Here is a 40,447-nt window from a genome sequence, read left to right as displayed (position 1 = left end):
TTTAAACTTCTCTCTATTGGCTGGTTGGCTAGTATGATAGGTCATTCTGCTTTCCGCCTTCCCTTTCGACTGGGTGGCATTATACTCGGTTTTTACTGGGGATCAAGGGGGTAGCTTCTAAATAATTCAAACTATTTTAAAGTCTATTGGATTTTCAGGATATTAGGGCTGCTGATGGTTATAAAAATTCTCAATAGCTGACTGATTATAGTGGACGGTTAGCCATTCTAATTATTAACTATATTAAAGGCGAAGCGTTAAGGACAAAGGTTTTTCGTCCATTGGCCTGTGTTGTCACCACGTGCGCACTTATACTGTACGCCGTACTGTACCCAGTTCCAATCCAATCCCAATGGCTTCTTTTCTGACTTAAAGCTTATTCGGTAGCGCTCAGCACTGACACTATCATCCATGAGGTCAGAACGAGTAATGATGACAACAGCAGTGTTAGGTTGAGCATTGGATGGGTATATAAAAGTCTGTGCTAAATCATAGTCAGCATTTACTTCTGCAGGGCCGCCATTGATCAGGTCTAGCTTTTGTAGACCACATGCGATAAGTCCTGTTTCCATTGGGCAAGAGGCCAAAGCGATATCAACTATGCGGCCATTAAGCTTTATCGGTTTAAAGTTATTTGGGTTGGCCGCTTCTGCACGTGTAATAAAAGATGATGGTAGCTGTGCAATCGGATCGCTCGCAGCTTGCACACTGCTTGCGTAGCTGAATAATAAAGCAAATAGCAATACGAGTAAGACTTTACTGTATAGTCTTGAGAGGTAAACAAACGAACCATAGGCCTTAGCTTGAATCATCATAATGACAATGACCTCAACATTGTTAGAACGAAAAAAGCACTTACCTTTCGGTAAGTCTCTTGATTAGAGTCAGCTCAATTTACAAATGTTGCTAGGGCGTGTCTTCATTTTAAAAATGGTCATAAAAATGAGATAAATTGCTGTCAGACAAGGAAAATAACGCAGATAATATCGGGATATTAACCAGTTATTTGACGAAGTATGACAAAGTTTAGCCATTTTTAGCCCATTTAGATATCATCATTTGAATTGAAGACACGCCCTAGGCTACTGGGATACTTTCTTTTCAAATACATCGGTGCAGCCTTTATATAATCTCCACGTCAAAAAACCTTCTTGTAACACGTTAAGAGATTTATACCTTTTTTTGAACGGGCTATATAAAGACTCTACACAGTTTCAACCACCAGCTTTGGCTTTAATCGTGGTAAAAATACCAGACAACGCATAAATAATACCAATAGCTAAAATACCGACAGGAATATCATAAAGTACAATACTCATGACCAACACCCCAATAATAAGTACCACAAAAGGGACTTTCTTTTTATCAAACTCTTTAAAGCTATAGTATTTTACATTACTCACCATAAGTAGGCCGCAGATCACTACCCAAGCAGCAAATAACATCATGACAGTCGTGTCATACTGTCCAACCCATTCATTATGATCGACAGCAACCATCACAGCTGAGGTTACCAATATTGCTGCTAGTGGACTGGCCAAGCCAACAAAGAACTTTTTATCCACTTCACCAATTTGTACGTTAAACCTTGCCAGACGAAATGCGCCGCAAGCGGTAAAGACAAAAGCACATCCCAAACCGATACGGCCTAATGGCTCTAAGGCAAAGCTATATACCAGTATCGCAGGAGCGATACCAAAAGCGAGCATATCCGCCAAAGAGTCGTATTGTTCGCCAAAGGGGCTTTGCGCATTGAGCATGCGTGCCACTCGACCATCAGCACCATCGAGGATGGCTGATAAAAAGATGGCCAAGGAAGCCTTATAAAACTCACCTTGGGTACTGGCTAATATTGAATAAAAACCAGACAGTAGTGATAACGTAGTGATCAGGTTTGGCGCTAAATAGACACCACGACTGACCACCTGCTTGCCCTCGGCGACTTCTGTCTCTATGACTTCAAAAGTCAAACCATCATAGCCTTTGTTGTCTGCTAAACGAATATTGAACTCGTGCTCATCAACAAATGGCGGTTGAGTTGACGCAGTGTCCTGTGAAGACCCATTACCCAAAGCATCTTGATTTGATGGATCTATGGGTGCTTTCATGTTCGTCATCTCATCATCCTTACGTGTCGCCATTGTTATTCGCCAACCAGCCAGCGTACATTGGTCGCACTATCAGGTGTCATATCTGGTGCATCAGCCACCTTTAAGAAAGGCTGTAAAAAGCGCAATATCTCCCGAGCATGATTATCAAACTGCCACGGTGGATTAATAATGAGCATGCCTGTGCCATTAAGTCCAACGGCGATATCGTTGGGATAAATATTAAGCTCACAAATCAACTGACGTCTGATATCCGTACGCTTCAGCTTTTTATAAAACAGCTCAACGGCTTCGATGTTTTTGATAGGGAACCAAAGCGCATATGTCCCTTGTGGCCATTTATTATAGGCTGCCACCAACAAGTCGATAAGCCGCGTAAAGTCTTTGTGCTCTTGCTCATAAGGCGGGTCCAGAAAAATAAGACCACGGCGCTCGGTTGGTGGGATAACAGCGGTAATGCCTTCAAAAGCATTACGATGATGAATACCTATCGGTAGCTTATACAACTGATAGTTAAGCGCATCATACTCACTGGCTTTGGCTTCAAACGCCTCACCACGTATACCTGCACCTGCATGCTTTTCGACATGATGGGCGATCCACCAAGGCGAGCCAGGATAGACCTTATTGTCATAAGTCAATCTGGCCTGTTTGATGCCTTCCATATAGTCTTTGACCGCAGCGGGTGCTGATAGCATATCAGTGTCATCCGCTTTTAACAGAGCTTTGATACCGCCTTCGGCTTCTCCAGTTTTACGGGCTTCTTCACTACTTAGCGAATACAGACCACGGCCGCCATAAGCATCGAGCGCATAGAAAGGTTTGTTTTTTTGACTCAATTGATTGAGCAGTTGCACCAATAAAATGTGTTTTACCACATCAGCAAAGTTACCAGCATGGTAGGCGTGTTTATAGTTCATAGTTATTCATAATCTGAAAAGTTTAAGTGAGAAAAATTGCATCTATGGTAGCATAGGAAGTAGAAAAGATAATGTGGTTTTGGTAAGCACCATCGATAAAAGAAGACAAAAAAGCATAAAACGATTGATGATCGTGATTCATTGACATTGACGTTATAGCAATTCAGGGCTATAACCGTTTTAAATAGAGTAATCGATAACGAGGTGAAATGACGAAGATTATTAGCAACTTGAATGTGACAAACCTGATGGTCGACGAGCCGATAGGTCCTGATAACCCGCCACTGCTTGAGCCTTGGGCAAAAAGCGTCAGTGACTCACTTGTGACCCAAGATATATTACAAATGTCAGACTTTGCTGTGCGCTGGGATGAAAGATTGACAGACACACAGCTAGATAGGTTTGTAGAAGATGGCTGGTTGGTGCTTGATGACGTATTTATGGACAAAGCACTGTTAGCCCTGCAAGCAGAAAGCGGCTTTATCGACTACCGTGATGCAGAGCTCACTGCAGGGGTGCGAGTCCGTGATATTCGAGGTGACAGGATTCGCTGGATCACAAAAAACTTCTTTGCAGGTTATTTTTATCTACAAAGTATCAATGCGCTCGCCACTTTATTTAATCAAAGCTTGTTTGCTGGTATTCGCCATAGTGAAGCACACTATGCTTGCTATCCGGCAGGCTTCGGCTATCAATGGCACAGTGACAACCCTGCTGGCCGTGATGAGCGTGTTATTTCAGCGGTGTTTTATCTCAATGATGAATGGACAATCAATGATGGGGGCGCTTTAGAGATCGTTGACAAACACGGCATTCATCATAATGTCATGCCTATGGCCAATCGGCTGGTAATCTTTGATAGTGATCTGCAGCATCAGGTACAAATCGCTCATCGACAACGCTACTCTATCGCAACATGGATGCGCCGAGATGGTTTGGTGCCCTTTGTTGAAGAAGACAATTGATATAGTCCGTTCAAAGTAAAATTGTTATAAATTTAAATGCGCTACTGGTATAAATTTTACTTGCGTGCTGCTATCACAGAGGCTGCGCAAAATTCATCCCAGCAGTGCTATGTCATTTCTAGAGTAAATCGACTATAGTTCATTCTATTTATAATATAAAATATAAAAGGTTAGCTTATGCCCAACTCCAAAGACCTTCCTACCCATCAACAAGACACACTAGAGTTAAGCATCTCGTTACTTGAACGCCCATCGGTAACCCCCGATGATGATGGTTGCCAAGATATATTGTCGTCTCGCTTACAACAGGCAGGCTTTGACTGCGAGTTTATGTATTTTGGGGATCGAGATCAAAGCGGCGAGGATGCAGAGGTTAAAAACCTTTGGGCAAGGCGTGGCACGACAGATCCTGTCATTTGTTTTGCTGGGCATACCGATGTCGTACCGACAGGCGATGTAAAAAACTGGACTTATCCGCCCTTTACCCCAACCATCAAAGATGGCTATCTATGGGCACGTGGTGCTGCGGATATGAAAACGGGAATTGCTGCTTTTACGGTCGCCGCCGAGCGTTTCGTTGCCAATCATCCTGAGCATACCGGCTCTATTGCAATGCTTATTACCTCTGATGAAGAAGGCCCTTCGATTAATGGCACGGTAAAAGTCATCGAAGCACTAGAAGCACGGCAGGAAAAAATCACTTACTGTCTCGTTGGCGAGCCATCCAGTACCGATACTTTAGGTGATATCATCAAAAACGGTCGCCGTGGCTCATTGGGTGCGGTGCTCACGGTAACAGGGAAACAAGGTCATGTGGCTTATCCGCATCTGGCCTGCAACCCTATTCATGCAGCTATGGCAGCATTGGCAGAACTTACGGCGACAGCTTGGGACAAAGGCAATGATTATTTTCCTGCAACATCATTGCAAATTTCCAATATCAATAGTGGTACAGGCGCAACCAACGTCATCCCTGAAGCCTTAACCGCTGTCTTTAACTTTCGGTTTTCGACGGAGACGACAGAAGCTGAATTAAAAGAAAAGACGCATGCTATTTTTGATAAATATTTTGCGGACAGCAAAGCAAAATATGACATTGATTGGAAGTTATCAGGGCAGCCGTTTTTGACTCCAGAAGGCAAGCTCGTCTCGGCATGTCAAAACGCTATTAAATCGGTGACTGGTATCGAGACAACATTATCTACATCGGGCGGTACGTCAGATGGCCGCTTTATCGCACCGACTGGTGCACAAGTGGTCGAGCTTGGCGTACGCAATGCCACCATTCATCAGGTCGATGAAAAAGTAGAAGTTGATGATTTAGGGAAGTTGGCACAGATTTATGAAGGGGTTTTGGAGCATTTACTACTAAATTAAGAAGATGACGTTTAAAAAAAGGCGTTACTTATCCGGTAAGTAACACCCTGTAGTTTCTGTTGGCTTAGTTGATGCCAATATAAAGATCCACTTGCCCATATTCTAAATTGCCATCGATATAGTGCTCAAAGTCGACATCAAAAGTTCGACTGTGCGCGCAGTCTGGATTATGGAAATATTCCCAAGCCTTCTCCCACGCATTCATCACAGTATTGGGCATATGACCCGTTTCAGAAAACACCAAATACTTGCCTGCAGGAATATTGACTGCGACTACATCACCCGCACTTTGCTGCGCTTGCTCACTGTCTACTTTCCAACTGGCCACCACATCAAACGCCCCTACCAAATCATCACTTTCATAGTTAAGGTAGATACCGTAGATATCCTCACCTTCGGGCAATTTGCCCATATGCTCTTGATAGAATTTTTGCCATAGACGACCTAACTTGGCGGTCTCAAAGCTGATTTCAGCGTTATTGGTGGTACGAACGCTAATACCTTGGCAAGCAATAGCCTCAGACAGCGTTTTGGTTTGTGACGTCATGATGTTACCTATCCTATGATGGTATTAGGGTGGTTATTGGGTTTTGTACTTAAGAGGCGATGCAAACTAAGCTAGTCAGCCTCATCAATCCAATTCATCTGAATGGCTTCTAAAATACCTTCATTTGAGCGTTGCGGATCGTCGTCAAAGTTTTCAAGCTCAGTTACCCAGCGATGCAGATCAGTAAAGCGAATGTATTGTGGATCGGTCTCAGGAAACTTTTCATACAACTCAATAGCAATGTCTAAGCTGTCGGTCCATTTTAGCTTTTGCGGATTCATAGTGGCTCCTTAAGTGTTGTTATTTAAAAAACGTTTGAATGGTCCATTAACGGCATGGCCTCTATCCTATCAAACTTCACCAGATGATTATAGCCAAGTTATCATAAACTCGCTGCAACAGGAGCTAGGTGGCCTTCACTGCCGCTTGATGCGTATTCCATGTTTCAATCACATCAGTTATGTGCTCACCTTCCATATCGAGCACAGCAGGCGTTTGCTTCTGCTTTTTATTCATCAGCACAAACTTAGTCATCCCGACACTCATGAGCTGATCTTTGACAAAAAATCGATGCTCAAAATACACATATTTTTTATCCCAACCCACAAGCTGACTGTTCAACGTCATTTTGTCCAAAAACTTAATTTCTTTAAGATACACCATCTCTTGCATGGCGATGACCCAGTCTAGGGTTTTAATGCCTTTTTGGTGACAGCAAGCGATTAACCAGTGCGTGACATTAAGCTCAATAAAAGACAAGTAGCGATAATTGGGCAGATGATCCCGAAAGCCCATATCATGTGGCAGCACTCGATAATAACGGGTTGTCGGTACGCTTAAAGCCTCGACACTCAGGCGCTGGCTCAGAGACTGGCGCTTGAGTTGCTGCAGCAGCAGGCCATACATAATAAAAAATCGTAATAACATGTTCATAATGGACTCTCTTATCGTCTAAACTGTATTGTTTGGTGTTGGATAAATATGGCTTACCATAACGCAAAAAAGCCACTGTAGTGACTTTTTGCTGTTCTAAAATAGTTATACATGGTTTATATTCAAATGCGCTGGCAAAGATTAATGACCGCCGCCGTTGATACTACGCACCATTTCTTCCACCATTTTTTTGGCATCACCAAAGATCATCATGGTTTTGTCCATATAAAACAAGCTGTTATCCAGTCCTGCGTAGCCAGTACTCATCGAGCGCTTGATAACCATGACGGTCTGTGCTTTGGTGACCTCTAGTATTGGCATACCGAAGATAGGTGAGGCTGGATCATCTTTAGCAGATGGATTGACCACGTCATTAGCGCCAATGACCAACACCACATCGGTGCTAGAAAAGTCAGAATTAATCTCATCCATCTCGAGGATATCATCGTAAGGCACATCAGCTTCTGCCAATAGTACATTCATGTGTCCTGGCATACGGCCAGCGACAGGATGAATGGCAAAGCGCACATTAACGCCTTCCTCTTTGAGCAACTCATACATCTCTTTGACCGCATTTTGCGCACGGCCTTGCGCCATACCATATCCTGGGACAATAATCACATCATTAGCATTGGACATGAGAAAGCCTGCATCTTCTGCCGAACCTGATTTATAAGTCTTCGGTGCACTATCATCACCGGCGACCACTGCAGCTGTACCCATACCACCAAACAAGACATTGAGCAGCGAGCGATTCATGGCTTTACACATAATATATGACAAGATAGCGCCTGATGAACCGACCAAAGAGCCTGCGATAATCAGCATTGAATTGCCAAGCGTAAAACCAATACCGGCTGCGGCCCAACCGGAAAATGAATTGAGCAGCGATACCACCACTGGCATATCACCGCCTCCAATAGGCGCAATCCACATCCAACCAAAGACGACAGCAAGTACCGTCATCGCATAAAAAGCGGGTAATGAATCCGTCATAAAATAGACCGCACCAAAGCCAATCATTGCGACAAACAAAAGTCCTTGAACCGGCTTAACCCAGCCTCCTGCCAGGGTTTTAGCCCAACTCTTGGCGGCAAGCTTACCAAAAGCAAAAAAGGAAGCTGAAAAGGTAATCGCCCCGATAAAGCAGCCGATAAACAGCTCTAAACGAGTCACTGTACTGTACGCCTCTTCGGTATGCAGCACTGTTGCTAAGGCAATGGCCACCGCTGCTAGACCCACGAACGAGTGCATCAAAGCAACCGTCTCTGGCATCTGGGTCATTGCGACGGTTTTTGCTTTCCACATACCGACCACAGCACCCAATATCATGGCAGCGATGATCAGCCACATTACCGGACCTTCGGCTAAGAAGAAGGTGGTGACCACAGCGATCGCCATTGCTGCCATACCAAAGCGGTTACCCCGAATAGCGGTCTTTGGACTAGACAAACCACGCAAGGTCAAAATAAACAGTATCGCACCGATCAGATAAAACCAATCAGCATTGCTCGCTATGAGGGTGGTAAAATTACTCATGCCTCACCTCCAGAATCCTTAGTTGCAGGCGCTTTTTTTTCTTTTGGCTTAAACATCGCCAGCATACGTTCCGTAACAGCAAAGCCCCCAAAGATATTGATACTGGCCAAAAATACAGCAAAAGCACCAAGTAAGCTGGTTGGCGTAAACATTGAGCCATCGATATAGACAGTCTGTAGCATAGCGCCAACGATGACGATACTTGACAGAGCGTTGGTTACTGCCATTAATGGCGTGTGCAGTGCTGGGGTTACCCCCCAAACGACGTAATATCCAACAAAAATAGCGAGTACAAAAACCGTAAAAATCGCTACGAACGGGGTGCTGCCTATCGCATCGCCAGCTTGCGCTGCTGCTAAAATAGTGGCATTCATTTTATCCTCCTAATAATTGATTCATGACTGGTATATACCATATGATAAATATCCAGTATTTAGCGCTTGGCCAGACGCACTTGACCTTCGTGAGTCACTGCTAAAGCGCCTTGAATCTCATCATCCATATCCAAGTTCAATGCCAGCTCACTTGCTGCAACAGTGCCTTCAACGTCTGCTTCAGTGGCTACTAAAGTACTGATAAAGTTGACCAGGTTGTTGGCATATAAGTCCGAAGACTGCGCTGCGAGCATCGAGGGTATATTGGCGGCCCCAACAATACGTACACCACTGTCAGTAGTGACAATCTCATCTGCAACAGTGCCTTCAACGTTACCACCAGTACTAGCCGCCATATCAATCAGTACAGAGCCTGCTTTCATTTTTTCGAGCGTGGCTTTGTGCACCAAGCGTGGTGCCTGACGCCCCGGTATCTGAGCGGTAGTGATGACGATATCAGCCTGACTTAATGCTTTGTCTACCACCACTGCTTGATCTTTCATATACTGCTCTGAAGGTGTCCAAGCATAGCCACCTGTAGACTTGGCCTTTTCTGCCTCCTCGTCGCTCATGGGGACATCGAGCCATTTCCCGCCTAAGGACTCTACCTGCTCTTTGGCAGACGGACGCAGATCACTGGCCTCCACCACCGCACCTAAACGTTTGGCAGTAGCAATGGCTTGTAGACCTGCAACTCCGACGCCTAGAATGACCACCTTAGCAGGCTTAACTGTCCCTGCCGAAGTCATAAACATCGGAAACGGACGCGAGTATTCATTGGCCGCCAACAGTACGGCTTTATAGCCTGCAAGGTTGGCTTGAGAAGACAAAACGTCCATGTTCTGTGCCCGTGATAAGGTACGAGGCAACAACTCCATAGCAAACACCGTCGCACCCTTGGCTGCATAAGTATCCAGCTGAGCATTGCGATAAGGGTCGAGCATACCGATAACGATTTGCCCCTCAGTGAGGCGATCTATGAGATCAGCAGACAAGTCATGCACTACTGTGATAATTTGAGACTGTGCAACGACCTCGGCGCTATTGTTTGCAATGTCAGCACCAGCAGCTTGGTACAACTCATCAGCATAATACGCTGCCTGACCTGCACCTGACTCAATGATGACTTCAAACCCAAGTTTGCGTAGTTTTTTTACTGCATCTGGGGTTAGCGCAACACGGCCCTCGCCAGCCACATCTGCGCTGATTACACCGATTTTCATACCGTCTCCTTACGTCTACATACATTACTGTCCTATACGTTTGCTGTATCATTCTCAACACATATAGGGAAAAAAAACCGCTTCACTTGATAGCAAAGATACTGAAGCCAAGACTATCAATTTAAAAAATGATGACATACTTATCATCAAGTCTTTTTATTATAGAGACATCGTTTGCTAACTTTCATTGTCTATTGATGACCAACTAGTAAATAAAAAGTTATGGATTTCTCCTCTCTTTATAAACTTTGCTATGATATGTGCCAGTTTTATCGCTTATATCCCCAATTTCACTCTTCTGCAATAATAAAACCAAATACCGATAAACCGATGATACGGTAAGCAAAGCTTGCTCTATAAAATGCTATCCTAATTAAAACCTATAGACTGATAAGGAATGACCATGTATTTTTTACTCTCTCCTGCCAAATCTCTAAATGAGACAGATGAAGTCCCGGTAAACCTTGGCAATTACTATAGCCAGCCTGAATTGATCGAGCACTCACAAGCTCTGATCAAAATCCTAAAATCAAAAGAACCCATTGATTTACAAGAACTTATGGGCATCTCTGATGATTTGGCCCAGCTCAACGCTGATCGCAACCAAAAATGGCAATGGAGTCAAGACAAACCCTTTACCTTGGACAACGCCAAGCCGGCAAGCTACTTGTTTGATGGCGATGTGTATACAGGGCTTGATATGTATGGTATGGACAAAGAAACAGCCATTTACGTCAATGAGCACCTCGGTATCTTGTCTGGACTTTATGGGGTATTAAAGCCGCTAGATTTGATTCAACCTTATCGGCTAGAAATGGGCACCAAGCTAAAAAACGAGCGTGGTGATAACCTATATGAGTTTTGGGGTGATGAGGTGACTAAAGTCATCAATACCCGACTGGCTGATAGTGGTGACAAGATCTTGGTTAATCTGGCTTCTAATGAATATTTTAAATCAGTAAAAAAGAAGGCGTTAAATGCTAAGGTTATCACGCCCAGGTTTGAGGATGAAAAAAACGGCAACTATAAAGTGATTGCCTTTTATGCCAAAAAAGCCCGTGGTCTGATGGTGAAATACGCAGCGGATAACAAACTCACCAATGCGGAGCAGTTAAAGCAGTTTGATTTGGCAGGGTATTACTATGTCGATGAGTTGTCTGATGATAAGACATGGACATTTAGACGAGATGAGGCAGATGCGTAACTATTACGCTAAAAAGACTAAACTTGTATAAAAATCCCCCGATAAGCTTAGCCTATCGGGGGTTATTTTTAGAGAAAACCACATTAAAAACCTGCATCAAAAAAGCCCTGCTATCTTGCGATAACAGAGCTCTTAATAGTCGAACAGACTTTATGACGTCAATCATACTTCTAGCGAAAAGCGATTTGTCGAGGAAGACGAGCGAAAATAGTACCTATTGTACATTGAGCGCGTCTGACAAAGAGAAATCGCTTTGTAGCAGAAGTAGAATTACATCATGCCGCCCATTCCACCCATACCGCCCATACCACCAGCAGCGCCGCCCATAGCAGCCATTGGGTCTTCTTTCTCTGGTAGGTCAGTGATCATGGCTTCAGTCGTTAACATGAGACCTGCAACAGATGCCGCATTTTCTAACGCTGAGCGTGATACTTTGGCAGGGTCAAGAATACCCATATCCAACATATCGCCGTATTCGCCAGTCGCTGCATTGTAGCCATAGTTACCACTACCGCCTTTCACTTCGTTGACCACAACTGAAGCTTCTTCACCTGAGTTGGTCACGATTTGACGTAATGGCGCTTCCATCGCACGGCGTAGGATGTTCATGCCTGCATTTTGGTCGTCATTATCGCCAGTTAAGTCAGCCAAGGCGCTCATTGCACGCACCAGCGCCACACCACCACCAGGGACAACACCTTCTTCAACCGCTGCACGAGTCGCATGTAGCGCATCATCAACACGGTCTTTCTTCTCTTTCATCTCAGTTTCGGTCGCTGCGCCAACTTTGATGACCGCTACGCCGCCTGCCAGCTTAGCCACACGCTCTTGTAGCTTTTCTTTGTCGTAGTCAGAAGTAGACTCTTCGATTTGACGGTTGATAGACTCAACACGGGCGTCGATGTCTGCTTTTTGACCAGCACCATCGACGATGACGGTGTTCTCTTTACCAACAGTGACTTTTTTGGCCGTACCAAGTTGCTCGATCGTTGCTTCTTCTAGGTTTAGACCGATTTCTTCTGAGATAACTGTACCACCTGTTAGGATAGCGATATCCTGTAGCATGGCTTTACGGCGATCACCAAAACCTGGTGCTTTTACTGCACAAGTTTTTAGACCACCACGCATGTTGTTGACAACTAAAGTAGCCAATGCTTCGTTTTCTACGTCTTCAGCAATGATTAGCAGTGGTTTGCTCTGCTGCATGACTTGCTCAAGTAATGGCACGATTTCACGGATATTGCTGATTTTTTTGTCAACCAATAAGATGTATGGGTTTTCAAATTCAGCAGTTAGGCTGTCTTGCTTGTTGGCAAAGTATGGGCTGATATAACCGCGGTCAAACTGCATACCTTCGACCACTTCTAGGGTGTCTTCAAAGCTTGAGCCTTCTTCGACAGTGATCACGCCTTGCTTACCAACTTTTTGCATCGCTTGTGAAATCAACTCACCAATCTTAGGATCTGAGTTGGCAGAGATAGAGCCGACTTGTGCAATCGCTTTGTCATCATCTGCTGGTGTTGATAGCTCATGGATCTGCTTGACCGCTTCACGTACCGCTTTGTCGATACCACGTTTTAGATCCATTGGGTTCATACCAGCGGCCACTGACTTCATGCCTTCTTGCAAGATTGACTGCGCCAATACTGTAGCGGTCGTCGTACCATCACCTGCTACATCATTGGTGCGGCTAGCGACTTCACGAACCAACTGTGCGCCCATGTTTTCAAATTTGTTTTCAAGCTCGATTTCTTTGGCAACAGAAACACCATCTTTAGTGATGGTCGGTGCACCAAATGACTTATCGATCACTACATTACGACCTTTAGGGCCGAGCGTGACTTTTACAGCGTTTGCTAAAACGTTTACGCCATCCATCATTTGTTTACGGGCATCAATGCCAAACTTTACGTCTTTTGCCATGATAAATTGCTCCAATAAGTAGTTATTTTGTTTTATTAGATAAATGCAAAGGTATGAAGACTAAATTTAGCCTTCTAGTACACCCAACACATCAGATTCTTTCATAATCAGTAGCTCTTCGCCGTCAACCTTTACTGTTTGACCAGCATATTGACCAAACAAGACTTTGTCGCCAACTTTTACATCGAGCGTGCGGACTTCGCCATTGTCACGAATCTGGCCATTACCTGTTGCCAACACTTCACCTTGTGATGGTTTTTCTTGTGCTGAACCTGGCAATAAAATACCACCAGCAGTTTTTTGCTCTTCTTCTACGCGGCGAACAACAATACGGTCATGTAAAGGACGAATGTTCATCGATATGACTCCAAAAGTTAGTTGAGTTAAAAAATGACTTGGTTTCATGGTCTCAATGGCCATTATCTCGGATGTGGCTGTCGCCAGAATACCTTAATAGATATGCCTTGAGCTTGTATCAAAAAGTGGGGGCAAGGTAGGTTTGGTTCAAGTGTAAACTCAAAAAATATTATAAAATTACCTTAGAAGATGCCAAAACATCCCTTAATACACTTGACCCGAAAAATTATAGCTATATTTTTCAAGTACTTATAAGAAAACTTAACTTTATCAGCTATCGGTATTACTGGTCATAAAAAGTTACTAAACGTAAGACGGTAATGAGGTTGGCCAGTGTGTAGTAACACCATTGACAAGACTTAAACCACTACGGCTGCTCTAGACCTTGAAAATGTAACAGAGTATGACCATTATAAGTACTGACAACATAATAAAATAAAAATTTAAACCCATTAAGGAATACACATGTCTGCATTATTTTCTATCAACCATTCTTCTCATAATACAAGTCGTAGTAAGCCTAAACTTCTATCTATGTTGACGACAGGAGTGAGCATTGCTGCTATCGGAGCCTTAAGTATGACCGCCCCTACCCTTGCCAGCGCAAAAACAATACAACCTTCAAGTGCCAACTATAGCTTTACGGTAGAAGACAAATACAAAGGGACTGCCACTCGTACCCTTAATAAATCAGGCAACACGTGGAAGTATGATGTCAAGGCTCGTGTGGCTGGCGTGGCCAGTGCGGCACAAAATAGCACCTTTACCTTATCGGGTAATAATGTCACCCCAGCCCACGCCAGTACGACTTATAAGTTATTTGGGATTGGACGTACTCATAAGTTGAATTACAATCCTGCAAGCAAGAAAGTCGCCAGTACTTATCGCGGCAAAACTGTCAATATGGACATGGCGCAGCAGGCTTTTGATGATTTAAGTTTGGAAGTGCAAATCCGTCAGGACTTACTGAACGGTAAATTTTCTGGTAACTACCATATGGTAAGAAAAGATAAAATCCAAAAAACACCATTTAAGAAGTCTGGTAATCCTAAAGTGACGGTCCCTGCTGGTACCTTTGATACGGTGCGTGTCGATCGGGTTCATGATGATAATAGCCGCTCTACCAGTTTTTGGTTAGCGCCTAGCTTAGACTACCTACCAGTAAAGGTCACACAGGTCAATGATGGCAAAAAAATGGACTTGGAGTTGACGAAAGTCAACTAAATGACAGTTTAGTCCTCAATAATTATTAACGACTCACATAAAAAGGCGGCGCTCTAAATGAGAGCGCCGCCTTTTTATGTTTTCAATCCTTTTTGCTTTTAAGATACGAAACTTATCTAGCGAGAACGTGGCTGTTTGACGACATTATTCATTGAGGGCAAGCGTTTTAACAAAACAAACAGCCAGACATTGATGGTCAATAACAATAAAAAATCAACCAAGTAAACGCCCAACTCAGCCCAGCTACTACCATAAGCTCTAGTAAAGAGTACCACGCCACTTGCCCCCAAATAAACCAGAGTAAACATACTGCCAACAAGCAGCGCATAAGGTGAGCGCCCTCGTAGTATCCAAGGGGATAAAATTAGAGCCGGTATCAGCCATAACGCCTGCCATGCAATACCGCCAACGACATTCGGGCTCATCGGATTAAAAGTACTGATTAATACTGGCAACCCAAGTAAGCGATAGGCAACCCACAGCAGCCAAGTATAAAACAAACGTTGACGAACAGGGGCAATGGGTTTTTTTAGTTTAGTGGCCTTGGTAGGCTTTTGGTCAGTCATCGCTTTGGTTGGCTCAGTATTAGACACCGCCGCATCATCCGTGAGTACTGACGATGAGGAGATGGCTTTATCACTGTTATCGGGGCTATTAGACATCAGAGAGGGGGGGGTTCCTAAGTTGTAGCACTATGATCAGTAGAAAAGCTGGGGTTATTGACGCCATTGGGCTTGTGCCAACGCCTTAGCACTAATAGCGAGACGTCGACCTTGGGCGATGGCCAGCTCACGCTCATCATCAGACACGGGCTCATCATGTGCTGCGCCACTGACATGACTGGCACCATAAGGCGTACCACCACGACTGGTACGGTTGAGCGCCGGTTCTCCATAAGGGATACCCAAGATCATCATACCATGATGAATCAGCGGCAACATCATCGTCAACAGCGTCGTTTCTTGTCCGCCATGCATTGAGCCTGTAGCCGTAAACACTGACGCTGGTTTGTTTTGTAGGTTGCCCGCCAGCCATAACGTCACCGTATTGTCCCAAAAATACTTCATGGGTGCAGCCATATTGCCAAAGTGCGTCGGACTTCCTAAAGCAAGCCCTAGACAGTCTTTTAAATCCTCTGTCGTGCAGTACAGATCGCCTTCATCAGGAATCGCAGGCTTGCTCGCAGTAGTCTCAGGGGCAACTGTGGGCACTGTACGAATACGCGCTGTCATACCAGCCTCCTCAATACCTTGAGCGATTGCATAGGCCAATGTTTTGGTCGTACCATGACTGGAGTAATAAAGCACTAAGACATAAGGTGACGTTTGATTCATTGACAGCGATTCCTTATAAAACTCTTGATGTTCGTAATCTTAAAATGGATGGTAGTGGTTTATCTTTATACTTTTTTAATGCATACGCACATTATGCCCCAGTCACTTATCGACATGCAAACCACCTTACTTTGTATTATTTTGCATCTTATGTTTATAAGCTGCAGTTTTAGGAATCCATCATGCGCATGGTCATGTATTTTGACACAATTAAAGGGCAGATGATAACGGTAGATTTTTGTTACACTGTCGTTACTCTTATTGCTGCTAGATGGACAACATGGAAAATTTATTAAAAAAACTTCCGTTTGCGCATAAACACTGGTTTAGCTTTTTGCGTTTTTTGATACGGCACTTCTTCGAGGACAATTGCCAACAAAAAGCGGCCTCCCTAACTTATACCACCATGTTGTCTATCGTCCCGATACTGACTGTGCTACTGATGATATTGTCTTCTGTGCCAGCGCTGGCTTCCGTCAGAGCACAGATTTATGAAGTGATTTATAGCAATTTATTACCGCAGTCAAGCCTGCAGGTTAGTGAGTACATCAATAACTTTGCAGAAAAGTCCACTAATCTGACCGCTATCGGTGTCATGATATTGTTTGTCACCACCATTATGACGCTAACCACCATTGAGCGTGCTTTCAACCAGATCTGGCGAGTAGAAGATCGCTCAGGTGGACTTAAAAGCATGCTGCGCTACTGGACCATTGTCACCTTAGGGCCGCTGGTGCTAGGCACAGCGTTTATTGTTTCAAGTACAGTGCAGAGCCTGAGTTTTTTGAACCGACAATTTGCTGGCTATGGTATTGACTGGTCGTTTTGGGTGCAGATAGTGTCAATTGGAGTCACGGTTGCTGGCTTTATTGCGATGTATTGGTTTATACCTAAAGCACGAGTGCCTGCCAAAAATGCAGCGATTGCAGGTGTTTTTGTGGCTATTGTTTTTGAGCTACTCAAACATGTATTTGGTACCGTCATGACCAACTTTACCAGTTACGAAGCCATTTATGGGGCTTTTGCTGCTCTGCCGATTTTTTTATTGTGGATTTACTTGTCGTGGAATCTGATTTTGTTGGGCGTTGAGATCAGTTATACCTTAACCATCTTTGAAACCGAAGAGGTGTACCCTCGTCACCCACTATTAAGCTTGCTCGATATGCTCAATTTAATTTATCGCAGTCACTTAGAAGGTAACGCTGTCAGTGAGCAAGAGCTACGCAGTGTGCTTGGTCGTAAGGAACTCCCAAAATGGTATACCTATATCAACTATCTAAAAGACAGTAAGCTGATTGCGACGACAGAAGATGATGAGTATGTGCTAAAAAAAGACCTTAGCCGAATGAGCTTATGGGACTTTTATCGCACCTTACCCTATCCCCTTCCCATCAAAGATGAGCTCGATGAAATTCAAAACCAAGACATCAAACCTTGGCTAAGCTTATTGGTGCAGCGCTTTGAAAGTACTGAAGCTTATGCCAAGCAGCAACTTAACTTACCTTTGGCTGCTATTTTTGCAAGCAGTCAACCTAGGAAAAAATCGCAAGACATCAAGCGATTTGCTGATAACAAGCAAACCCAACATCACTCCACAGCAAACCGGGCGCCAGACTTTGAGCCAGCTGCCTATGATGAAAACAGCACGCTCGAATGCGACAATAACCACCAAGAGATACTAATCCCAAAAAACACTAGCTATAATAAACCTGATGTCCCTAAGAGCAAGGCTCAGCACGATGCCAAACGCCTGTTTGGGGATGATAAAGACAATATTATTACTGAAGCGGATAACCCCCAACCCAATAAGTAGTGTCCGTTTAATAAGATCTGCTTGATGATTAAAACATTCAATAAAATATCTGAGCGGCGTTTATCCTTGAGTCTGCAGGACGCCTAACGCTCTAAACACACTTTGGAGACATGGCAGTGAGTGAAAAGCCAAAAACCCCCATGCCAACACGAATGCTGAACGCTTTTTTGCATGGGCTCAAGCAGCTGCCTCAACTTTGGTCGTTACAGACCCTCACGGACTTACCTGATCGATTAAAAAACCTATGGCAGCAGTTAATTGGTTCTTATTGGTTTATTCCCACTACTTTTGTATTGTTGGGTATTCTTTTGGCACCGATATTGGTCACCATTGATCAGCATTTTGATCGCAAGACGGTCAGAGATTTAAGCTTTGCCTTTACTGGTGATGACGAAGCGGCACGTGCCATCATGACCTCGATTGCCGGTGCGGTATTGGGTGTGGCAGGGACAACCTTCTCTATTACTATCGCTGTGCTGTCGATGGCTTCGTCACAATTTGGCCCGCGCCTGCTGCGTAACTTCTTGACGGACACCTCCAATCAGTTGGTGCTTGGCGCTTTTATCGGTACTTTTAGCTATAGTCTGCTGGTACTAAAATCGATTCATAAGCATGATGTAGCGTTTGGCGTGCCACAGTTAGCAGTCACCTTTGCCATCATCATGGCGATCACCTGTGCGTTACTCTTGGTTTATTTTATTCAGCACATGGTCCACGCTATTCAGGCGTCTCACGTGATTCAGGGCGCAAGCAACGAAGCGATTAGAAACATTAATTATTGGTATCAGGATCACTGCGACCTTCAACATCAGCATAATGTAAAGGCTGCCCAGTCAGATATTGAGCAGTATCAAACATGGGTTACCTCTCCTATCTACGCACCGCTCTCAGGGTATCTCCAACAAATTTATGTAGAGTCATTGACGACATTAGCGCTCGATTATGGCGGCATCATTAAGCTGCGTAGCAACCTTGGCAGCTTCGTTACCAATAAAAATATTATTGGTTATTTTTATCAGCGCCCAGCAGACCATCCAAGCCTATCACAAAAGACGGAAACCTCGCAGTTGGCAATCACGCCAAGCGCCCCTGATGGGGTGTTTTGGCAGCGGTTGGCCACTTGTATCCATATCGAGCGCCGCTCATCTCACTCCAATGACATTGCGTATAGCTTGGGACAAATTACTGAAATCGCCATTCGTGCTCTCTCGCCTGGCATTAACGATCCAAAGACAGCGGTAAACTGTGTCCAATCACTGACCACTTGTTTGAGTGTTATGCTGCGCAGAGAGCCGCCCAGCCCCTATCATTTTTATACGCCTTCATCAGAACAAACCAATCTTGATAACCACCCTGATAATAAAGAGGCGAACGCCACTGTTCAGCCGCAACCCGTAGCGATATTGTCCGTCATTACCAAAACACCTACCATTTCTGACTTTATTGATACCTCGCTTGGTGAGGTGCGTCGTTACGCTATCTCAGATCTCATGGTACTCAAGGCTTTATGTCAAGCGCTCACCAATCTTAGCTATGCCCAAGTCAATGACGCACAAAAAAAGACCTTGCTGCATGAACTGACATTGATTGAACGCACAGGAGAAGAAAACCTAAGTTATAGCGAGCTGATCACAGACCTAGTCGCTATGACGCAGCAAGCGAGAGACTTCATCGAAAGTGAGGACGCTCAATGGCATTATTTTGAGTACGTGGGTGAGTTTGCCGGCCATATTCGGCAAGAACTACAAAAAGGCTATTCTTAATTTTAATACGCCTTAAAAGGGTTATGGTGCTGCTAAAGTAGTGATACTAAATACAGGCTATACAGCCTCTAGCGAAAGGTACAAGCAAAAAAACTTATGCCCGCCTAGGGTCTGTTTTATTTAGGGCGTATTGAACATTCACCAGTCGGTACTACTGATAGCGTTAGTTGCCACTGAAAAAATCAAACTTAGAGCAAACCTTTGCGCCTCATATTACGATACACCACGATGACAATAATAATATTTAAGATAAGAATGAGCAGTTTAAACCAGTCAAATGGCGTGTTAATCAGGTAATAAAGCTCAACAGGGATAAATATCCCATAACCAATGACGCTAAACCAGTAAGCCCATGTTTTGTCTTGCCACAAGCCATAAGCCTCAATAAAGCGTAAGCTGATATAGGCAAATATCAGCAGCATAAACATTGACCAGTTTTTGCTGGCTTGTTGAGCAATCTCAACCACATTCTCAATCTGCGGGGTCAGCAACTTGCCAAACATCTGCTGCCATGACTCTGTCGCAGTCTCTAGCCACTGCTCGAGATCCTTATGCCACAGCCACAATGCACCAGCGCCCAACATTGCCGCAGTGCCTTTTATAATCTCATAAATAGCCACTACCTTAATTGAGTCACTGGACGCATTGGCTTTATCGCTATCATCAGACAGCTGTGAGTCACGCTCTCGCGGCGGCAGCTTAGCCAAAGAATGTCTCCAACACACGTCCGTGCAGGAGTTGATTGAAAAATGGCGTGTTTTTGCCATTTGACCTCATAGTCTTTGTGGTTGCTTGCCATTCGAGATTGGGATCGACCAGTACTGCGCCACCAAGGTTTTCATACTGACTTTCAATACCGGCGATTTTTGCAGGGTTTAGACAGATTTTATCTACCAACTGCTCAGCCGTGAGCACCTCATCACGTACCAGCTGACAGGCCAGCGCCATAAAAGTATCAAAGTTTGAGATACCTGGTGTACTCTCAGCAAAGGGCGCTTTTTTGGCGGTACTGTTGAGAGGCTCATGATGGCTACAAATAGCATCGATCGTGCCGTCTTTTAGGCCTCGGCGCAGCGCTTGTTGATCAGTATTACTACGTAACGGAGGCAGCACATAAGCTTGTGCATTAAAGCCTTCTAAATTATCGTCCGTCAAATGCAGCTGATGCATGGCGACATCACAGGTTACAGGCAATCCTTTGTCTTTTGCCCAACGCATCAACTCTACTGAAGACTTACAGCTAAGCTGGCTAAAATGTGCCGCAATACCTGTTTCTTCTACCATAAGCAGCTGCGTTGATAATGCGACTGTCTCAGCGATCCACGGAATACCTGGAAGACCATGATAAGAGGCAATATAACCTTCATGCGCCACGCCTTCATTAGACAATGTAGGCTCATCAGGATAAAAGAACACCTTCATATCAAAAGTTGCGGCATATTCTAATGTACGCAGCAGTACCAAGTCGTTTTTAAAAGGTCTACGGGCGTTTGAGACGGCGATACAGCCGCCTTTTTTTAGACCTGCAATATTAGAAGGCTGCTGTCCTTCTAAACCTGCTGTTAATGCGCCTAAAACATGAAGGTAGATGCCACCATCATCAAGTGCACGTTCACGCAAGCCTTTTAGCAGTGAGCCATTTTCTAATATAGGGGTGGTATCTGGTGGGATGACCACATGCAAAAAACCGTTGGCTCGAGCCGCCTGACCTTCTGACGCCAAGGTACCATGCTGTTGCTGCCCAGGCTCACGCAAGCGAGCACACAGATCGACCAGCGGTGGTAATAACCATGTCTTGCGATCAGTAGTGAGGCTTTTTAGCTTATCGAGCGCTGGTGTTGATAGTGAGTTTTTGAATGCATCAGGACGTAGGTCAGTGATGTTTGTATCGGTAGAGAGAGGGGTGGTCATGAGCTATATTACCGTATCAATAAAGTTATAAGAGGACATCAACTATGGTCAGTTCAAAATAAAGCCGTTATCACTTTAAGCGCACTACTGGTATAAGTTTTACTGGCGTGCTGTTGTCACAGAGGCTACGAAAAATTCATCCCAGTAATGCCATATTATTTTAAAATGAGTCAGCTGTAGGGTGCGAAACTATTGGTTACGAGCGGCTTGATGAGCACGCTGCCCTTCCATAGCCAGTGACAATACTGCCATTCGAATGGCGACACCATTACTGACTTGTTGCAAAATCAAAGACTGCTCACCGTCTGCCACACTTGATGCGATCTCAATTCCTCGGTTCATTGGGCCGGGGTGCATCACTAACGCATCAGGTTTGGCCAACGCAACTCGCTCAGGCGTTATGCCATAGTGTTTGTAGTATTCACTAGAAGACGCAAGTAATGGTGAGCCAATGCGTTCGTTTTGAATACGTAAGCCCATAATGACATCCACATCAGTCACACACTCATTCATATCCTCATAGACAGACACCCCAAAACGCTCAATACCTTTGGGTAACAAAGTACGCGGTGCAATCACTCGTATGTCTTTCACCCCCAGTGTTTGTAATGCGCTAATGTCTGAGCGTGCCACCCGTGAGTGCTTGATATCACCAATGATAGCGACAGATAGCTCTTCAAATGGCCGCGGCGCTTCACGATGAATCGTGAGCATGTCAAGCATACCCTGAGTGGGGTGCGCATGCCAGCCATCACCGCCATTGATGATGGCAATATCAGGCGTGACCTCCGTAGCCATAAAGTGTGCAGCGCCTGATGCCGAATGCCTGACCACAAAAATATCAGCCGTCATGGCTTGCAAGTTCCACAATGTATCACGTAGACTTTCACCTTTTTTGGTACTTGAACGGGCAATATCAATATTAAGCACATTGGCACCCAGACGCTTTTCTGCTACCTCAAAGGTGGTACGTGTACGAGTTGACGGCTCAAAGAACAGATTCATAACTGTACAGCCGTCAAGCTCAGGCCTATTGATCAGCTGACCGTTGTCATCAAAAAAAGTCTCTGCTTTTGCTATAATTCTTTGTAGCTGGGCTTTATTTAGTCCTTCGACACCCAAGAAGTGACGAAGGCTGCCATCCGTATTTAGTTGCGGACGACTCAGTGAGGTATTGAGCTTCTTGTGGATGACCTCATGATCAAACTTGGCGTATTTAGACGGTGAGATGGTGCTACTATTGACAGAGTTTGGCATAATACGAGTCTTTATCAGTGGTTTATATTGAGATTATGATATTTTTATCGTGACATCACAGCAACCATAAATACAGATACAAGGACTTTTTCATACTTATTTGCTACACTTTACGTCAGTAAAATAAGTTGCCTCACAGGTATAAAACAATCAAAACTGTACGAAGGCGTGTTAAACATCAATCCTTATCCAATGGTGACTATAGTGTAGCTGATTTTGCAGTCAGTACAAACATACTGCCTACGCTATTTGACCATTTATTACTTATTTTGCACGCCACAATGACATCGTTGGTGCACCTTAGAAGTGCTGGCGTGTTGCTTTCTTTTAAAGCACAGTTGCGCAGCATCAAAGGGACGCAGCACGCAAATAAACCTTATACCTGTAGCATGTGCAGAGACCCATACCTTTTTTTATCTTCAGCTGACCACAGTTGACCGTCATTTAAATATTTAACAGACTCTCACCTCTTACCTTTTAGGAAACATTATGACCACCTTAGCACATTACTTAAAAACGCACGCCGTCGACGCTGCCGTCAGCGATGTTATCACTACGATCACAGAGGTGGGTAAAACCATCTCTCAGCTGCTAAAAAAAGGCGCATTGGCTGACATCTTAGGAGAGGCTGGCAATCAAAACGTACAAGGCGAAGAACAAAAAAAGCTTGACGTACTGGCCAATGACTTATTGTTAGAGGCTTTGGCAAAAAACACCCACTGTGCTGGCGTGGCCTCAGAAGAGCTAGATGACGCCACCCCTGCCAATGCTGATGGTAGATTGTTGGTATTGTTTGATCCTCTTGACGGCTCATCAAACATTGATATCAATATGGCAGTAGGTACTATTTTTTCTATTTTACCGTATCAGCGCCAAGGCCAAACCAGTGAAAACAGCGACTTTTTACAAGCAGGTCAGCATCAGCTGGCGGCAGGCTATTTACTCTATGGTACCTCTACTGTCTTAGCACTTACAGTAGCTGATGACGTCGTGATGTTTAGTTTAGATCCAGATACCAATGACTATGTGTTGATCAATGACAATGTAACAATTGACGCTGACACCAGTGAGTATGCAATCAACAGCTCAAACTATCGCTATTGGCTTGCACCGATGCAGCAGTATATCGATGAGCTAATCGCAGGGAGTGATGGTGTTCGTGGCCGTGATTTCAATACTCGCTGGGTGGCAGCAATGGTCGGTGATGTACACCGTATCTTATGCCGAGGTGGGCTATTTACCTATCCGTTTGACACCAAGTATGCAAACAAAGCAGGTAAGCTGCGTTTAATGTATGAAGCCAACCCTATGAGCCTACTCATTGAACGTGCGGGGGGCGCGGCTACTGATGCCACCAATCGCATCTTAGATATCATCCCCACTGACATTCATCAGCGGGTTCCTGTGGTGCTGGGCAGCAAAAATGAGGTGGATTACATCAAAGACTTACATGTAAATCATTGCAAATAAATGCTTTATTGATGACCTGAGAACATACTTTAAACAGATAATCGACAACAGCCATCTCTATCCTAATAAACCTACAAGTTTTGAGATGGCTTTTCTCTTCTCTTGCACCCTCTCCCTCTTTAAACGCTCTATCCTTAAGTGATTATTATGGCATCAAACCCTACTGAGTTTATTACTTCAGACAAAAACAGCACTGTAAAACTGGTGAAAGCACTGTTGACTCAAACGCGCCAACGTAAAAAACATGGTCAGACAGTGCTCGAAGGTGTGCATCTTCTCGATGCCGCACTGCGTAGCAACTGTCAATTAGAAGCTTCTTCTTTTAACCAGGTTTTGATTGCAAAGTCAGCGATGAACCACATAGAAGCCCAGCACATCCTACAGCGTTTGCCCACTCATGTTCCCATACTTGTTCTAGCAGATGCACTCTATCAAAGTATCCGTAGTCTTGGCACAGGTATTGACATCATGGCGACGATAGACATACCAACAAACATCCTGCCTGTGATACATAGTGACTGCTTGATTCTCAATGATGTACAAGATAGCGGCAATGTCGGCACGTTGCTACGTACAGCCGCCGCCGTTGGTATTCCTGACGTACTGTGCACCACCGCAACTGCCCAAGCTTGGTCTCCTAAGACATTGCGGGCAGGCATGGGAGCACAGTTTGGTTTACATATTTATGAGAACTTAAACATAGAGGAGGTTTTAGATAAGGTAAAAGTACCACTACTGGCAACCAGCTCACATACGGATACTCTTATCTATGAGCACAATCTGCGAGGGCCAGTAGCTTGGATTATGGGTCATGAAGGACAAGGCGTTGCTGATGATTTGATGCAATGCGCCACTCCTATTGCATTACCTCAGCCAAATGGACAAGAAAGCCTGAATGTCGCCATTGCAGGATCACTTTGTATGTACGAGACCTTACGTCAGCGGCATTATAATTAAGACAAAAAAATCCCGCCATCTTTATAACCATATGATGGCGGGATTTGTATAAACTATGACGGTAATAAGTGATAACTTACAGCTTGCTGGTTAGCTCAGGCACTGCTTCAAATAAGTCAGCTTCTAAGAAGTAATCAGCCACGCTAGCGATCGGTGCTTCTGGATCATTATTGATAGCAACGATTACTTTAGAGTCTTTCATACCTGCCAAATGCTGGATGGCACCAGAGATACCAGCAGCGATATAGAGCTGTGGTGCGACAATTTTACCTGTCTGACCGACTTGCATATCGTTAGGGACATAGCCTGCGTCAACAGCTGCACGTGATGCACCAATGGCAGCGCCCAATTTGTCTGCTAATGGCTCGATGTATTTGGTAAAGTTTTCACCATTAGCCAGCGCACGGCCACCAGAGACAACGACTTCAGCTGAGGTCAGCTCTGGACGATCAGATTTGGCCATCTCTTCATTGACGAAGCTTGATTTGCCAGCATCTTGTACATTATCAACCGCCTCAACAGTTGCCGAGCCGCCTTCAGCAGCGACCGGATCAAACGCTGTCGCACGGACGGTTAATACCACCTTATCTTCTGTGGTTTTTACCGTGGCTGTAGCATTACCAGCATAGATAGGACGTTCAAAGGTCTGAGCGTCTACCACTGCAGAGATCTCTGAGATCATACTAACATCAAGTAGGGCGGCTGTACGTGGCATAAAGTTTTTGCCCGTGGTAGTAGCAGCAGCGACGATATGGCTATAGTCTGCTGCAATATCAGCAACCAATAGCGAGATGTTTTCTGCCATCTGATGCTCATATGCTGCGTTGTCTGCTAGCAGCACTTTGCTCACGCCTTCAGCTTTTGCCGCTTCGTCAGCCGCAGCTTGGCAGCCACTACCAGCAACCAACACGTGAATATCATCACCGATTTGCTTTGCAGCAGCGATAGTATTTAAAGTTGCCTTTTTTAGACTGGCATTGTCATGTTCTGCATATACCAAAATTGCCATTTTTTATATCCTTTATTTGTTTATTCGTTTCATCATGAATTCACAGCGCTTTAAAACGTCACATCAAAAGTTTAATCACTTTATAGATGCTTTAGTCTTTAGTAGAAGGCTAAATAACTTTTGCTTCGTTTTTTAGCTTATCAACCAATTCATCAACCGAACTCACTTTGATACCAGCTTGACGCTCAGCAGGTGGTACCACTTTGATGATCTCTTGCTTAGAGGTCATATCAACACCGAAATCTTCTGGCGTTTTTTCATCAAGTGGCTTTTTCTTCGCTTTCATGATGTTTGGTAGCTTTGCATAGCGTGGTTCATTCAAACGTAAATCAGTGGTGATCACAGCAGGCAGTGACAATGCTACAGTTTGTAGGCCGCCATCTACTTCACGAGTAACGTTGACTTTATCGCCTTCAACTTTAACTTCAGAAGCGAAGGTGCCTTGACCGATACCCATCAAAGCGGCAAGCATTTGCCCCGTCTGGTTATTGTCATTATCAATGGCTTGCTTGCCCAAAATAACGATGTCTGTGCTCTCAGATTCAGCGATGTTTTTTAGGATCTTTGCCACTTGTAGCGGATAAGTTTTGGCATCTGTTTGTACCAAAATCCCACGGTCAGCACCTAGCGCTAAAGCGGCACGAATCTGCTCTTGCGACTCTTTTGGTCCGATTGAAGCCACGATGATCTCGTCAATCACACCTGCTTCTTTTAAGCGAACCGCTTCTTCAACAGCAATTTCATCAAACGGGTTAATAGACATCTTAGTGTTAGATAAATCCACACCAGAGTTGTCAGCTTTTACACGAACTTTTACGTTATAATCAATAACACGCTTGACCGCGACTAATGCTTTCATACGTTCCTCGTTTATTAATGTTATGAATTAAAAATGATAAATCAAAATCATGGGCCCATTGTCGTTCAACATCTCAATCTTGCTTAAAAGATAGTAGCACAGTGAGCAAAGACTCCTTAGCGTAATAATATATCAGAGCTGAGCACAGATACATAGTACTGGCTGTTAAAAGACTTTATCACATTGAAACTGACGGTTATTTAATAGACAGATATATCTTGCGTGACCAACCCAATAAGGTCAAGACAGCGCCGTGAATAATGCGTCATAAATTTGTCACCATTTCTACAAAACGCCGTTATGCCCTTATTAAACGCTCAACTCACTTCCAGTTGTCGTTGCCCATAGAGCCATCCAGCCTCTAGCTAATAGCCCTTCTTATCTGGTCGCGAAATCAGCGATATTAATACGGCTTCACTTTAGATATTTACGCTTTGCTCCTACCAACCATTCACTGTCACGCACATCCTGAAATAAGGACTCGTCGGGGGTGGCATCATTATTTTTTATCACACTCATATCCCCAGTCGTTTCCATAATCACTACAAACACTTCAGATTTGGATTTAATGCCGTTTTTTCGTAATACTTGCTGTACATCACTGGTGCTCAAGTTGGCTTCTTTAAGGTTATCCAATAGATACTCACCATGAGCCATCAAAATAATAGGTTGATTATCGACCAAGGCTTTTAGCGGCTTAGCCTTACGCCTTACCATGGAAACGACAGCTTGGATAAGAAACAGCACTCCTACTGCAAATAAGCCTTGCAATAGTGAAGGAGAGTCGGACAGTACCGTTGATGCTAATATACTACCTATCCCTACAGTCATCGCAAAATCATGGCTCGATAGTTTAGAGAAGCTGCGTAAGCCCATAAAACGGGTAAAGACCATCAAGCCAACATAAAAACCGATCGCTGACAGCAATATACCAACGATCTGCTGCCAGTTAATTGTGAACCATGTTCCCCAATCCATATCGCTCCCCACTGTTTTATTATTCAAGGCTGATAGTCAAGTGTGGGACTTACGCTTATATTTTCATAGACTTAGAAATATTTTTACCACAAAAAAAGCAACCTGAGATAAGGTTGCTTTTAATATAAAGTCTAAACAGTATGCTTATCGTTCAGCAACAGATAACTCTGTGCTTACAGCATCTCTTGGTCATAAAACCGACTGATCAATCAGTCTAGTTGTTACGGCGTCAAGATTATAGCGCTTCGATTTGCTCAGCTTGTGGGCCTTTTTGACCTTCACCTAAGATAAAAGACACTTTTTGGCCTTCAGCTAAAGTTTTAAAACCACTGCCTTGGATAGCGCTGTAATGAGCGAATACATCTTGTCCGCCATTGTCTTGAGCGATAAAACCAAAGCCTTTAGCTTCATTAAACCACTTTACTGTGCCTTCAACTTTCTCTGACATAATTTTTCCTAACTCTTTACGATTGGTGAGAAGTAGCTCTTCACCGATTAATTGACAAATACTCATTTGATTTTTAAGCGATTGCTCGAACGAAGCAGAAAACAAACCTGTATAGACTACTTAATGCTTGTACCTAAATCCATGAGTACAGAGGTAGTATAGCACCTTTTAGAGCCAATACCAGACTAAATTATAGAGTTTTGTAAATACTTGGCCCAATAAAAGCAGCCGCTATCTATTTGAATACTCGTAGTATTTTAGGTAGCGATGGGCAACCAGGGTGAGGACAGCACCAAGATACATAGCGCAAAAAATATCAATGAGAAGGATTGGCTATAAGCAATATATTTGGTAGGTATAACCAAATCTTGCGGTGAGTCTGGAATACCTTTACGTTTGAGTAAGCGCGTACCATAGACCCAACCAAAGACGGTATAGATACTATAAGCTGCTGGTACAGCAATCGCCAATGGTGTGAGGTCAATCATATATAGGGCGACAGTGGAGACAAAAAACCATGCCGTATCCAGTAATGAACTCAGTTTAAACAGTGGTGACTTAGGGAGTTTACCGGCTGTTTTTTTGAGCATCTCGCCTTCTATCCAAATCAAAACGGCTACCACAGCGCTGAGAGTCACATATATGAATTGCGGCGTTAGCCAGTCAAGATTAGATATTTGCACGACACACAACCTTTAATTTTAGAGTTTAACTAGAGCGTCTATATTGGGTAGCCACTACTACTTTTCAAGCACTTCATAATCACTATGGCATATTATTCTTTATAAAAGACATTAAATACAATCTGAGATTTACTTGATGACTCCATACAGGTCGCAGTAAAAAGCCCATGCTATCAGTGATAACACGGGCTGTTGAACTTCATCTAACTACTGATAATTAGAACTAGTTCTTTTCTTTATCAATGATTTTGTTACTACCGATCCAAGGCATCATAGCACGCAGCTTGGCCCCTGTTTTTTCAATCTCATGCTCAGCGTTGTTACGACGACGTGCTGTCATAGATGGATAGTTGGTTGCCCCTTCACTGATAAACATTTTGGCATACTCACCAGACTGGATACGTTTTAGAGCATTGCGCATGGCTTCACGTGATTGCTCGTTGATGACCTCTGTACCAGTTACATACTCGCCATATTCAGCGTTGTTACTGATTGAGTAGTTCATATCGGCGATACCGCCTTCGTACATCAAGTCAACGATCAGCTTTAGCTCATGTAAACACTCAAAGTAAGCCATTTCTGGTGCATAGCCTGCTTCTGTTAGCGTTTCAAAGCCCATTTTTACCAGCTCGACAGCACCGCCACACAGTACTGCTTGTTCGCCGAATAGGTCAGTCTCGGTTTCATCCTTAAACGTCGTCTCGATGATGCCTGAGCGACCACCGCCAACACCAGCAGCATAAGACAAGGCCACTTGTTTGGCTTGGCCTGAAGCATCTTGATAGATTGCGATGAGGTCAGGTATGCCACCGCCTTTGACAAACTCAGAGCGTACAGTATGTCCTGGTGCTTTTGGCGCTACCATAATGACATCGAGATCACTACGTGGTTCGACTTGGTTGTAATGGATCGCAAAACCATGAGCGAAAGCCAGTGTTGCGCCTTCTTTAATATTCGGTTCGATCACATCACTATATAACTCTTTTTGGAACTCATCAGGGGTCAAGATCATCACCACATCAGCAGCGGCAACGGCATCAGCAACTTCAGCAACCTTTAGGTCTGCATTTTCGGCTTTTTTCCATGAGCTTGATCCTGCACGTAGGCCGACAGTGACATCTACACCAGAGTCTTGTAGGTTTAGTGCGTGGGCATGCCCTTGTGAACCGTAGCCGATGATGGCCACTTTTTTCCCTTGAATAATTGAGAGGTCACAATCTTTATCATAATAAACATTCATAGGTAGAGTCCTTTTCCTTCAACATGGATAAGCCATGGCTGGTAATCGCTTATATCACGACCACTATATAAAGTGGTTTGTCATAATAAGCATCGTTTAGATTAAAAAATGGTTAAAATTAATGAGAATTCTCATTGTGTTACTACTGGTGTTGCCTAGATTTTACTGAATGGCACACTTAAAATGTCATGTTCAATACTACACACTTAGAGTCTTTTCACCGCGTGCAATACCGATGACGCCTGAGCGCACCACTTCTAGAATACGCTCACGGCCAATCACGTCGATAAAACCGTCAAGTTTAGCGGTATCACCAATGATTTGAATGGTATATAAGTTGGATGTCACATCGACAATTTGGGCACGGAATATATCAGCGCTACGTTTGACTTCCTCTCGAACACCCCCAGTCGCCCGAACTTTTATGAGCATCAGCTCACGTTCGACATGGACAGTATCAGACAAATTAAGCACTTTCACCACTTCGATCAGTTTATGTAGCTGCTTGGTAATTTGCTCAATACTTTCAGGTGAAGTAATGGTTGTTAGCGTTAGACGTGAAATGGTTGGATCGTCTGTTGGTGCAACGTTTAGAGTCTCAATGTTATATCCACGCTGAGAAAATAAACCGACTAACCGTGACAACGACCCCGCTTCGTTTTCCATCAATACCGAAATCAGATGTTGTTGCATTAGGTACGCTCCCCTTTTGATAACCACATATCACGCATTGTTTGTCCAGCGATTTGCATTGGATAGACATGCTCATTACGATCGACATAGACATCGATAAATACCAATTTATCTTTCATAGCCATCGCTTCAGCCAACTGTTCTTCCATTTTGTCTGGATCAGTAATCTTGATACCAACATGACCGTAGCTTTCTGCTAATTTAATAAAGTCTGGCAATGAATCCATATAAGACTGGGCATGACGACCTTCATACAGCATATCCTGCCATTGTTTGACCATGCCTAATTGCGCATTGTTTAGGTTTAATATCTTGACTGGCAAGTTGTATTGTAGGCAGGTTGATAGCTCTTGAATATTCATTTGGATCGAGCCTTCACCTGTGATACAGACCACATCTCGCTCTGGGCTGACCAGCTTGGCTGCCATCGCATAAGGCAGGCCAACACCCATAGTTCCTAAGCCACCTGAGTTCAACCACTGACGTGGCTCTCTATACGTGTAGTAAAGTGCAGCAAACATTTGGTGCTGCCCGACATCACTGGTAATGATGGCATTACCATCAGTAAGCTTACATAGGGTCTGTACGACATTTTGCGGTTTGATACCATCATCAGTGCTGGTGTCATAGCGCAAGCCATGACGTGTGCGCCACTCATTGATTTGCGCCCACCAGTCTAGTAAAGCATGTTGATCCAGCTCTCTATCATCGCCTATCATGTTCAACATATCAGTCAATACAGATTTGACATCACCAACAATCGGAATATGTGCCGTCACTGTTTTAGAAATTGAGGTTGGGTCAATATCGATATGGATAATGGTAGCATTCGGGCAGAATTTTTTGACATTATTGGTCACACGATCATCAAAACGTGCGCCAACGGCCAATATAACATCCGAATGATGCATGGTCATATTTGCTTCATATGTACCGTGCATACCCAACATGCCCAAAAACTGCCGATCAAATCCTGAAAAAGCACCCAACCCCATTAGCGTGTTGGTCACAGGTAAGTTCAGCTTGTGCGCCAAAGCAGTGAGCTCTTCATGGGCATCACCCAAAACCACACCACCCCCTGAATATATAATGGGGCGCTTGGCAGCCAACAGCGTCTCGATGGCTTTTTTGATCTGACCACCATGCCCTTTAACTGATGGCTGATAAGAGCGCATGAATACCTCTTTTGGATATTCATAAGCGTACTTTTCGTTAGGTGCTGTCATGTCCTTTGGCACGTCAATAACGACAGGACCTGGACGTCCTGACTGAGCAATTAAAAATGCCTTTTTTACGATTGTTGGGATTTCACTGGCATGACGTACTTGAAAGCTGTGCTTGACGATAGGCCGTGAAACACCAACCATATCTGTCTCTTGGAATGCATCCTCACCAATCAAGCTGCTAGGCACCTGTCCAGCTATGACCACCATTGGCACTGAATCCATAAAGGCAGTAGCAATGGCAGTAACGGTATTGGTAGCACCTGGCCCTGAGGTTGCTAACACCACACCTGTATTACCAGTTACTCGCGAATAAGCGTCAGCCATATGACCGGCGGCTTGCTCATGACGAACCAAAATATGATCGATAGTATCTTGTTTGAATAGCGCATCATAAATATGTAAGACGGCCCCGCCTGGATAACCAAAAATATATTCGACGCCTTCATCGATCAACGATTGTACCAGCATTTCAGCACCGGATAACATTACGGGCTGTGCATTGCTCTGGGCAAGCTGCTGTTGTTTTTCGTCAAAATTTTTGGCGGCATGACCCGTTTGGGTATGTCCGGTCATGTTCGGACTTTGCGTGGTTTGCGTCACTGTCATCACCTTTTTTTGCGGCGCGAACAGGCATCAGATTTACTACATTTAAATGCTCACGACAGCACGTCGCTATACATTTATAAAATCTGCTTACCGGTTGTTGTCCATATCAAGAATATGTGCCCACCATGCTAAAGTACGGCTATCGGGCAGCAAGTTACTCAAGCATAGTAATTTAGATGGTCAGTTTTGGCAGGGTATTATCAGCATACGGTGACAAGATGCGAACGCATCTATAAAGGAATCTATTATCTCTATTAGGTGTCGAAACACATAACGATGGAAATATGACGATAGCGTAAGACCAATAAAACACGTCTTAGCAGTATCGCTTAAGCTCATCTGCGTCTTTACTATTGGTTAAAATAGCAGTTTAGTAAAAAGGCTGTTTAACACTACCTTCTACCATGCGATATTGCTTATACATCAAAAATAATAAGTTTACCTTAGTCATTGTAGACCGATAAGTCCAGAGACAATATACACTGCTTCCAACAGCTGTCATCATGACTGCTATCCTTGCAATATCATTGTCACAAAGAAAATATAACTACATAGCCACTGATAAGAGACCAGTAGTGATTATTCTCAAGTGCTACGGCAATAGCATAATAGCCGCTCACTGACCAATCAACTATCAATATCTTCGATGGTTTCGATGGCATTGTCAAGAAAAACTTGTGAAACCTATTACTAACTATTTGTTATCAAATACTATGCAATTATAAGTATTTTTTGCTAGAATCAATCAATAGTGTATTATCATTGTAACGTCAATAATCATAGGTACGTCCTTGATATCAACATACGTCAATTATGAGTCAAAAAGGTTATTAGCATGACTTCCATATCCATGTTCAATAGTGTGACATTAAAGAATGCCAAAAAACTGCTTGTTGGTTTTAGCTTTTTATGTACTCTTGCCTTGCCAATGCATGCCAGTCATGCCATTCAAGTCTATAAGTCTGTTGGCGACCATGGTGAAGTAAAGTACAGTCAGCATGCCCCATTGAATCATAACAACTTTGAAGTGATTGAGTTTCGAAGTGATGGCCGTCAGACAACACCTGGACAAATGGCTGGCAAAACAGACCCTAATCAAACAGTAACACAGAGCGCAGAAGAACAGCGAGTGGCTCAATTAGAGGCTCGTATTAAAGAGCAGGAGGCACAAGCCAACGCTCAGCGCTGTCAGTCATTACGCAGTAATCTAACCAATCTCAATGTAGGTGGGCGCATTTATGAAATGGATGCCAATGGTAAACGCCAGTACTTAGACAGTCGTGAGATTGAACTGAAGCGTGAACGTGTACAACAGGCGATCAACCAATACTGCACCTAGCTAGTCATGCTGACAGCTCTAGTTTGCAGTCAGTCAACGAGCCTTAGATGGTCATCAATTGCATGACGTGTCGAATGGCTGCCGGCATATCCTGTGCCTGTAGCCCACGCTGACCTACCAGTAGGTGCCGTTGACTACCCGTATTATTATCTACATCATTACTTTGCTGATTCACCAACATATCCCCTGCTAGCCCATGAATAAGCACTGCTTGTTGTAAGCTGCGCTGCTCAGCACTTAAGTCTCTTTGCGCAAGTAAGCCTGCAATCACACCTGATAAAACATCACCCATACCAGCTGATGCCATGCCAGCATTGCCGACTGCACTGACATACACGTTGCTCTGAGCGAGTACTAAAGATCCTGCACCTTTAAGCACCCAATTGCCACCATAAGCATCTGCGCACTGCTGAATAGCTAATAAGCGATTGCTTTCTATGCTATCGACCTCTTTATCCAGCAGCATAGCAGCCTCACCACTATGCGGCGTCAAGCATACCAGATACTTTTGGCTATAATCTCGTAACTGTGCAACCAGTTCGTGACTGTTTTTTCGTAAGCCAGCCAAGTGATACAAGCCATCGGCATCTATCACGATTGATTTACCATGCTGCATAATCGCTTGCAAATAACGGATAAAAATCTTTTCTGACTTCGTGTCACGACCCAGACCCATACCGATAGCAATAACACTAACTTCTTCTATCAGCTGGCTGACGCCCTCTACATCATGCAAATCCAGCGTCATGGCATCGGGCATCGAAGTCAGCAGCGCCCCATGAAAAGCTTGATGACACGCCACGGTAATCTTGCCCGCCCCTGTCGCCATGGCACTTGCAGTGGATAAAATAGCTGCACCGCCCATACCTTGCGATCCATCGACACGATTGCCACCAATAATCAGCACATGACCATAACTGCCTTTATAACTGTTTTGTCGGCGTGGTGAAAGCGGCTGAGCATCGACGAGCAAAGTAGCGATAGGCTTGGTCTCATGAGTAGTACTATTATAGGGGATTAAGGGAACATCGATAACCTCGCCTGCATAGTCCATGCCATCTTTGGTATGCAAACCAAACTTACGGGCTATCAAGCACAGTGTCACATCGGCCTGTATCGCTAAGCGCTGATAAACTTGACCCGTAGACGCCACTAAACCACTAGGAACGTCCACGGCCACGACCAATGCTCCCGTCTGCTTGGCATGATGGTTAACTGCTTTGATTGCTTTTTTATAGACTCCTGTAGGTGCCCGTGTTAACCCTATTCCAAATATAGCATCTATATAAACATCTGCTTGTAGCAAGCGCTGATCGTCAGCACAATAAAAGTCATCACTCTCTTTGCCTGCCTCTTCACTTGCAGAGCAGCAATAGTCTTCAAAACGCTGATAAACACAATGATCAGCCAGTGCAATACGTTGCGCTCTAAGCGCATCTGAAGTGAAGCCACTAGCATCATCGCCAGATGTATCATCATCCTTTACGTTATTACTACTCTTATTAATACCAACGGTTATCACTTGCACATGCCAGCCTACTTGTTGCAAGTAATAAGCGATGAGCCAACCATCCCCACCATTATTGCCATGACCGACCCAAACACAGGCTCTGGGCTGTCGTGACACCTCTTGATATTTAGACGCTGTTAGCGGCTTTTTGGGATTGATAGATGATGAATAACAAGGATTGAGCGTTATAATGTATTGTGTCATTTGCCATGCGGCTTGTTGCATCAGTGCAAAGCTGCTATATCCCTGTGCAAACCAGTCTTGCTCTATCGCATAGACTTGTTGACTGTCAAACAAAGCGATAGGGAGAGAAGGACGGTTAGCGCCTACAAAACGTGGCATTTGTGTTAGCATAATTATTCCTTATTGATCGCTTTATATATTAAATTATCGCATTTGCTTTACTAGGGCGTGTCCTCATTTTAAAAATGAAGATAAAAATGAGATAAATTGCCGTCAAACAAGGAAAATAGCGCAGATAATATCGGGATATTACCTAGCTATTTAACGCTGTTTGGCAAGATTTAGCCATTTTTAGCCCATTTAGGTATCCTTCGATTGAATTGAGGACACGCCCTAGAGTCTGTTAGCGCTATTGAATACTGAATAGCTTATCATAGCTAAACGATGGCTATAAATCGTTAAAAATATCATACTGAAAAACCACGTTTTTCCTTTAAAATCAGTAAACCTTATTTATGAATACAACCCCTAAAGCTTCCAAAAACCCTCTAGATGCTCAGCCACCCAAATCGCAGAGCACTACTGGCACTGGCGCTAAAAAAAACATCCCTACGATGGATGTTCTTTTTTCGCGCTTTACTACGGCTCAGGACGTCAAACAGTGGATTAAAGAGCAAGCGCAATCTCTTGGGTTTGCTGATTGTGGTTTTTTGTCCGTACATCACCCTTTATTTCAGCAACAAATCGAGCCGCTAAAGCGATGGTTAGACAAAGGCTATGAAGGGCAATTGCAGTTTATGCATAATCACCACCATCTACGGGTACATCCAGAGCAACTGGTGGCTGGTGCCAAAACCATCATCAGTGTTCGTATGGACTACCTGACTCAAGCACCCACACCCCGCTCAGTCACAGACAATGATCGGCCTAATCATGCCATCATCGCTCGTTATGCTCGAGGACGGGATTATCACAAAACCATGCGCAGTCGTCTAAAGCAATTGGCGCTAAAAATAGAAAACATGATTCCTGAATGGCAGCACTTAGATATATGCTCTGAGGCAGACTTCGTCTTTCGGCCATTTAGTGATTCTGCTCCTATTTTTGAGCGGCCTATAGCAGATGCAGTGGGGCTTGGTTGGACAGGGAAACATACGTTATTACTTAATAAGCAAGCAGGGTCGTTTTTTGTGTTGGGTGAGCTGTTTATTAGCTTAGAGTTGCCGGATGACGAGCCCATCAGTTCTCATTGCGGCAGCTGTCGTGCCTGCATCGATATCTGCCCTACTCAAGCCATTGTCGCCCCTTACGAGCTAAATGCCGCCGCCTGTATCTCTTATCTCACTATAGAGCATAAAGGGCCTATCGACATCAAGTATCGCCGTGCTATAGGCAATCGAGTGTTTGGCTGTGACGACTGTCAGCTCATTTGTCCTTGGAATCGCTATGCAAACATCACCCCTGTAGCAGACTTCTCGCCCAGACATCAGCTTGATGACATTAGCCTATTAGCACTCTGGCAATGGCAAGAGAGTGAGTTTATGACCTATACCCAAGGCAGTCCACTTAGACGTACAGGATATCTCAATTTTTTACGCAATATAGCTATCGGGCTCGGTAATGCTAACGCTAGCCTAGAGGTCATCACGCAATTAAAGTCAAAGTTGGGCGTACATGACGCCATGCTTGATGAACATATTCATTGGGCGATAGCTGAGCAGCACATAAAGCTGAATCCCTTAGATTCATAACCGCCCATAATGTACTCGTCTGTATTAGGCTATGTTTCTAGAGGCTGAGGCTGAAACATGATCTAATAAAAAAACGCCTCTATCTAAGAGGCGTTTTCACTGCTGCAAGGTGCATCGATATTATGTACTAAGTATCAAGTTACTCTAAGAGCGATTAAGCCTTAGGAATACGTAATACTTGACCAGGATAGATTTTATCAGGGTCAGACAGCATCGGCTTATTTGCTTCAAATATCTTCATATAATCATTCGCTGACCCATATACCTCCTGTGCAATCTTAGACAAACTGTCACCAGATTTTACCGTATACATGGTCGACTCAGGCGCAGCTTCTTCGATACTGATATTATCAATGACTTTAGCTACATGCTGTACGTTACCAATAGCGATAATGGCTTTTTCACGGTCAGCTTGGGTCTTAGCATTACCGCTAATCTCGGCAGTATCTGTTGAGCCATTGTATTTGACCTTTAAATTGCTGATATTAAGATTCTGCTGTTGAATACGGCGTAGCAAGATATTAGCAACCGACTGTGCTGATGGCTCATTCTCTTTTGCAGGTGTGTTAGCATCTGCATGAGTTTCTGATTTTGCATCATGCTTGTCATCATCACGGTTAAATATTTTATCACCAATGTCTTTGGCAAAACTAAATATACCCATATAATCTCTCCTTAAAGTATTATTATTTATAGATTATTTTAATTGTAGTAGTGATAACAGTCGTTATCGCTACTCCTTATGAGTATAACAAAGCCAGAACGCCTACATAGTAGATAGTATGTTGAATAATGTTAAATTCACATCACTTATGTTAATCAATAAACCGCTCACTTACGAAAACTGACTGAAGCAATCTCAGTTATATCTTCTTTTTAATGCAGCTGATATTTTTCAAAGCCTCACTATATTATGAGACAACACAGCCTACAATCACATTGTAATAGCCATAAAAAAACCGCCTATCACTTAGACAGACGGTCTCAGAAACCCACTACTGCATACTCAGAATGTTACTGATATCTAGCGGTTAACAGTATCTCTATCGTAAAAAGTAGGTTAATAGCGATTGATTACAGTTGAGCTTGCACATAGTCAATTGCTTTTTGGACTGTTGTTAATTCTGCTGAGTCTTCATCAGGAATAGTGATACCAAAATCACTTTCAAATGACATAACTAGCTCAACTAGGTCTAGTGAGTCTGCGCCCAAGTCTTCCATAAAAGAGGCATCGTTGTTAACGTCTTCAACATTCATGCCCAATTGCTCTGCTACAGCAGACTTTACTCTTAACTCAATATCATTACTCATAAAGATCACTCCCTTTTTGTATAAGCTTTACGTTTGTTTATAAATATTTAACTGCATTGCCAGCTGATGGTTTAGTCTGTACTGACGAATATAGTCTAACGATAAAAAATCATTCACTATTATAGCAGTAATTAATATAGTTTACACTCGTTCACACAGTTTTTTATTATTCAAATGTAAATCAAGCGGCCATGTCTATATAACTAAGAATGGCCTAGTGCTACATATACATACCACCATTGACTGGGATCACTGCACCTGTGATATAGCTGGCCTCATCACTGGCCAAAAACAGTACCGCTGCTGCAATGTCTTCTGGTTGTCCTAAACGTCCAATAGGCACAGCATCTAACATTGAGTTGAGCAGACGCTCATCTAGCTCATCTGTCATATCCGTTTCAATCAAGCCTGGTGCTACACAATTGATAGTCACCTGACGTGAGCCAATCTCGCGCGCAAGCGTCCGACTAAAGCCTTCAACTCCAGCTTTGGTCGCTGCATAATTAGACTGCCCTGCATTGCCCATTTTTGCCACAACTGAACTGATGTTAATAATGCGACCACGGCGGGCTTTCATCATGCCTCGTACTGCGCGCTTACTCATGCGATAAACTGAAGTCAGGTTGGTATCAACCACACTTTCCCAATCTTCATCTTTCATACGCATCAGTAAACCGTCTTGAGTAATACCCGCATTATTTACTAAGACTTGTACCGCGCCATAAACGCTCTCGATCTCTTCAAACAACTTATCAATCTGCTCACCATCACGAACATCTAATACCCGTCCGATACCGCCGGCATCATGTAAATACTCATCAATCAATGCAGCGCCTTTTTCTGTAGTCGCCGTACCAATAACGAAGTGCCCTTCTTTAGCGAAACGCTTCGCTACTGCTTTACCAATACCACGACTGGCGCCGCTGACTAAAACGATTGTTCGACTCATGATAACACCTCCAACAGTTTGTCCATGCGAGCAGGCTTGTCTACAGGATAGCTTGGAATTGGCTGAGCTTGACGCTTGGCCAGATTACTTAATACATTACCACTGCCACACTCAATTAAAATAGTTATTTGCTTGTCTGCCAACTCTTGCATTGTTTTTGACCAAAGCACAGGCTCACTCAGTTGCTCAGTAAGCGCTTGCTTAATACCTTGAGCACTGGTCTCTACACGAGCATGGCGGTTTTGTATCACAGGAATGGTTGCCTGATCAAACTGAATCGCTGCTAATGCTTCACTCAAAGCTTGGCTGGCTGGCGCCATTAATGCACAATGAGAAGGTACGCTGACTTTTAAGGGAATGGCTTTTTTTCCTGTATTTTGTACTTTATCAATAACAGCACTCACCCCGATAGCATTACCTGATATGACGACCTGACCGGGGCTATTGAAATTCGCCGCATCAA

The 40,447-nt window shown here is 43.9% G+C and carries 39 protein-coding genes (1 of these 39 cut by a window edge); 10 read left to right on the top strand and 29 right to left on the bottom strand.

The features are described from left to right. Window positions 1-257: 257 nt before the first annotated feature. The 3 genes from J3492_RS02530 to J3492_RS02520 form a co-directional block, all read right to left on the bottom strand. Entirely contained in the window at window positions 258-815 is a 558-nt protein-coding gene (locus tag J3492_RS02530; protein WP_243453056.1) for a hypothetical protein, read from the bottom strand. Between the two features lie 399 nt (window positions 816-1,214). Next, window positions 1,215-2,108: a CDP-diacylglycerol--serine O-phosphatidyltransferase gene (pssA, locus tag J3492_RS02525; RefSeq protein WP_243453060.1), complete on the bottom strand. Its 894-nt coding sequence runs from the start codon at window positions 2,106-2,108 to the stop codon at window positions 1,215-1,217. A gap of 35 nt (window positions 2,109-2,143) precedes the next feature. Then, window positions 2,144-3,028: a 23S rRNA (adenine(2030)-N(6))-methyltransferase RlmJ gene (locus J3492_RS02520; RefSeq protein ID WP_207989445.1), complete on the bottom strand. Its 885-nt coding sequence runs from the start codon at window positions 3,026-3,028 to the stop codon at window positions 2,144-2,146. A gap of 209 nt (window positions 3,029-3,237) precedes the next feature. Here J3492_RS02520 and J3492_RS02515 point away from each other — a divergent pair, with 209 nt between their 5' ends. Both J3492_RS02515 and dapE read left to right on the top strand, forming a co-directional pair. Further along, window positions 3,238-3,993, top strand: coding sequence for a 2OG-Fe(II) oxygenase (locus J3492_RS02515; RefSeq protein WP_207989443.1), 756 nt, complete (start codon window positions 3,238-3,240; stop codon window positions 3,991-3,993). Window positions 3,994-4,170: 177 nt separating this feature from the next. Continuing rightward, the gene (gene dapE, locus J3492_RS02510; RefSeq protein ID WP_207989441.1) at window positions 4,171-5,370 is read left to right on the top strand and encodes a succinyl-diaminopimelate desuccinylase; all 1,200 of its coding nucleotides are present in this window, start codon (window positions 4,171-4,173) and stop codon (window positions 5,368-5,370) included. A 64-nt stretch (window positions 5,371-5,434) separates the two neighbouring features. On the opposite strand, the gene J3492_RS02505 is transcribed toward dapE, so the two are convergent. The 6 genes from J3492_RS02505 to J3492_RS02480 all read right to left on the bottom strand — a co-directional run bounded on the left by J3492_RS02505 (window position 5,435) and on the right by J3492_RS02480 (window position 9,986). Continuing rightward, window positions 5,435-5,917 carry a GyrI-like domain-containing protein gene (locus J3492_RS02505; protein WP_207989439.1) on the bottom strand — a complete coding sequence of 161 codons (483 nt, stop codon included), beginning with the start codon at window positions 5,915-5,917 and terminating at the stop codon, window positions 5,435-5,437. Between the two features lie 71 nt (window positions 5,918-5,988). Next, window positions 5,989-6,198, bottom strand: coding sequence for a Fe-S cluster assembly protein IscX (iscX, locus tag J3492_RS02500; RefSeq protein WP_201574071.1), 210 nt, complete (start codon window positions 6,196-6,198; stop codon window positions 5,989-5,991). A 124-nt stretch (window positions 6,199-6,322) separates the two neighbouring features. Continuing rightward, on the bottom strand, window positions 6,323-6,850 hold the full coding sequence (locus tag J3492_RS02495) for an acyl-CoA thioesterase (RefSeq protein WP_207989436.1): 528 nt from the start codon (window positions 6,848-6,850) through the stop codon (window positions 6,323-6,325). A 141-nt stretch (window positions 6,851-6,991) separates the two neighbouring features. Then, the gene (locus J3492_RS02490; RefSeq protein WP_207989433.1) at window positions 6,992-8,389 is read right to left on the bottom strand and encodes an NAD(P)(+) transhydrogenase (Re/Si-specific) subunit beta; all 1,398 of its coding nucleotides are present in this window, start codon (window positions 8,387-8,389) and stop codon (window positions 6,992-6,994) included. Continuing rightward, the gene (locus J3492_RS02485; RefSeq protein WP_207989431.1) at window positions 8,386-8,763 is read right to left on the bottom strand and encodes a proton-translocating transhydrogenase family protein; all 378 of its coding nucleotides are present in this window, start codon (window positions 8,761-8,763) and stop codon (window positions 8,386-8,388) included. The genes J3492_RS02490 and J3492_RS02485 overlap by 4 nt, the downstream gene beginning before the upstream one ends. A 59-nt stretch (window positions 8,764-8,822) precedes the next feature. After that, window positions 8,823-9,986, bottom strand: a complete 1,164-nt coding sequence (locus J3492_RS02480) for a Re/Si-specific NAD(P)(+) transhydrogenase subunit alpha (RefSeq protein WP_207989428.1) — start codon at window positions 9,984-9,986, stop codon at window positions 8,823-8,825. Window positions 9,987-10,389: 403 nt separating this feature from the next. On the opposite strand from J3492_RS02480, the gene yaaA reads away from it, so the two are divergent. Next, window positions 10,390-11,190: a peroxide stress protein YaaA gene (gene yaaA, locus J3492_RS02475; RefSeq protein ID WP_207989426.1), complete on the top strand. Its 801-nt coding sequence runs from the start codon at window positions 10,390-10,392 to the stop codon at window positions 11,188-11,190. A gap of 270 nt (window positions 11,191-11,460) precedes the next feature. Here the strand turns inward: yaaA and groL are convergent, their stop codons facing one another. Continuing rightward, window positions 11,461-13,113, bottom strand: a complete 1,653-nt coding sequence (gene groL, locus J3492_RS02470; RefSeq protein ID WP_207989423.1) for a chaperonin GroEL — start codon at window positions 13,111-13,113, stop codon at window positions 11,461-11,463. 66 nt (window positions 13,114-13,179) lie between these two features. After that, entirely contained in the window at window positions 13,180-13,470 is a 291-nt protein-coding gene (locus J3492_RS02465; RefSeq protein ID WP_207989421.1) for a co-chaperone GroES, read from the bottom strand. Between the two features lie 465 nt (window positions 13,471-13,935). On the opposite strand from J3492_RS02465, the gene J3492_RS02460 reads away from it, so the two are divergent. After that, on the top strand, window positions 13,936-14,694 hold the full coding sequence (locus J3492_RS02460) for a DUF3108 domain-containing protein (RefSeq protein ID WP_207989418.1): 759 nt from the start codon (window positions 13,936-13,938) through the stop codon (window positions 14,692-14,694). A 116-nt stretch (window positions 14,695-14,810) separates the two neighbouring features. Here the strand turns inward: J3492_RS02460 and J3492_RS02455 are convergent, their stop codons facing one another. Next, on the bottom strand, window positions 14,811-15,260 hold the full coding sequence (locus J3492_RS02455) for a hypothetical protein (protein WP_207989503.1): 450 nt from the start codon (window positions 15,258-15,260) through the stop codon (window positions 14,811-14,813). Between the two features lie 150 nt (window positions 15,261-15,410). After that, window positions 15,411-16,028 carry an NAD(P)H:quinone oxidoreductase gene (gene wrbA / locus J3492_RS02450; RefSeq protein ID WP_207989416.1) on the bottom strand — a complete coding sequence of 206 codons (618 nt, stop codon included), beginning with the start codon at window positions 16,026-16,028 and terminating at the stop codon, window positions 15,411-15,413. Window positions 16,029-16,308: 280 nt separating this feature from the next. Between wrbA and J3492_RS02445 the strand changes: the two genes are divergently transcribed. Both J3492_RS02445 and J3492_RS02440 read left to right on the top strand, forming a co-directional pair. Then, on the top strand, window positions 16,309-17,841 hold the full coding sequence (locus J3492_RS02445) for a YihY/virulence factor BrkB family protein (RefSeq protein ID WP_207989414.1): 1,533 nt from the start codon (window positions 16,309-16,311) through the stop codon (window positions 17,839-17,841). A 110-nt stretch (window positions 17,842-17,951) separates the two neighbouring features. Further along, window positions 17,952-19,604 (top strand): DUF2254 domain-containing protein, encoded by a 1,653-nt coding sequence (locus J3492_RS02440; RefSeq protein ID WP_207989411.1) that lies wholly within the window; start codon window positions 17,952-17,954, stop codon window positions 19,602-19,604. 188 nt (window positions 19,605-19,792) lie between these two features. Here the strand turns inward: J3492_RS02440 and J3492_RS02435 are convergent, their stop codons facing one another. The 3 genes from J3492_RS02435 to J3492_RS02425 all read right to left on the bottom strand — a co-directional run bounded on the left by J3492_RS02435 (window position 19,793) and on the right by J3492_RS02425 (window position 22,772). Continuing rightward, window positions 19,793-20,311: a DUF2127 domain-containing protein gene (locus tag J3492_RS02435; RefSeq protein WP_243453055.1), complete on the bottom strand. Its 519-nt coding sequence runs from the start codon at window positions 20,309-20,311 to the stop codon at window positions 19,793-19,795. Continuing rightward, window positions 20,304-21,515, bottom strand: coding sequence for a dihydroorotase (locus J3492_RS02430; protein ID WP_207989407.1), 1,212 nt, complete (start codon window positions 21,513-21,515; stop codon window positions 20,304-20,306). The genes J3492_RS02435 and J3492_RS02430 overlap by 8 nt, the downstream gene beginning before the upstream one ends. Before the next feature lie 189 nt (window positions 21,516-21,704). Next, entirely contained in the window at window positions 21,705-22,772 is a 1,068-nt protein-coding gene (locus J3492_RS02425) for an aspartate carbamoyltransferase catalytic subunit (RefSeq protein ID WP_207989401.1), read from the bottom strand. Between the two features lie 489 nt (window positions 22,773-23,261). On the opposite strand from J3492_RS02425, the gene J3492_RS02420 reads away from it, so the two are divergent. Continuing rightward, window positions 23,262-24,242, top strand: coding sequence for a class 1 fructose-bisphosphatase (locus J3492_RS02420; RefSeq protein WP_207989399.1), 981 nt, complete (start codon window positions 23,262-23,264; stop codon window positions 24,240-24,242). A gap of 147 nt (window positions 24,243-24,389) precedes the next feature. Continuing rightward, the gene (locus J3492_RS02415; RefSeq protein WP_207989396.1) at window positions 24,390-25,199 is read left to right on the top strand and encodes a TrmH family RNA methyltransferase; all 810 of its coding nucleotides are present in this window, start codon (window positions 24,390-24,392) and stop codon (window positions 25,197-25,199) included. 76 nt (window positions 25,200-25,275) lie between these two features. On the opposite strand, the gene J3492_RS02410 is transcribed toward J3492_RS02415, so the two are convergent. The 8 genes from J3492_RS02410 to J3492_RS02375 form a co-directional block, all read right to left on the bottom strand. Next, a complete protein-coding gene (locus J3492_RS02410) occupies window positions 25,276-26,208 on the bottom strand; it encodes an electron transfer flavoprotein subunit alpha/FixB family protein (protein ID WP_207989394.1) in 933 nt (310 codons plus the stop codon). Window positions 26,209-26,317: 109 nt separating this feature from the next. After that, entirely contained in the window at window positions 26,318-27,067 is a 750-nt protein-coding gene (locus tag J3492_RS02405; RefSeq protein ID WP_207989392.1) for an electron transfer flavoprotein subunit beta/FixA family protein, read from the bottom strand. Window positions 27,068-27,481: 414 nt separating this feature from the next. Beyond that, window positions 27,482-28,045 carry a DUF421 domain-containing protein gene (locus J3492_RS02400; RefSeq protein WP_207989390.1) on the bottom strand — a complete coding sequence of 188 codons (564 nt, stop codon included), beginning with the start codon at window positions 28,043-28,045 and terminating at the stop codon, window positions 27,482-27,484. A gap of 235 nt (window positions 28,046-28,280) precedes the next feature. Then, window positions 28,281-28,493 carry a cold-shock protein gene (locus J3492_RS02395; RefSeq protein WP_207989388.1) on the bottom strand — a complete coding sequence of 71 codons (213 nt, stop codon included), beginning with the start codon at window positions 28,491-28,493 and terminating at the stop codon, window positions 28,281-28,283. A gap of 257 nt (window positions 28,494-28,750) precedes the next feature. Then, window positions 28,751-29,176 carry a hypothetical protein gene (locus tag J3492_RS02390; protein WP_207989386.1) on the bottom strand — a complete coding sequence of 142 codons (426 nt, stop codon included), beginning with the start codon at window positions 29,174-29,176 and terminating at the stop codon, window positions 28,751-28,753. A 223-nt stretch (window positions 29,177-29,399) separates the two neighbouring features. Beyond that, on the bottom strand, window positions 29,400-30,416 hold the full coding sequence (gene ilvC / locus J3492_RS02385) for a ketol-acid reductoisomerase (protein ID WP_207989384.1): 1,017 nt from the start codon (window positions 30,414-30,416) through the stop codon (window positions 29,400-29,402). A gap of 198 nt (window positions 30,417-30,614) precedes the next feature. Beyond that, window positions 30,615-31,109: an acetolactate synthase small subunit gene (gene ilvN / locus J3492_RS02380; RefSeq protein ID WP_207989381.1), complete on the bottom strand. Its 495-nt coding sequence runs from the start codon at window positions 31,107-31,109 to the stop codon at window positions 30,615-30,617. Beyond that, entirely contained in the window at window positions 31,109-32,821 is a 1,713-nt protein-coding gene (locus tag J3492_RS02375; protein WP_207989501.1) for an acetolactate synthase 3 large subunit, read from the bottom strand. Before J3492_RS02375 ends, ilvN begins: the two co-directional genes overlap by 1 nt. A gap of 955 nt (window positions 32,822-33,776) precedes the next feature. On the opposite strand from J3492_RS02375, the gene J3492_RS02370 reads away from it, so the two are divergent. Further along, window positions 33,777-34,280 carry a DUF4124 domain-containing protein gene (locus tag J3492_RS02370; RefSeq protein ID WP_243453054.1) on the top strand — a complete coding sequence of 168 codons (504 nt, stop codon included), beginning with the start codon at window positions 33,777-33,779 and terminating at the stop codon, window positions 34,278-34,280. Window positions 34,281-34,323: 43 nt separating this feature from the next. Here J3492_RS02370 and J3492_RS02365 read toward each other — a convergent pair whose 3' ends face one another. Then, window positions 34,324-36,144 (bottom strand): NAD(P)H-hydrate dehydratase, encoded by a 1,821-nt coding sequence (locus J3492_RS02365; protein WP_207989375.1) that lies wholly within the window; start codon window positions 36,142-36,144, stop codon window positions 34,324-34,326. A gap of 443 nt (window positions 36,145-36,587) precedes the next feature. Here J3492_RS02365 and queG point away from each other — a divergent pair, with 443 nt between their 5' ends. Continuing rightward, on the top strand, window positions 36,588-37,724 hold the full coding sequence (gene queG / locus J3492_RS02360) for a tRNA epoxyqueuosine(34) reductase QueG (protein WP_207989497.1): 1,137 nt from the start codon (window positions 36,588-36,590) through the stop codon (window positions 37,722-37,724). Between the two features lie 154 nt (window positions 37,725-37,878). On the opposite strand, the gene lysM is transcribed toward queG, so the two are convergent. The 4 genes from lysM to fabD form a co-directional block, all read right to left on the bottom strand. Beyond that, window positions 37,879-38,388: a peptidoglycan-binding protein LysM gene (lysM, locus tag J3492_RS02355; protein ID WP_207989372.1), complete on the bottom strand. Its 510-nt coding sequence runs from the start codon at window positions 38,386-38,388 to the stop codon at window positions 37,879-37,881. Window positions 38,389-38,798: 410 nt separating this feature from the next. Next, window positions 38,799-39,035, bottom strand: a complete 237-nt coding sequence (gene acpP, locus J3492_RS02350; RefSeq protein ID WP_207989369.1) for an acyl carrier protein — start codon at window positions 39,033-39,035, stop codon at window positions 38,799-38,801. 220 nt (window positions 39,036-39,255) lie between these two features. Continuing rightward, a complete protein-coding gene (gene fabG / locus J3492_RS02345; protein WP_207989367.1) occupies window positions 39,256-39,984 on the bottom strand; it encodes a 3-oxoacyl-ACP reductase FabG in 729 nt (242 codons plus the stop codon). Next, window positions 39,981-40,447, bottom strand: the end of a protein-coding gene (fabD, locus tag J3492_RS02340; protein WP_207989365.1) for an ACP S-malonyltransferase. 502 nt of this gene lie beyond the right edge of the window; the window shows 467 of its 969 coding nt (coding positions 503-969); the start codon falls outside the window, past its right edge; the stop codon is at window positions 39,981-39,983. The genes fabG and fabD overlap by 4 nt, the downstream gene beginning before the upstream one ends.

This window comes from Psychrobacter coccoides, assembly GCF_017498085.1.
Classification (GTDB): domain Bacteria; phylum Pseudomonadota; class Gammaproteobacteria; order Pseudomonadales; family Moraxellaceae; genus Psychrobacter; species Psychrobacter coccoides.
The sequence above is the reverse complement of the archived record's forward strand: the minus strand, read 5'-3'. Positions and strand labels throughout refer to the sequence as shown.

Coding starts and splice junctions, on each gene's coding strand:
- J3492_RS02445 (WP_207989414.1), top strand. CDS start 16,309: ATGGAAAATTTATTAAAAAAACTTCCGTTTGCGCATAAACACTGGTTT.
- J3492_RS02415 (WP_207989396.1), top strand. CDS start 24,390: ATGGCATCAAACCCTACTGAGTTTATTACTTCAGACAAAAACAGCACT.
- J3492_RS02480 (WP_207989428.1), bottom strand. CDS start 9,986: ATGAAAATCGGTGTAATCAGCGCAGATGTGGCTGGCGAGGGCCGTGTT.
- J3492_RS02405 (WP_207989392.1), bottom strand. CDS start 27,067: ATGAAAGCATTAGTCGCGGTCAAGCGTGTTATTGATTATAACGTAAAA.
- J3492_RS02425 (WP_207989401.1), bottom strand. CDS start 22,772: ATGCCAAACTCTGTCAATAGTAGCACCATCTCACCGTCTAAATACGCC.
- acpP (WP_207989369.1), bottom strand. CDS start 39,035: ATGAGTAATGATATTGAGTTAAGAGTAAAGTCTGCTGTAGCAGAGCAA.
- J3492_RS02465 (WP_207989421.1), bottom strand. CDS start 13,470: ATGAACATTCGTCCTTTACATGACCGTATTGTTGTTCGCCGCGTAGAA.
- J3492_RS02420 (WP_207989399.1), top strand. CDS start 23,262: ATGACCACCTTAGCACATTACTTAAAAACGCACGCCGTCGACGCTGCC.
- J3492_RS02515 (WP_207989443.1), top strand. CDS start 3,238: ATGACGAAGATTATTAGCAACTTGAATGTGACAAACCTGATGGTCGAC.
- J3492_RS02430 (WP_207989407.1), bottom strand. CDS start 21,515: ATGACCACCCCTCTCTCTACCGATACAAACATCACTGACCTACGTCCT.
- J3492_RS02395 (WP_207989388.1), bottom strand. CDS start 28,493: ATGTCAGAGAAAGTTGAAGGCACAGTAAAGTGGTTTAATGAAGCTAAA.
- J3492_RS02530 (WP_243453056.1), bottom strand. CDS start 815: ATGATGATTCAAGCTAAGGCCTATGGTTCGTTTGTTTACCTCTCAAGA.
- J3492_RS02455 (WP_207989503.1), bottom strand. CDS start 15,260: ATGACTGACCAAAAGCCTACCAAGGCCACTAAACTAAAAAAACCCATT.
- pssA (WP_243453060.1), bottom strand. CDS start 2,108: ATGAAAGCACCCATAGATCCATCAAATCAAGATGCTTTGGGTAATGGG.
- J3492_RS02410 (WP_207989394.1), bottom strand. CDS start 26,208: ATGGCAATTTTGGTATATGCAGAACATGACAATGCCAGTCTAAAAAAG.
- groL (WP_207989423.1), bottom strand. CDS start 13,113: ATGGCAAAAGACGTAAAGTTTGGCATTGATGCCCGTAAACAAATGATG.
- fabG (WP_207989367.1), bottom strand. CDS start 39,984: ATGAGTCGAACAATCGTTTTAGTCAGCGGCGCCAGTCGTGGTATTGGT.
- J3492_RS02520 (WP_207989445.1), bottom strand. CDS start 3,028: ATGAACTATAAACACGCCTACCATGCTGGTAACTTTGCTGATGTGGTA.
- J3492_RS02490 (WP_207989433.1), bottom strand. CDS start 8,389: ATGAGTAATTTTACCACCCTCATAGCGAGCAATGCTGATTGGTTTTAT.
- ilvN (WP_207989381.1), bottom strand. CDS start 31,109: ATGCAACAACATCTGATTTCGGTATTGATGGAAAACGAAGCGGGGTCG.
- J3492_RS02460 (WP_207989418.1), top strand. CDS start 13,936: ATGTCTGCATTATTTTCTATCAACCATTCTTCTCATAATACAAGTCGT.
- J3492_RS02370 (WP_243453054.1), top strand. CDS start 33,777: ATGACTTCCATATCCATGTTCAATAGTGTGACATTAAAGAATGCCAAA.
- J3492_RS02485 (WP_207989431.1), bottom strand. CDS start 8,763: ATGAATGCCACTATTTTAGCAGCAGCGCAAGCTGGCGATGCGATAGGC.
- queG (WP_207989497.1), top strand. CDS start 36,588: ATGGATGTTCTTTTTTCGCGCTTTACTACGGCTCAGGACGTCAAACAG.
- iscX (WP_201574071.1), bottom strand. CDS start 6,198: ATGAATCCGCAAAAGCTAAAATGGACCGACAGCTTAGACATTGCTATT.
- J3492_RS02365 (WP_207989375.1), bottom strand. CDS start 36,144: ATGCTAACACAAATGCCACGTTTTGTAGGCGCTAACCGTCCTTCTCTC.
- J3492_RS02495 (WP_207989436.1), bottom strand. CDS start 6,850: ATGAACATGTTATTACGATTTTTTATTATGTATGGCCTGCTGCTGCAG.
- yaaA (WP_207989426.1), top strand. CDS start 10,390: ATGTATTTTTTACTCTCTCCTGCCAAATCTCTAAATGAGACAGATGAA.
- J3492_RS02505 (WP_207989439.1), bottom strand. CDS start 5,917: ATGACGTCACAAACCAAAACGCTGTCTGAGGCTATTGCTTGCCAAGGT.
- J3492_RS02440 (WP_207989411.1), top strand. CDS start 17,952: ATGGCAGTGAGTGAAAAGCCAAAAACCCCCATGCCAACACGAATGCTG.
- ilvC (WP_207989384.1), bottom strand. CDS start 30,416: ATGAATGTTTATTATGATAAAGATTGTGACCTCTCAATTATTCAAGGG.
- wrbA (WP_207989416.1), bottom strand. CDS start 16,028: ATGAATCAAACGTCACCTTATGTCTTAGTGCTTTATTACTCCAGTCAT.
- dapE (WP_207989441.1), top strand. CDS start 4,171: ATGCCCAACTCCAAAGACCTTCCTACCCATCAACAAGACACACTAGAG.
- J3492_RS02400 (WP_207989390.1), bottom strand. CDS start 28,045: ATGGATTGGGGAACATGGTTCACAATTAACTGGCAGCAGATCGTTGGT.
- J3492_RS02375 (WP_207989501.1), bottom strand. CDS start 32,821: ATGTTATCCGGTGCTGAAATGCTGGTACAATCGTTGATCGATGAAGGC.
- lysM (WP_207989372.1), bottom strand. CDS start 38,388: ATGGGTATATTTAGTTTTGCCAAAGACATTGGTGATAAAATATTTAAC.